The following is a 55,994-nucleotide window of genomic DNA, read 5'->3' as shown; positions in this document are numbered from 1 at the left end:
CCCAGCCGGCGATCACGGCGACCGGTGCCCAGGCGCGGCGCAGGGGTGTGACGGGGTGCAGCCGCCGCTCGGCCGGCCCGCCCTCGGCCTCGGCGGCCCCCGTGGCCCCGGCGGTCTCGGGCGCCGTCACAGCCCCGCCGATCGGGCCTCGCCCAGCTCGGTGAGCCGGTCGCGCAGCCGTTCCGCCTCGGCCGGGTCCAGGCCCGGGATGGTCGCGTCGGTCGCCGCGGCGGCCGTGTGCAGCTGCACGCTGGCCAGCCCGAAGTGCCGCTCGACCGGCCCGGAGGTGACCTCGACCAGCTGCATCCGCCCGTACGGCACGACGGTCTCCTCGCGCCACAGCACGCCCCGGCTGATCAGCAGGTCGTCGGCGCGCTCGGCGTACCGCCAGGAACGCCAGTTGCGGTCGATCATCACCCAGCCCCAGCACGTCAGCGCCAGCGGCACCACCGCGAAGGCGGCCCAGGCGGGCCCGGCCAGCAGACCCGGCAGCAGCCCGGCGGCCAGGCTGATCACCCCGAGCCACACGACCAGCAGCAGCCGCCGCATCTTCAGCAGGCCGGGGGGCAGGGCGATCCAGACGGGCTCGTCTGCCGGGCGGGCCCCTGCGGGACCTTCCACCCCTGACGGACCTTCCACCCCTGTGGCTCCTGGCGTGCCCTCTGGCTCCGCCGGCACCGGCATGGCCGCTGCCCGCGACCCGGCCGTGCCGTCTGCCCCCGCCGACCCGGCCGTGCTGTCGGCCCCCGTCGGCTCCGCCTCGTGCGGACTCCCCGTTTCCATGGGGCCAGCGTACGTAGGAGAGACTGTGTCCATGACTCCTACGACGGAGACCATGGTCGGAATCGGCGGCGCCGCGGAGAGCACCGACATGGTGCTCAACATCGGGCCCCAGCACCCGTCCACGCACGGCGTGCTGCGGCTGAAGCTCGTCCTGGACGGGGAGCGCATCACGCACGCGGAGCCGGTGATCGGCTACATGCACCGCGGCGCGGAGAAGCTGTTCGAGGCCCGCGACTACCGCCAGATCATCATGCTCGCCAACCGCCACGACTGGCTGTCGGCGTTCTCCAACGAGCTGGGCGTGGTCCTCGCCGTGGAGCGGATGCTCGGCATGGAGGTCCCCGAGCGGGCGGTGTGGCTGCGCACGCTGCTCGCCGAGCTGAACCGGGTGCTCAACCACCTGATGTTCCTCGGCTCGTACCCGCTGGAGCTCGGCGGGATCACCCCGATCTTCTACGCCTTCCGGGAGCGCGAGGAGCTCCAGCACGTCATGGAGGAGGTCTCCGGCGGGCGTATGCACTACATGTTCAACCGCGTCGGCGGGCTCAAGGAGGACCTGCCGGCCGGGTGGACGGCACGCGCGCGTGCCGCCGTCGCCGACGTGCGCTCCCGGATGGACCGCTTCGACGACCTCGTGCTCGGCAACGAGATCTTCCGGGGCCGCACCCGGGGCGTCGGCACGCTCAGCCCGGAGACCGTGCACGCGTACGGGGTCAGCGGCCCGCTCGGGCGCGCCTCGGGCGTCGACTTCGACCTGCGCCGGGACGAGCCGTACCTTGCCTACGGCGACCTCCAGGACACCCTGCGGGTGGTGACCCGGCAGGAGGGCGACTGCCTCGCCCGCTTCGAGTGCCTCCTGGAGCAGACGCACAACGCGCTGGACCTGGCCGACGCCTGCCTCGACCGGCTCGCCGAGCTGCCGCCCGGGCCGGTCAACCAGCGGCTCCCGAAGGTGCTGAAGGCGCCCGAGGGGCACACGTACGCCTGGACCGAGAACCCCCTCGGCATCAACGGCTACTACCTGGTCAGCAAGGGCGAGAAGACCCCGTACCGGCTGAAGCTGCGCTCGGCCTCGTACAACAACATCCAGGCGCTGACGGAGCTGCTGCCGGGGACGCTGGTCGCGGACATGGTGGCGATCCTGGGGTCGATGTTCTTCGTCGTGGGCGATATCGACAAGTAGCGGCCCGCAGCCGCTAGAACGGGTCCTCGATCCCCACCGGCTGCACCAGCCACCCGAAGTCGCCGAGCCCGCCCGTCGCCGTGAGCTCGGCGGCCTCCCCGGCGCTCGCGAGGGCGCGCACATAGGCGGTGGGGTCGGTGGACGCCAGCGTGAGCGGGGGGCGTGCGCCGGTCACACCCAGGGCGTGCAGGGCCTCGCGCTGCGGGAGCACCCGCCCGCCGGGCAGCGCGCACGCGTCCAGGGCGACGTGGGCGGTGATGTCGCAGGAGCCGTCCGGTACGGGTGTGGTCTCGCGGCCCTCCCGGAAGCCGGTGAGCGTCCCGAACGGCGGCCGGGCGTCCGCCGTGTGCGCGTAGTCCACGGCGACCGCGAGCCCCCGCCGCAGTGTCCCGACCGCCGCGGCCCAGGCCTCGTCCCTGGGCAGGCCGATCTCGGCCCGCAGCCCCGCCTCGCCGGACAGCGGCCACCAGCGCTCCAGCCACCGCGCCCCCGCCCCGGCGACCGGCTCCCCGAGCCGCTCCGTCCCGTCGCCCCGGACCAGCACCAGCCGGGCCACGCCCGCGGAGTCCACCTCCGCGACCTCCACGGGCACGTTGTCCAGCCACTCGTTGGCGAACAGCAGCCCGGTCGTCCCCTCAGGGGGCGTGGCCCGCCACTCGATCCGGTGATCGAGCCCCGCGGGCCGCTCGGCGATTTCGACGGCGTACGCGCGCGTGCGGCCCGCCACCTCCGCGGGCAGCGCGGCGAGCACCCCGGCGGCCAGTTCGCCCCGCCCGGCCGCCATGTCGACGAAGTCCAGCGCCGCGGGCCGCCCCAGCGCCTCGTCGACGCGGCACAGCAGCCGCGCCACGGCCCCGGCGAACAGCGGCGACGCGTGCACGGACGTACGGAAGTGCCCGGCCGGCCCCTCGGCCCGCCGGTAGAAGCCGCCCGGCCCGTACAGGGCCTCCCGTGCCGCGGCGCGCCACCCGCGCCACTCGTCCCTCGTCCGCGCTGTCACCGGCCCAGGCTATGCGGACACAACGAACGCAACTCCACCTTGCGGAGTACGCGCGCCGCACCCGGATCGGCCCTCCGGTTGACCCCTGCACCTATCCCGCTTCCCTACGCTGGGTTACGTGCAGCGCCTCTATGACTTTCTCCGCAGGCACCCGACGTGGGTCGACGGCACCTGGGCCGTGATCCTCCTCGGGATGTCGCTGGTGGGCGGGGTGGCGGGCGGGTACGGTTCCCCGGCCGCCGCCGTTCCCCTCACCCTGCTGCTCTGCCTGGTGATCGCGCTGCGCCGCCGGATGCCGGAGAAGATGCTGCTGCTCGCGACCGCGGTCGGAGTCGCCCAGCTGATCACCGACGTGCAGATCACTCCCGCCGACTTCGCCCTGCTGGTGATCGCCTACACGGTCGCGGCGGAGGGCGCGCGCTGGGCCTCCCGCTTCGCGCTGGGCGCCGGCCTGTGCGCGGCTCCCCTGGCCCAGATGCGCTGGCCGAGCGAGGAGACGTCCGTCTTCGGCAACGTCGTCCTGACGGTCTTCATGACCGTGCCCTTCGCCCTCGCCTGGGTGCTCGGCGACTCCATCCGCACCCGCCGCGCCTACTTCGCCCAGCTGGAGGAGCGCGCCGCCCGCCTGGAGAAGGAGCGCGAGGCGCAGTCCAAGGTCGCCGTCGCCGCCGAACGCGCCCGCATCGCCCGCGAGCTGCACGACGTCGTCGCGCACAACGTGTCGGTGATGGTGGTCCAGGCCGACGGCGCCGCCTACGTCCTCGACGCCGCGCCCGACCAGGCGAAGAAGGCCCTGGAGACCATCTCCTCCACCGGCCGCCAGGCTCTCGCCGAGATGCGCCGCCTGCTCGGCGTGCTGCGCACCGGGGAGCACGAGGAGGCCGGCGAGTACGTGCCGCAGCCCGACGTGCGGCAGATCGAGGACCTCGTGGAGCAGTGCCGCGGGTCCGGACTGCCCGTCGACTTCAAGGTCGAGGGCACCCCGCGCCCGCTGCCCAGCGGCGTCGAGCTGACGGCGTACCGCATCGTGCAGGAGGCGCTCACCAACACGCGCAAGCACGGCGGGCCCAACGCGGGCGCCAGCGTGCGCCTGGTGTACTTCGACGACGGCCTCGGCCTGCTCGTCGAGGACGACGGCAAGGGCGCCCCGCACGAGCTGTACGAGGAGGGCGGTTTCGACGGCCAGGGCCACGGACTGATCGGCATGCGCGAGCGCGTCGGAATGGTCGGCGGCACCCTGGACGCCGGCCCGCGCCCGGGCGGAGGATTCCGCATCAGTGCCCTGCTGCCGCTCAAACCCGCGCACTGACCTCGGCACACGCCCCTCGCTGACACCTGTAACGACCCGATATTGGAAGAGGCCAGATGACGATCCGCGTGATGCTCGTCGACGATCAGGTGCTGCTGCGCACCGGGTTCCGGATGGTGCTCGCCGCCCAGCCGGACATGGAGGTCGTGGCGGAGGCGGGCGACGGTGTCGAGGCCCTCCAGGTGCTGCGGACGACCGAGGTGGACGTGGTGCTGATGGACGTCCGCATGCCGAAGCTCGACGGTGTGGAGACGACCCGCCGGATCTGCGCGGACACCGACCCGCCGAAGGTGCTCATCCTGACCACCTTCGACCTCGACGAGTACGCCTTCTCCGGGCTGAAGGCGGGCGCCTCCGGCTTCATGCTCAAGGACGTGCCCCCCGGTGAGCTCCTCGCCGCGATCCGGGCCGTGCACAGCGGCGACGCGGTCGTCGCGCCCTCCACCACCCGGCGGCTCCTGGACCGCTTCGCGCCGATGCTGCCGGGCACCAAGAAACCCGAGCACAAGGAGCTGGAGCGGCTCACCCACCGCGAGCGGGAGGTCATGGTGCTGGTCGCGCAGGGCCTGTCCAACGGCGAGATCGCGGCCCGGCTCGTGCTGTCGGAGGCGACCGTGAAGACGCACGTGGGCCGCATTCTGACCAAGCTGGGCCTCAGGGACCGCGTGCAGGTCGTGGTGCTGGCCTACGAGACGGGGCTGGTGCGGGCCGGCGGGCACGACTGAGCCGCCCGCGCGGGCCCGCTATCTGAGGATCCCCTCCAGGAACTCGCTGCCGAGCCGGGCCACCACCGTCACGTCCAGCTGGTGCAGGACGTAGCGCCCGCGGCGGCGGGTCGTGATCAGGCCCGCCTTCTTCAGCACGCCCAGATGCCGGGATATCTCCGGGGCCGTCATGCCGTGCACCTGCGCCAGCTCGCCGGTGGTGTACGCGCTGCGCGCGAGATGGCGGCACATGCGCATGCGGACCGGGTGCGACAGCGCGGTCATCCGCAGCGCCAGCTGCTCCAGCGTGGGCGGGGCGGCGAGCTCGGGGGAGCCGACCGGGTAGTGCAGCACCGGCTGCCAGCCGTACCGGTGCAGGACCATCAGGTGCGGCCAGCCCAGGCTCGTCGGGACGAGCAGCAGGCCGCCGTCGCCCGTGGCCGTACGGCCCTCGCCCAGCTTGTCGACCGTGATGCGGGCGGCGGCCTCGTCGAGCGTCACCGCCGGGGACGCCGCGGCCAGGGCCTCGGCCAGGCCCTTGCGCCTGAGCAGGTCCGTCTTGTGGCGGGCGTCCGCCGCGAGCTGGTGGCGCAGCCGGGACCAGGCCTCCGCGAAGAACGCCTCGTCGCAGTCCTGGAGGAACCGGCGCAGCCAGGCGCGGATCCTGGGCGGGTCGGCCAGCAGCCGCTCGCTGAACCGCAGCTGCTGCGGCCCGCGCGCGGCGGCCAGCTCCAGGGCGCGGCGGCGCACCTCCGCGTCGGACAGCGCGTCCGGGCCGTGCGAGCAGTAGGGCAGCGCGCACGTGAACTCCAGGGCGGCGTCCACGAACTGCTCGTCCGTCAGCTTGTCCAGCAGGTCCAGTTCCTCGGCGAGCGTGGCGCACGGCAGGGTGCTGCGGCCGGGGATGCCGGCGAACGGCATGAACAGGTCCGAGAACGTCGTCCGCCACAGGAAGTCGGCCTCGCACATCCGGTCGGCCAGATGGGGGTCGAGCCGGGCGGTCACGCCCGTCACCCAGCCCTGGAGGCCCGGGTGGTGCCCCGGCTCGGACAGCGCGTGCAGCGCCATGCCCAGCTCGGCCAGGGGCGAGGGCACGACGGCGACCCTGTCCGGCCGCAGCCCGTCGATGTCGATGTGCACGCTCATGCCCTCATGGTGCACCCCGCCACTGACAACGCCCCCGTCGATTGACGGGCGCCGTCAATCGACGCGACACCGCCCTCGCCGCGGGCGCACGGTGGGTTCACCGGGGCAGCCGCGGAGCCTTCCGGACCTCCATCACCCCGTCCCGCAGAGGCGATCCACCATGAGCAGCACGCAGCAGTACCTCCTCGACACCTACCGCGCCCGGTCCCTCGGCGAGCCCGCCCCGCCCGCGCCGGGCAGGCACGACTGGCAGGTCGTACGGGAGTGGCGCGACGAACGGCACTTCCGGGCGGTCCTGGCGGGCCGCCCGGCCCGCCACCGGTTCCGGGACGCCCTGAGCCGGTGGCGGCGGCGCCCTACCTGACCTGCTCCGGCAGCCGGGCCACGAACTCGGCCACCGCCGTCTTGACGTCCTCGGCGGTCCACTCCAGCCCATCGGACCGCACATGCACGTCCGTGAACGCCAGGCCCGGGCCGCCCCGGTCCCAGCCGGAGCCGAACAGCACGACCCCCGTCTCCTCGGCCGCGCGGACCGCCGCCTCGGCCAGGACGTCCGCCTCGTACGGCAGCCACACCTGGAAGTCGTGGGTGTGCGGCACCTCCGGGCGCACGCGCGCCCACGGCAGCCCGGTGGCGGCGAACCCCTCGCGCAGGGCGGCGGCCACTACGCGCGCGTGGGCGACGTACTCCGGCAGCCGGGGCAGTTCCCGCTCCAGTCCGACCAGCGCGGACAAGGCCGTCGGGAACTGCTGGAAGACCTGGCCGCCGTACCGGTGCCGCCAGGCCTTCGCCTCCTCGACGAGCTCCCTGGGGCCGGCGAGGGCCGCGCCGCCGAACGCTTCCAGGGACTTGTAGAACGACACGTAGACGCTGTCAGCCAGGCCCGCGATCTCCTCCAGGGACCGGCCGAGGTGGACGGTGGACTCCCACAGCCGGGCCCCGTCGAAGTGCACCACCGCGTCCCGCAGCCGCGCGGCCTCGACGACCTCGGTGAGCTCCTCCCAGGACGGCAGCACGAAACCGGCGTCCCTGAGGGGCAGTTCCAGCATCAGCGCCCCGAAGGGCTCCTCGAAGTCGCGCACCTCGGCGGCGGTCGGCAGCCGCGGCTCGCCCGTCACGCGCACCGGGCGCAGGCCGGCGACCTCGCTGAACGCGTTCCGCTCGTGCACCTCGGGATGGCTGAGCGCGTGCAGGGCCACGGTCGGGTCGCCGGTGCGGCCCGCCCAGCAGCGCAGGGCCACCTGCTGGGCCATCGTGCCCGTCGGGAAGAACGCGGCGGCCTCGGTGCCGAGGAGTCCCGCGACCTTCCTCTCCAGCGCCTCGACGACGCCGTCGCCGTACACGTCCGACAGTTCGTCCAGGTCGTACGCGTCCCCCGCCCCGTCCAGCAGCGCCAGCCGCTCCCGCAGGGTCCGGTGGAAGCCGAACCGCGCGAACACGCGCCGTGCGCCGCGATGGGCGGCCAGCCGCCGTTCACGGATCCGTGCGCCCCGGTCCTCGCCCGCCGCCTGCTCGTCGCGTTCCGCCGTGTCGGTCATGGTCCGGATCCTCTCCCGCGCGCGTGCGGCCGGTCATCCGCATTTCGAACGCCGTCCGGGAGCACGCTCGGGCATGCACACCCTGTGGACAACCGAACGCCCCTCGAACCGATCGCGTTAACATGACGAGAAATCGTCCGGTACCCGGAGCGGACTGGAACGGGAAGGCCGCCGTCGAGTGAACACAACCCCACAGCCAGACCCCAGGGACCGCCCCGCGCGGCTCACCGTCGGCGTCGTCGGCGCCGGCCGCGTGGGACCCGCACTGGCCGCGTCCCTCCAGCTCGCCGGGCACCGCCCGGTCGCCGTCTCCGCGGTCTCCGAGGACTCCCGGCGGCGCGCCGCGCAGCTGCTGCCCGACGTGCCGGTGATGCCGCCCGCCGAGGTCCTCCAGCGGGCCGACCTGGTCCTGCTGACGGTTCCGGACGACGCCCTGCCCGACCTGGTCGCGGGCCTCGCCGACACCGGGTCCGTCCGGCCGGGCCAGCTGCTCGTCCACACCTCCGGGCGGTACGGCGCGCGGGTCCTCGACCCCGCCCTGCGCGCGGGCGCCCTGCCGTTGGCCCTGCACCCCGCGATGACCTTCACCGGCACGCCCGTGGACGTCCAGCGGCTGGCCGGCTGCTCCTTCGGCGTCACCGCGCCCGAGGAGCTCCGCCTCGCCGCCGAGGCCCTCGTCATCGAGATGGGCGGCGAGCCGGAGTGGATCGCCGAGGAGAACCGGCCGCTCTACCACGCGGCCCTCGCCCTGGGCGCCAACCACCTGGTCACCCTGGTCGCCCAGTCCATGGAGCTGCTGAGCGCGGCCGGGGTCGCGGCCCCCGACCGGATGCTCGGGCCGCTGCTCGGCGCCGCCCTGGACAACGCCCTGCGCTCCGGCGACGCGGCCCTCACCGGCCCGGTCGCGCGCGGCGACGCGGGCACGGTCGCCGCGCACGTCACCGAACTGCGCCGGCACGCCCCGCAGACCGTCGCCGGCTACCTGGCCATGGCCCGCGCCACCGCCGACCGGGCCCTGGCCCACGGCCTGCTGAAGCCGGAGCTCGCCGAGGACCTCCTCGGGGTACTCGCCCACGGGACCGACGGCACCGAAGGGGACGCCCGATGACCACCACCCTGCTGCGCACCGCCGGCGAACTGCACGCACGCGCGCGTACGGGCCGCCGCGCCGTGGTGATGACCATGGGCGCCCTCCACGAGGGCCACGCCACGCTGATCCGCACCGCGCGTGCCCTCGCCGGGCCGGACGGCGAGGTCGTCGTCACGGTCTTCGTCAACCCGCTCCAGTTCGGCGCGGGCGAGGACCTCGACCGCTACCCGCGCACCCTGGACGCCGACGTCAAGCTCGCCGAACAGTCCGGCGCGGACGTCGTGTTCGCCCCGTCGGTCGACGAGGTGTACCCCGGCGGCGAGCCCCAGGTCCGCATCACCGCGGGCCCCATGGGCGAGCGCCTGGAGGGCGCCTCCCGCCCCGGCCACTTCGACGGCATGCTCACGGTCGTCGCCAAGCTGCTGCACCTCACCCGCCCCGACGTCGCCCTGTACGGCCAGAAGGACGCCCAGCAGCTGGCCCTGATCCGCCGCATGGTGCGGGACCTGAACTTCGGCGTGGAGATCGTCGGCGTCCCCACCGTCCGCGAGGAGGACGGCCTGGCCCTGTCCAGCCGCAACCGCTACCTCTCGCCGGCGGAGCGGCGCACCGCCCTCGCGCTGTCCCGGGCCCTGTTCGCGGGCCAGGACCGGCACGCCGCCCAGGAGGCGCTGCGGGCCCGGGCCCGCGAAGTGCCCGCCACACGCGCGCGTGCCGAGGCGCTCAGCGCCATAGGGGAGTCCCGCGCGGCAGCCGACGCGCACGCCGTCGCGACGGCCGTCCCGGGCGGCCCCGCGGCCGTCCGCGCGGCGGCCCGCCAGGTCCTCGACGAGGCCGCCCGCCTCCAACCGCCGCTCAAGCTGGACTACCTCGCGCTGGTCGACCCGTCCGACTTCACCGAGATCGGCGACGACTTCACCGGCGAGGCGGTCCTGGCCGTCGCCGCCCGGGTCGGGACGACCCGGCTGATCGACAACATGCCCCTCACCTTCGGAACCCTCGGAGCCGCCTCGTGACCACCACAGGCATACGACTGCACGCGCCCGCTCCCGGGTGGTCCATCGCCGCGGACGTGGTCGTCGTCGGCTCCGGCGTCGCCGGCCTCACCGCGGCCCTGCGCTGCCAGGCCGCGGGCCTGCACACCGTGGTGGTCACCAAGGCCCGCCTCGACGACGGCTCCACCCGCTGGGCCCAGGGCGGCATCGCCGCGGCCCTCGGCGAGGGCGACACCCCCGAACAGCACCTGGACGACACCCTGGTCGCGGGCGCGGGCCTGTGCGACGAGGAAGCGGTCCGCCTCCTCGTCACCGAGGGCCCCGACGCCGTACGCCGCCTCATCGAGACCGGCGCCCAGTTCGACGAGTCCTCCGAGGGCGGCCTGGAACTCACCCGCGAGGGCGGCCACCACCGCCGCCGCATCGCCCACGCCGGCGGTGACGCCACGGGCGCCGAGATCTCCCGCGCCCTGGTCGAGGCGGTACGCGCGCGTGGGATGCGCACCATCGAGAACGCGCTCGTCCTGGACCTCCTCACGGACGCCGAGGGCCGCACCGCCGGCGTCACCCTGCACGTCATGGGCGAGGGCCAGCACGACGGCGTCGGAGCGGTCCACGCCCCGGCGGTGGTCCTGGCGACCGGCGGCATGGGCCAGGTCTTCTCCGCGACCACCAACCCGTCGGTCTCGACCGGCGACGGCGTGGCCCTGGCGCTCCGCGCGGGCGCCGAGGTCAGCGACCTGGAGTTCGTCCAGTTCCACCCCACCGTCCTCTTCCTGGGCCCGGACGCCGAGGGCCAGCAGCCCCTGGTCTCCGAGGCCGTACGCGGCGAGGGCGCCCACCTCGTGGACGCCGACGGCGTGCGCTTCATGCAGGGGCAGCACGAACTGGCGGAACTCGCCCCCCGGGACATCGTCGCCAAGGGCATCATGCGCCGCATGCAGGAGCAGGACGCCGAGCACGTGTACCTCGACGCCCGCCACTTCGGCGCCGAGATGTGGGAGCACCGCTTCCCGACGATCCTGGCCGCCTGCCGCGCCCACGGCATCGACCCGGTCACCGAGCCCGTCCCGGTCGCCCCGGCCGCCCACTACGCCTCCGGCGGCGTCCGCACCGACTCCCACGGCCGTACGACCGTGCCCGGCCTGTACGCGTGCGGCGAGGTCGCCTGCACCGGCGTCCACGGCGCCAACCGCCTGGCCTCCAACTCCCTCCTCGAAGGCCTGGTCTACGCCGAGCGCATCGCGGCCGACATCGCGGCGAACGGCCTCCACGCGCGCGTGCCGCAGCCGCTCCCGCACCCGGAGACCCCCGAGCACCCCCTGCAGACCCCGGAGGGCCGCTTCGCGATCCAGCGGATCATGACGAACGGGGCCGGAGTCCTGCGCTCGGCAAAGTCCCTCGCCCAGGCCGCCGACCAGCTCCAGCGGCTCCACACCGACGCCCGCGACGCCCTCGCCGAGAACGGCAAGACCGCAGAGCCCGGCGTCGACACCTGGGAGGCCACCAACCTCCTGTGCGTGGCCCGCGTCCTGGTCGCCGCCGCCCTGCTGCGGGAGGAGACCCGGGGCTGCCACTGGCGCGAGGACCGCCCCGAGCGCGACGACACGGCCTGGCGCCGCCACATCGTCGTACGCCTGAACCCCGACCGGACGCTGGCCGTGCACACCACCGACACCACACACTTCCCTACGACTTTCCCGCCCCAGGCCCCCCAGGAGCAGTGACCGACGTGAGCACCCCCGACCTTCCCCTCGCCTCGTCCGGAGGCTGCGGCGACGGCTGCGCCTGTGGCGCGGACGACGAGGCGTACCTGGAGTGCGGCCTGGACCCCGCACTCGCCCAGCTCCTGGCCGACGCCGGCCTCGACCCCGTGGAGGTCGAGGACATCGCCAACGTGGCCGTCCAGGAGGACCTGGCCCACGGCGTGGACGTCACGACCGTCGCCACGATCCCCGAGGACGCGGTGGCCACCGCCGACTTCACCGCGCGCGAGGCGGGCGTCGTGGCCGGCCTCCGCATCGCCGAGGCGGTCCTCTCGGTCGTCTGCGAGGAGGAACTGGCGATCGAGCGCCACACCGAGGACGGCGACCGCGTCGAGGCGGGCCAGAAGCTCCTCTCGGTCACCACCCGCACCCGCGACCTCCTCACGGCCGAGCGCAGCGCGCTGAACATCCTGTGCCGCCTGTCGGGCATCGCGACGGCCACGCGCGCGTGGGCGGACGTCCTGGAGGGCACGAAGGCCAGGGTCCGGGACACCCGCAAGACCACGCCCGGCCTGCGCAGCCTCGAAAAGTACGCGGTCCGCTGCGGTGGCGGCGTCAACCACCGCATGTCCCTCTCGGACGCGGCCCTCGTCAAGGACAACCACGTGGTCGCCGCGGGCGGTGTCGCCCAGGCCTTCAAGGCGGTCCGCGAACGCTTCCCGGACGTGCCCATCGAGGTCGAGGTCGACACCCTGCACCAGCTCCGCGAGGTCCTGGACGCCGGCGCCGACCTGATCCTCCTGGACAACTTCACGCCGGCCGAGTGCGCGGAGGCAGTCGCCATCGTCCAGGGCCGCGCCGCCCTGGAGGCCTCGGGCCGCCTCACCCTCGACAACGCCAAGGCCTACGCCGACACCGGCGTCGACTACCTGGCCGTCGGAGCCCTCACCCATTCCTCGCCGATCCTGGACATCGGCCTGGACCTGCGGCCGGCCGAGTAGGGGAGCGGGTACGGGCCATGCTGCTGACGATCGACGTAGGAAACACCCACACCGTCCTGGGCCTGTTCGACGGCGAGGACATCGTCGAACACTGGCGCATCTCCACGGACGCGCGCCGCACCGCCGACGAGCTGGCGGTCCTCCTCCAGGGCCTGATGGGCATGCACCCGCTCCTCGGCGACGAACTGGGCGACGGCATCGACGGCATCGCCATCTGCGCCACCGTCCCCTCGGTCCTGCACGAACTCCGCGAGGTGACGCGCCGCTACTACGGCGACGTCCCGGCGGTCCTCGTCGAACCGGGCGTCAAGACGGGCGTCCCGATCCTCATGGACAACCCCAAGGAGGTCGGCGCGGACCGCATCATCAACGCGGTCGCGGCGGTCGAGCTCTACGGCGGCCCGGCCATCGTCGTCGACTTCGGCACGGCGACGACGTTCGACGCGGTCAGCGCGCGCGGCGAGTACGTCGGCGGCGTCATCGCCCCCGGCATCGAGATCTCCGTCGAGGCCCTCGGCGTCCGCGGCGCCCAGCTCCGCAAGATCGAGGTGGCCAGGCCGCGCAGCGTCATCGGCAAGAACACGGTCGAGGCGATGCAGTCGGGCATCATCTACGGTTTCGCCGGCCAGGTCGACGGGGTCGTCAACCGCGTGGCCCGCGAGCTGGCCGAGGACCCCGACGACGTCACCGTCATCGCGACGGGCGGGCTCGCGCCGATGGTCCTCGGCGAGTCGTCGGTCATCGACGAACATGAGCCATGGCTGACGCTGATCGGCCTGCGACTGGTGTACGAGCGGAACGTGTCGCGTATGTGAGCGGCGTTGTTCGCTGAGGCCGGGGCGTCGCGCAGCCCGACGCAGCGGGGTGCCGCTTCTGTGGGACGGGTGCCGCCCCAGCGGCACGACTGCCCGCAGCTGGGTGAGCCACGACGCGCCCGCAGCCGCCGGACGGCGCAAGGGGCCGTGTCGGGGGGTGTCCGCCCGCAGCGGTTGGCGCGTCAACGCCAGTGAGTCGGTGTGACACCCCATCGCGCCGTTCCGAGGACGAACACCCCCCGGCGCGGCCCCGACCCACCACCCGGCGTCAGGCGAAGACGCGCACCCCCACCCCACCTGCGCAGGCCGCCGCAGGCACCGCACCCCACCACCACCCGAGTGGTCCCCCACGCCACACCCGCCCGTTATGCGGAATTTGTCTGATTAGCGCGTATCGTCGCCGCATGCCCACGCCATACGGATCCCGCGGCGGCATGGCGTTCGGCGTGGAGGAGCTGCGTGTGCTCCGCCGCGCTCTCGCCCTCGCCCTCCACCCCACCTCCGCCTCGTCCGACGACGTCCAGGACTGCCTCCGCCTCGCAGAGTCGCTCGACGAGGCGATGCGGGAGGGGGCCAGGCTGCGTGCCTTCCTCGTGGCCGACCTCGGCCGGTACCGCGCCGCCCTCCCCGGCACCGCCGCCGGCTACCTCGCACTCCTGGACGAGGCGCTGGGCGCCGGATACCGCCCGCACCCGGACGACCTCGCCGCCCTCAGCGCCCTGCGCGGCAACCCCACCGCCGCCGCCCTCCTGGACCGCTGCACGGTCGCCTCCATCATCGCCACGACCCGCGACACCCCCACCGTCCCCGCCTGCCGCACCCGCCTCCACGCCCTCCCCGGGGGCCGCTCCGGCGGCCTCTCCGGCCTCACCGGGACCTCCGTCAAGGACACCCCCGAGAAGCAGCCCGAGAAGAAGCCCGTGCGAAAGCCGGCCGCCCCGAAGCCCGCGCCCGCCCCCAAGCCCACCCCCGCCCCGGGCACCCCGAAGCCCACCCGCCCGATCCCCACCCCGGGCGAGGTCTTCCCGCGCCGCAAGCCCACCCCGCCACCCCCGGCCAACCCCCAGCAGCTCGCCGCGGGCTGACGTGGCTACTCTGGATCCATGGACTACGTCTCCGCGCTCCTGCCCCCGGTCGTCATGGCCGTCTTCTTCATCGGCGTGATCCGGGTGATCGTGAAGACACAGGGCGGCGCCAACAAGGCCAAGGAGGACGCGGCCGTCGACGCCGCCCTCGCGCGCGCGGAGGGCGCCCAGCAGTCCTCCGCGACCAGCCCCAGGGCAGACGCCTGACCCCACCCCCGCCGCCGGCGTACGACTCCGCGAGGCCGCCACCGCGCAGCCCGCACTTTCGAGTCGTACGCCCTTTTTGTTCCCGTTCGCCGGTGAAGCGCACGTCCGCCACGCCATTACCCAGATCTCCCACTATTGTTCTGAGCTGTGCCTCGCCCATTGGGAGAACTCGAAGACGCGGTCATGTCGCGGGTCTGGAAGTGGAACCGCCCCGTGACCGTTCGAGAAGTCCTGGAAGATCTTCAGAAGGAGCGGTCCATCGCCTACACCACGGTGATGACCGTTTTGGACAATCTCCATCAGAAGGGTTGGGTGCGCCGCGAGGCGGAAGGCCGCGCCTATCGATATGAGGCGGTCTCCACACGCGCCGCCTACGCCGCCGCCCTGATGAACGAGGCCTGGTCGCAGAGCGACAACCCCGCCGCCGCTCTCGTCGCCTTCTTCGGCATGATGAGCGAGGAACAGCGCCACGCTCTCCGCGATGCCGTACGCATCGTCCAGGGCCCGGAAACCCAAGAACCGACCGAACCGTCGGAATCCGCTCCGCGCACGGAACGCGCGGAACCCGCCGAACCTGCAGAACGCGCGGAACCCGCCGAACCCCCAGAACGCGCCGAACGCGCGGAACCCACAGAACCGCCGGAACGGCCGGAACCCCGGGAACGCCCGGAACGCCCCGAACCCCCGGAAGGCCCCCCGGAGGGCCCCCCGGAGAACCCCGCCTCCGCACAGGACCCCGGCGGGCGATAGCGTCCGCTCATGTCCGCGAAGAGCCCCGAAGCCACCGCAAAAGCCATCACCGTCCGGCGGGCCCGCACCAGCGATGTCCCGGCCGTGCGCCGCCTCCTTGACGCCTACGTCCGCGGGGGCATCCTGCTCGACAAAGCGACGGTGACGCTTTACGAGGACATCCAGGAGTTCTGGGTCGCGGAACGCGACGACAACGCCGAGGTCGTCGGCTGCGGAGCCCTGCACGTGATGTGGGAAGACCTCGCGGAAGTCCGCACTCTCGCGGTGAAGCCCGGCCTGAAGGGCGCGGGCGTCGGACACCAGTTGCTGGAGAAGTTGCTGGACACCGCCCGCTGGCTCGGCGTTCGCCGGGTTTTCTGTCTGACCTTCGAAGTGGACTTCTTCGGCAAGCACGGCTTCGTGGAGATCGGCGAGACGCCCGTCGACACGGATGTCTACGCGGAGCTGCTGCGTTCCTATGACGAGGGCGTCGCGGAGTTCCTCGGTCTCGAACGAGTGAAACCGAACACCTTGGGCAACAGCCGGATGCTTCTGCATCTGTGATCGCCAGGGCCGGCCGGTTCGTCAAGACGTATTCCACGGCGCCACCCCTGCCCCGGTGCCCTATGTCCGAAACGCGCACGTTTCCGGTCGGGCGGCGGGCTACCGGTCTCTGCCGAGGGTTTGTGTTTTTCCGGCAAAAGCGGTTTGCTTTCCGAGGTACTGCAGTACTGCATATAACAGGGGACGGCGATACGGCGGACGCCGGCACACCCCGGGCCCTGAAGATATCGATGAAAGGAAATCCGGTGGCACAGAAGGTTCAGGTCCTTCTTGTCGACGACCTCGACGGTGGCGAGGCGGACGAGACCGTGACGTTCGCGCTGGACGGCAAGACGTACGAGATCGATCTCACCACCGCCAATGCGGACAAGCTCCGTGGCCTTCTCGAGCCTTACGTGAAGGGCGGTCGTCGTACCGGAGGCCGTGCTTCGGGCGGGCGCGGAAAGGCGCGCGCGGCTTCGAGCGGCAGCCAGGACACGGCGGCCATCCGCGCGTGGGCGAAGGAGAACGGCTACGAGGTCAACGACCGCGGCCGTGTTCCGGCGACCATCCGCGAGGCGTACGAGAAGGCCAACGGCTGATCAGCGGCACTACCGACCCTGCGCACGCAAGGCCGGAGGCTGGGCGCACGCGCGCCGCAGCCGGATCCGGTGGCACTGTGTGGCCACCGTGTCCACCAGCCGTACGAGATCGGGGGCGCCCCCACCGCTCCCCAAGGCCGACAGCGTCGGCAGCGAGGTCTCGACCTCGCATCCCGGCTCGGGGGGCCGCAGCCACACAGCGGCCCCCTGGGAACCGAGTCGGCCCAGGGGAAGCGGCCGACCGGCGAACGGGCCGGGCTCGCAGGACAGCGGCGCATCCGTTCCGGACGCCGACCGCGCGTCCACCCCGGAGGGCGACGGCGCGTCGACTCCGACGAGCTGCCGTACGCCGACGTCCGGGTGCGTCCGCGTGCTGATTCCGTCAGGCAGCAGCTGACCACCACCGCCAGGAAGCGACCGGGCGTCCACTTCGGCAGGCATCCGCGCACCCTCGTCAGGGAGCACCCGCCCGTCCACCTCCAGGGCTGGCCGAGCGCCCCCCTCGGGAAGCCGCCGTCCGTCCATCCCCGGAGGCAACGGCGCGTCCACCTGACCGCCCGGCCCGATCGCGGTCAGGTCGAGCGTCAGGGTTCCCCACTCCAGCCACTCCAGCAGCCCGGGCAGTTCCTCGGCGCTGCCGGTGGCCACCAGCAGCTGCATCCGGTCGCCCCGCACGGCCACCGGAGAGCCGGGGCCCAGGCGCCGCAGCGCGGCGTGTCCCGCCTCGGCGGGCACGTCCAGTACGTCGAAGCGCACTCCCACCGCCAGCCTCGGCGGATCGCCCGGCACCGTCGGCCAGCCCAGTTCGTCCTCGTACCACCGCCGGACCTGACCGCTCGCGTCGAGATCCACCGGGTCGAGCGGCCGGCGGGGAAGCGGGACGGCCCGGGGCGCGGAGGCGATCACGGGATGAGGGGCGACGAACATGCCAAGTGCAACCGCCGGAAGGACGTGCGGGTTACGCTGACGGCACGCTGTGTAGTGAGATGAGTGCACAGAGTGGCGAAATGGGGGCGTGTAGGGGGTGCGCGGAAGCGCAAGGTTGTTCGCCCGTAGCGGAGGGAACGGGAGCGCTCGGCATGGACTTCCGGTCCGTACGGGTAAGACATCCCTAGTGGGAGGGGGCGACACGCAGAAAAGGACGTCTCACGTTCGCCATCGGCGTACTGGCGAGTGGGGTATCTGCCTGGCCTGCGGGAACATCGTCTCGCACCATCGGGTTGGAGCAGATGTCGGCGTTCGGGGTCAGGAGGCCAAGGACGGTGTCGGCAGTTGGAATGAGCGGTCCCCGCTTGCGGGACTAAGCTGCGGAAGGACAGGGAGGGGAAGTTCCCCCCACTGCCTGACCGCTCTGAGGAGCGATTAACGATGTTCGAGAGGTTCACCGACCGCGCGCGGCGGGTTGTCGTCCTGGCTCAGGAAGAAGCCCGGATGCTCAACCACAACTACATCGGCACTGAGCACATCCTCCTGGGCCTGATCCACGAGGGTGAAGGTGTCGCCGCCAAGGCCCTTGAGAGCCTCGGGATTTCGCTCGAGGCGGTCCGCCAGCAGGTGGAGGAGATCATCGGCCAGGGCCAGCAGGCCCCGTCGGGTCACATCCCCTTCACCCCCCGTGCCAAGAAGGTCCTGGAGCTGTCGCTCCGCGAGGCCCTTCAGCTGGGCCACAACTACATCGGCACGGAGCACATCCTGCTCGGCCTGATCCGCGAGGGCGAGGGCGTCGCCGCCCAGGTCCTGGTCAAGCTGGGCGCAGATCTGAACCGCGTGCGGCAGCAGGTGATCCAGCTGCTCTCCGGTTACCAGGGCAAGGAGACCGCCACCGCCGGCGGTCCTGCCGAGGGCACGCCCTCCACGTCCCTGGTCCTCGACCAGTTCGGCCGGAACCTCACCCAGGCCGCTCGTGAGTCCAAGCTCGACCCGGTCATCGGGCGCGAGAAGGAGATCGAGCGGGTCATGCAGGTGCTGTCCCGCCGTACGAAGAACAACCCGGTGCTGATCGGTGAGCCCGGCGTCGGCAAGACCGCCGTCGTCGAGGGCCTCGCCCAGGCCATCGTCAAGGGCGAGGTGCCCGAGACCCTCAAGGACAAGCACCTCTACACCCTGGACCTCGGCGCCCTGGTCGCCGGCTCCCGCTACCGCGGTGACTTCGAGGAGCGCCTGAAGAAGGTGCTCAAGGAGATCCGCACCCGCGGCGACATCATCCTGTTCATCGACGAGCTCCACACGCTGGTCGGTGCGGGTGCCGCCGAGGGCGCCATCGACGCCGCGAGCATCCTCAAGCCGATGCTGGCCCGCGGTGAGCTGCAGACCATCGGTGCGACGACGCTGGACGAGTACCGCAAGCACCTGGAGAAGGACGCGGCCCTGGAGCGCCGCTTCCAGCCCATCCAGGTCGCGGAGCCGTCCCTGCCGCACACGATCGAGATCCTCAAGGGTCTGCGCGACCGGTACGAGGCGCACCACCGCGTCTCCATCACCGACGAGGCGCTGGTCCAGGCCGCCACCCTGGCCGACCGGTACATCTCGGACCGCTTCCTGCCGGACAAGGCGATCGACCTGATCGACGAGGCCGGTTCCCGGATGCGCATCCGCCGGATGACCGCGCCGCCGGACCTGCGCGAGTTCGACGAGAAGATCGCCGGCGTCCGCCGCGACAAGGAGTCCGCGATCGACTCGCAGGACTTCGAGAAGGCCGCCTCCCTGCGCGACAAGGAGAAGCAGCTCCTCGCCGCCAAGGCCAAGCGGGAGAAGGAGTGGAAGGCCGGCGACATGGACGTCGTCGCCGAGGTCGACGGCGAGCTGATCGCCGAGGTCCTCGCGACCGCCACCGGCATCCCGGTCTTCAAGCTCACGGAGGAGGAGTCCTCCCGCCTGCTGCGCATGGAGGAGGAGCTCCACAAGCGGGTCATCGGCCAGAACGACGCCGTCAAGGCGCTGTCGAAGGCGATCCGCCGTACGCGTGCCGGTCTGAAGGACCCGAAGCGTCCCGGTGGCTCGTTCATCTTCGCCGGCCCGTCCGGCGTCGGTAAGACCGAGCTGTCCAAGGCGCTCGCCGAGTTCCTCTTCGGCGACGAGGACGCGCTGATCTCCCTCGACATGTCGGAGTTCAGCGAGAAGCACACGGTGTCGCGGCTCTTCGGTTCGCCCCCCGGCTACGTGGGCTACGAGGAGGGCGGCCAGCTGACCGAGAAGGTCCGCCGCAAGCCGTTCTCGGTCGTCCTCTTCGACGAGGTCGAGAAGGCCCACCCGGACATCTTCAACTCGCTGCTGCAGATCCTGGAGGACGGTCGCCTGACCGACTCCCAGGGCCGGGTCGTGGACTTCAAGAACACGGTCATCATCATGACGACCAACCTCGGCACCCGGGACATCTCCAAGGGCTTCAACCTGGGCTTCGCGGCCCAGGGCGACACCAAGTCCAACTACGAGCGCATGAAGAACAAGGTCTCGGACGAGCTCAAGCAGCATTTCCGGCCCGAGTTCCTCAACCGCGTCGACGACGTGGTCGTCTTCCCGCAGCTCAGCCAGGACGACATCCTCCAGATCGTCGACCTGATGATCGGCAAGGTGGACGAGCGCCTGAAGGACCGGGACATGGGCATCGAGCTCTCCCAGTCCGCCAAGGAGCTGCTGTCCAGGAAGGGCTACGACCCCGTGCTGGGTGCCCGGCCGCTGCGCCGCACCATCCAGCGCGAGATCGAGGACTCCCTGTCGGAGAAGATCCTCTTCGGCGAGCTCCGCCCCGGCCACATCGTGGTCGTGGACACGGAGGGCGAAGGCGAGGCCAAGACCTTCACCTTCCGCGGCGAGGAGAAGTCGGCCCTGCCGGACGTCCCGCCGATCGAGCAGGCGGCCGGCGGCACGGGTCCGAACCTGAGCAAGGACGCGTAAGCGTCACGGCCGAGTGAGAGGGGCCGGTGCCTTCCGGGGCATCGGCCCCTTTCCCGTGCCCGGGGTCAGATGCGGATGATCTCGGCGGTGGGGAAGATCTCGGCGTAGGGGGCGAGGAACTCCTCGCTGTCGAGCTTGCTGACGCCCAGGGTGCGCAGCCCCGGCAGGCGGGAGGCGAGCAAGCGCAGCGATTCCGGGGGCGGTGGTTCCACGAGGAACTGCAGGGACCGGACGCCGGGCAGTTCCGGCACGGCGCCTTGAGCGTAGCCCTCGGGCTGCCCGTAGAGGGACAGCGCTGTGAGTGCCGGAAGAGCGGCCACCTCGGACCAGTCCTCGGCGCTCAGGGGCGTTCGGCCGGACACGCCGAACGTGAGGGACTGGAGTGTGGGCCACCGGGCCAGGCCACGCAGCCCGGTCGAGTGGATGGAATCCATGCCGAGGAAGAGACGCCGCAAGGGTGCGTCGGCGGGGAGGGTATCGGCGAGGCAGTCCCCCGGGACGTTTCCGTCGATCGAGAGCAGCGTGAGCTTGTTCAGCTTGCCCAGCCCGGTGAAGTCCGCGCCGCGGTCGAAGACCACCAGATCGGTGAGCGGAAGTTCCGCGAGCCTTGAGAGGCCGAAGGTGCCTGGGCAGCGCTGGAGCCACAGACCGGTCAGGGACGGGAACGCCGCCTGTAGCTCCCCCAGGTAGCCGAGGCTCGGATTGTTCCGCAGGTCCAGGAATCGGACCTCGGCGGGCTCGGGGACGCAGTCGAGGAGTTCGGCCGCGGTCAGCGGGCCGTCGAACCTCAGATTCGCCCAGGGGCGCATCAGGTGGAGCATCGCCCTCTGCTCGGCCGATTCGCAGACCACGGTGAGGTCGTCCCGCTCCAGGTGGTCGAGCACGTCGACCGCGAACTCGTGCGTGTCGAACCGGCTCCAGGTCCCCGCGATCTGGCGCCGTACGTCGAGATCCGGATGCTCGCGGAAGCGGCGCAGCACCGCGAGCGCGCTCTGGTCCTCCTCGGCTCCGAGGAGCGAGGCGGTGACGACGACGCCGTGGGCCTCTTGGGCGGTCAGCCCCTCCGGCCCGGGCAGCAGCTCCAGGACCAGCGGTCCGGCCTCCGCCAAGGCCCGCGCCTCCGGCGTCGTACGCGGCGGGATGAGCGTCCCGGCCCGTTCCTCCACCTCCGCCCGTACTCCCGGGTCCAGGGCCGCCGCGTGCTCCAGGCACGCCAGCGCCAGGAGGGTCAGCCGCGGGGTGTCCGCGGCCAGCAGCCGCCGCAGCAGGGTCGCTCGTTCCCGGGGGCGGGCGTGCGCGACAGCCATGCGGATCACGTCCTCCCAGAGGCTGTCGTCCGCGTGGCCGGCGAGGACGCCCAGGTGGCCCTCCTCGACGGCGTACCGGGCGCCCAGGTAGTCCTGGAAGGTGCGGTGGACGAAGTCGACGACGCCCTCGCCGGGCTGGCGGAGCAGGCCGCTGCGGAGCAGGAGCGTGCGCAGTAACGCCCCCGCGTCACCCTGGCCCGACGCCGGCGCGATGACCGGCAGGCAGCGGGCCACGATGTCCTCGGCCGTCTCCAGGTCCATCTCCGTACGGCCGCTCAGCACCAGCGCGTAGGCGAGGCGCTGGAGCACCTCCAGCTGGGCCTCCTCGCCCAGCTCGGCCCCGTCCACCGAGCCCATGCCCCGCTCCCGGTCGCGGCGCGCGAGCAGCATCCCGAGGGCGGCGTCGTACAGCTCCTTGCGGCCGGTGGGGAGGTACCCCCGCCGCTCCCGGTGCAGGGCGCAGATCAGGCCGCACATCAGGGGGTTGGTGGCGAGGCGGGCCAGGTCGCGTTTGGTGCGCAGGGAGTCCAGGAGCTGCGTCTCGTACTCGGGCGCCCGCGCGGCCGCGTGCCAGCGGTGCACGAACGTCCTCACATCGGCGCGGCGCATCGGCGTGAGGGTCAGTTCCCTGAAGCCCTCGCCGGCCAGCCAGTCGGGGCGTACGGCCGTGGGGCGGGAGGTCAGCAGCCAGTGGTTGCCGGGGAAGGCGTGGATCAGGGCGAGCAGCCAGTCGCGGGTGCGGTGCCGGTCGGCGGCGGGGATCTCGTCCAGGCCGTCGACCAGGACGAGCCCGCGCCCGGCGGTCAGGACGCGTTCGGCCCAGCCCTCGGGCGGGGTGAGCGGGCAGCTCACCGCCGTGAGGAAACCGGACGGCGTCGGCAGGCTGTCCGCGCGGATCAGGGTGCGCAGCGGGAGGACGAACGGGATGCGAGCCCCGTCCCGGGCGGCGGTCACCGCCAGCCACTGCACCAGGGTGGTCTTGCCGGAGCCGGCGTCGCCGCGCAGCAGGACCCGGTCGTGGCTGCCGAGGGCCTCCTCCGCGGGCAGCCGGACGGTGGCGGCGCCCGTGTGCTCGCCCGGCGGCGCATCGGCTGCGGCGGTCTCCTCGCCGCTCGTCGCCTCCAGGCTGAGGTAGGCGACCTCCAGGGGCCAGCGGTCGGGGGAGTCGCGCAGGTCGATGCCGTAGATGGTGATGTGGTTGTGGCGCTCGGCGACGTACGGCAGGTAGCGGCGTTCGAAGGCGGCGTCCCGGCTGCCCGGGCGGGGTGTGCGGGTGATCAGCTCGTCGACCTTGGCGATCAGTTCCGCCTGGGCCCGGGTCTGCTCGATCAGGGTGCGGGCGACGAACGTGGAGCGGCGGGTGAAGAACTCCAGGATGTTCAGGCACGCCCACTCGGTCGCGTGGTCGAGGAAGTGGCAGGAGTCCGTGGACAGCCCGTCGGGTGGCGGGGCCGCGTAGTGCAGTCTCTTGGCCAGCTCGCGGTGGCCGAGGCGGACCGCCTGGACGTCGTCCATGTCGAGGTCGCCGATGGCGAGCAGCCTGCGGGCCAGGGTGTCGGTGACGGCGGTCTGCTCGTCGGCCGGGAAGGGCGGCTCGCCCGGGGAGTCCACCGCCTGCGCCACGATCCGCCCGGCGAGCCTGTGCACGTCCGGCTCGGTGAGGGTGCGCTTCTCGCCCCGGAAGGAGACGAGCGCGGAGAGGCGCACCGGTTTGTCGACCAGGCCCGCTCCCGGGCCCTCCGCGCGGAAGAGCTTCTTCAGCAGCGGGGCGACCAGCGCGGACGCCAGCTTGCCGCCGAGTACCGTCGGATCCAACCGCCCCACCCCCGTGACCGCGCGAACGGGGGTGAGACTACCCGGAGTTGAACAGGCGGGTCAGGAAAGCTGCCCGTCGTAGTCCGGCAGCTTGTACGTCTTCTCGGCGTGGCCGCCCGAGAGGTCGGTGGCGCTGTTGCCGATGTTCGCGATGATCGTGTAGCCCTTCTTCTCTACGTCGACGCGCTGGGCCGTCTTGTACTCGGCGACGTTCCTGAAGAGGTCGATGAAGTTGCGGACGTAGAGGCCGGAGACCTGGTAGCCGGCCTGCTTCAGGTTGTACTCGGTGACCGAGTAGATGATGTCCGGGCGGGCGGTCACGAAGAACAGGGCGACGCCGCGCTCCTGGGCGTATCTCGCGACCTCCAGGACCGGCTTGTTGGCCGGCTGCGGGTAGCTGAAGCCGAAGTCGGTCTCCAGCGTGGTGTTGTCGATGTCGAAGACGATCGCCTGCTTCTCGCCCGGCTTGGCGGCCGCGATGCGCTGCTTCAGATACGGCAGCGCCTGGTCCATCACCGCCTGGCAGTCCTTCTGCCAGGTGGCGTAGTCGACGTCGGCGGCGGCCGTGATGGCGGCCGTGGCGGCCTGGGTGGCGGGCGCGGCCTCGGCCGGTGCGGCCATCGCCACGAGGGCCGCCGCCGAGACGGCGGTCACTGATGCGCGGCGCAACCAGGGGCGTCGGGTCTGCATGTCGTGGGGGTCCTCTCACGTCCGTGACGCTGCCAACATGTCGTGTGCATGTTCGTGGGCGAGGGTGGCGCGAGGGGAACCGTAGGGTTACTGGACGGTAGGCGCCTAGAGGCGTACGCCACATTTCCGGAATGGCCGAAGAGGGGTCCCGGTGACATGGCGCACAGGCGATATGTCCGTTACTAGGCGGAATAGTGGTGAACGGACCGGGAGGAAAGGGATTCTCGGCCCGCGGTACGGGGTGAAGTGCAGTGCAGTGTGCTGATTCGTCCCGAATGGGAGCTCTGTCAAGAGACGTAGAACACTGAACGAAATTACTAACTTCTGTCGTAGATCACGCTTTTGGGAGTTTGTCGGACTTCGGGTTACCAAGGGATGGCCATTCGGCGAGCGACTGCGCGCCGGGTGGTTTTCTCCGTCCCCTTCCCCACGAGGTTTCGATGTCCCAGCGCGTCACGTCCCGTTCCTCCCGTACGTCCCAGTTCCGCACCCGTGCGACCGTGCTGGCCGCCGGCCTCGGTGTCTCGGTCGCACTGGGAGCCGGGGTCGCGTCCGCCGCCGACACCACGGCCGCGTCCGGTGCCGCCACTGCCGTCCAGGCGCAGGCCGCCGCCCAGGCCAAGGCCGCCAAGGCCGAGGCGGCGAAGGCCGCGAAGGCTGAGATGGCCGCCAAGGCCGCCAAGGCCGCTGCCGCGAAGAAGGCGGCCGCGAAGAAGGCCGCCGTGCAGAAGGCCGCCAAGAAGGCCAAGCCGTCCTGGGTCGACCCGGTGAAGAAGTACAGGCTCTCCGCGAGCTTCGCCCAGAACGGCGGCATGTGGCAGTCCACCCACAGCGGCCAGGACTTCGCCGTGCCGAGCGGCACCCAGGTCGTCGCCGCGCACGGCGGCACCGTGGTCAAGGCCGGCGGCAACGGCGCCGGCGACGGTCCCGCGTACGGCAACGCCGTCGTGATCAAGCACGGCAACGGCACGTACTCGCAGTACGCCCACCTGTCGAAGGTCAAGGTGAAGGTTGGCCAGATCGTCAAGACCGGCCAGGAGATCGCGCGGTCCGGCAACACCGGCAACTCGAGCGGTCCGCACCTGCACTTCGAGATCCGTACGACGCCGAACTACGGCTCGGCGGTCGACCCGGTGAAGTTCCTGCGCGCCAAGGGCGTGAAGGTCTGACCCGCCCCCAGGCTGCCCAGGCCCGCTAGGAGCCCCCGGCTCCCCGGTGGGCCTGGGTCACCAGGTCCGTGGCGACCTCCAGGACGGCTTTGTTCCGCTCCTCGGGGTCGTCTCCCACGTCCTGGAGCAGGAACATGCCGGCGTGCAGCGTGTAGATCGCGCTGGCGCAGCGGACCTGGTCGACCAGGTCGGCGGCCGGGTCGACGATGATGTCGCGCAGACTGTGGATGCGCGCCTTGAAGGAGTCGCCGATCCGCAGGTCCCGTACCGTCGCCTGGTTCTCGTGCATGAAGCGGAACAGCGGTGCCGCCTGGGCGAGCGTGTCGGCGTACCGGCGGACGATCTCCTGCTTGGTCTCCAGGGTGGGCGGCTGCTGACGGCCCCACTCGACCAGATCCTCGATCGGCTGGGTGAGGTCCTCGAAGATGCTGACGAGGATCTCTTCCTTCGTCTTGAAGTGGTAGTAGAGCGCCGCCTTGGTGACCTCCAGGCGCTCCGCGATCTCGCGCAGGGACGTCTTCTCATAGCCCTGCTCCGCGAAGAGTTCGAGGGCCACGTCCTGGATGCGCCGGCGGGTGTCCCCGCGGCGCCGCTGCCTGGTGCCGTCCATGGTGCCGCCCATCCTCCTACGCCGCCCGCTTTCCATAAAACTTACTTGACGCCCGGCTAGTCCCGCGGCTAGCTTCCGAGTGTAGTCACTAGCCGGTCGGCAAGTAAGTAGCGGTAGCTGGGGGAGTGGAGAAGCGATGGCGGACACGACGGACACACCGGCGGTCGGCGCCGGGGGAAAACAGCCGAAGAGCGTGCGGGTCGTGCTGCTCGCGCTCATGATCGCGATGATGCTCGCGATGCTCGACAACATGATCATCGGTACGGCGATGCCGACGATCGTGGGTGAGCTGGGCGGACTGGAACACCTCTCCTGGGTGGTCACCTCCTACACGCTCGCCACCGCCGCCTCCACCCCGCTGTGGGGCAAGCTCGGCGACATGTACGGCCGCAAGGGCATGTTCATGTCGTCCATCGTCCTGTTCCTGATCGGCTCGGCGCTCAGCGGCATGGCCCAGAACATGGGCGAGCTGATCGGCTTCCGTGCCGTCCAGGGCCTCGGCGCCGGCGGCCTGATGGTCGGCGTCATGGCGATCATCGGCGACCTGATACCGCCCCGGGAGCGAGGCAAGTACCAGGGCATGATGGCCGGCGTCATGGCGCTGGCGATGATCGGCGGCCCGCTGGTCGGTGGCACGATCACCGACAACTGGGGCTGGCGCTGGGCGTTCTACATCAACCTGCCGCTCGGGGCGGTCGCGCTGGTCGCCATCAGCGTCGTGCTGCACCTGCCGAAGAAGCGGGCCGAGGCGCGGATCGACTACCTGGGCGCCGCGCTGCTGACCGTCGGCATCACCGCGATCGTGCTCGTCACCACCTGGGGCGGCACGGAGTACGCCTGGAGCTCCGCACGGATCATGGAGCTGATCGGCATCGGGATCGCCGCGCTCGTCGGGTTCGTGTTCTGGCAGACCAGGGCCGCCGAGCCGGTGCTGCCGCTGCACATCTTCCGCAGCCGCAACTTCACGCTGATGTCGGTCATCGGCTTCATCACCGGCTTCGTGATGTTCGGCGCCACGCTGTTCCTGCCCTTCTACCAGCAGGCCGTGCAGGGTGCCTCCGCGACCAACTCCGGGCTGCTGCTCCTGCCGATGCTCGGCGCCATGCTCGTCACCTCGATGGTCGCCGGGCGCGTGACCACGAACACCGGCAAGTACAAGGTCTTCCCGGTGGTCGGCAGCGTGCTGATGGTCGTCGGTCTCTACCTGCTGTCGACGATGGGCACGGGGACCTCGCGGCTCACGTCCGGTGTCTTCATGGCCGTGGTCGGGTTCGGCATGGGCTGCCTGATGCAGATCACCATGCTGGTCGCGCAGAACAGCGTGGAGATGAAGGACATGGGCGTCGCGTCCTCGTCCACGACCCTCTTCCGCACCCTCGGTTCCTCCTTCGGTGTCGCGATCATGGGCGCGCTGTTCAACCACCGCGTCCAGGACGTCATGGCCGAGCGGGCCGGGGCGCTGGGCTCCAAGGTGACCGAGCAGTCCGCCCAGCTCGACCAGGCCAGCCTGGCCAAGCTGCCGGAGGCGGCCCGTGAGGCCTACCAGCACGCGGTCTCCTCCGGCACGCACTCGGCGTTCCTCCTGGGAGCCGTGGTGGCGGTGGTCGCGCTGGCGGCGGCGGTGTTCGTGAAGGAGGTGCCGCTACGGGGAGCGGGGCCGAAGGCGCCGGACGACGGCCGGACGGACGGCCCGGCGGCACCGGCGCCGGTGGCCGAGGCCGTCTGAAACGAACCGCACAAGGCCCCCGGGGTGTCCGCCCCGGGGGCCTTGCCGTGCCCGCCGCCCGGTTCTCACCAGTCCTCACTGTCAGACCCTCGTGCCACCATCGAGCGCATGGACAAGATGCGGCAGGTGCGGCTTGCCAAGGACGCCATGGACCGGGACTGGGCCGATCCCGAGCTCGACCTGGACACCGTCGCCGCGCACGCCGGGTACTCGCGCTATCACTTCATCCGCGCCTTCAAGGAGGCGTACGGCGAGACCCCCGGCCAGTACCTCACGCACCGCCGCATAGAACGGGCCGAGGACCTGCTGCGCACGGCGAACCTCTCGGTGACGGAGATCTGCCACCTGGTCGGCTTCAGCAGCGTCGGCACGTTCTCGGCCCGCTTCAAGACCTGGACCGGCCTGACCCCCAGCGAGTACCGCACGAAACACGTGGGCCGCGGAGCCGCCCTCATACCCGGCTGCTACGCCATGCTCTGGGCCGGCGGCTTCCGCTCCGCCCCCGGCCCCGGACAGCGGCGGCAGGAGCGCAATTCCGGAGAAGCGGGCTGACACCCCCGCTGCCTACGGTGGCAGGACACGCACGAACCGGTCGCCGAGCAGCAGGAGCACGCCATGATCAAGGGTCTCGCCATCTCGACCGTCTGGGTCCTCGACCAGGACCGGGCCAAGGAGTTCTACACCCAGAAACTGGGCCTGGAGGTCCGTACCGACATGACCATGGGCGAGGGCGGCATGCGCTGGCTCACGGTCGGCTCGCCGAACCAGCCCGACGTGGAGCTGACGCTGATGGTGCCCGGCGGGCCCGCGATGGACCCCGAGTCCGCCGAGATGCTCCGGAAGCTCGTGACGAAGGGCGCGCTCGGCGCGGGCGTGCTGACCACCGACGACATCCACGGCGACTACAAGAAGCTCAAGGACCGCGGCGTGGAGTTCCTCCAGGAGCCGCAGGAGCGCCCGTACGGCACGGAGGCGCTGTTCCGCGACGACTCCGGCAACTGGTTCTCGTTCACGCAGCCCCGCGAGGGCGGACTCGACCTGGACCAGGACTGGACCTGCTGAAGCGGAACGGGGCCTACGCGCCCGAGGCGGGCAGCATCGGATAGCTCCCCGTGTTCGTCGGCGCGTGCTCCGGCAGCCACAGCACCGCCACCGCGCCCTCGGCGGGCACCTCCTCCGGCGCCCCGGGCGTGCGGACGTTGCGGAAGGTCAGCCGCGCGCCCAGCACCCGGGCCTGCCCGGCCGCGATGGTCAGGCCGAGGCCGTGGCCGTGCCCGGCCCGGTCTTTGCTGCCGGTGCGGAAGCGGCTCGGCCCCTCGGCGAGCAGGTCCTCGGGGAAGCCGGGGCCGTGGTCGCGCACGCGGATGACCCGGCCCTCGACGGTGACCTCGATGGGCGGCTTGCCGTGCCGGGCCGCGTTGGCGAGCAGGTTGAACAACACCCGCTCCAGGCGCCTGGGGTCGGTGGTGACCTCCGACTCGTGCACGATCCGCACCTCGACGTCCGGGTCCTTCGCCGCCACCCGCCGGGCGACGAACTCGCCCAGCATGATGTCCTGGAGCTCCGCCCGCTCCGAGGCCCCGTCCAGCCGGGCCACCTCCAGCACGTCCTCCACGAGCGTGCGCATGGCCTTGGCCCGGTCCAGCACCAGCTCGGTCGGGCGCCCCGGCGGCAGCAGCTCGGCTGCGGTCAGCAGCCCGGTCACCGGCGTGCGCAGCTCGTGCGCGATGTCGGCCGTGACCCGCCGCTCGGCCTCGATCCGCTGCCGCAGCGCGTCCGCCATGGCGTCCACCGCGCTCGCCAGGTCGTCGGTCTCGTCCCGGACGACCCCGCCCATGGCGTCCCGCACGCGGACGTCCGTCTCGCCGCCCGCGAGCTGGTTGGCCGCGATGGCCGCCTTGCGCAGCCGCCGCGACAGATGCCCGCCGATGAGCACGCCGAGCGCGCTGCCGCCGAGGACGACCGCGATGGAGCCGATCACCAGGGCCTGGTCGAGGTCCTTCAGAATGTCCGAGCTGCGGTCGGTGAAGCCCGAGTGCAGGGACATCACGCGCCCGTTCTTCAGCGGCACCGCGGCCCATATGTCCGGCGCGCCCCCCGGCCGGTCGGCCACGTACGTCGCCCGCCGGCCCGCCTCGACCCGCTCCCGCAGCGCCTGCGGCAGGTCCGGGTCGTCGATCTTGGTGTTGGGGAAGTTCATCCGCCCCGACAGCTCGAAGTTGCGCTGGGCGATGAGGATGCGCTCGTCGGCGAGATCGCGCGCGTTGTCCAGCATCGACACCCGCGCGGCGTTGTGCACGACCAGGCTCAGGGCGACCGCCACCAGCGCGCCGACCAGTGCGATGGCCGCGCTCAGCTTCCACCTGAGGCCCGTGCGGATCCCCGCCCGTTCCACGCCCGCGGCGACCAGGCGCCGGAAGTTCCCCCTCATACCCCTGCTCAGGCCTTCAACTTGTAGCCGAAGCCGCGGACCGTCTCGATGCGGTCCTGGCCGATCTTCTGCCGCAGCCGCTGCACGTGCACGTCGACGACCCGGGTGTCCCCGCCCCAGCCGTAGTCCCACACCCGCTCCAGCAGCTTGTCCCGGGAGAGCACCGTGCCCGGCGCCGAGGAGAACTCCAGCAGCAGCCGCATCTCGGTCGGGGTCAGCGCCACCGGCTGCCCGGCCCGGCGGACCTCCATGCCCTCGGTGTCGACCTCCAGGTCCCCGAAGGTCAGCACCCCGCCGCTCTCCGGTCCGGCCCGCTCCTCGCCCCGGCCGCCGCCCGCGTGCCCGAAGCGGCGCAGCACCGCGCGGATCCGGGCGACCAGGACGGCCCCGTCGAAGGGCTTGGTCACGTAGTCGTCGGCGCCCGCCTCCAGGCCCAGCACCACGTCGATGGAGTCGGCCCGCGCCGACAGCATGATCACCGGCACGGTCGACTCGTCCCGGATCCGACGGCACAGGCTGACCCCGTCGAGGCCGGGGACCATGACGTCCAGCAGCGCGATGTCGGGGCGGTCCGTCCGGAACGCCTCCAGGCCCGACAGGCCGTCGGGCATGGCGGTGACCGCGAAGCCGTCCCGTTCCAGGGCGAGCTGCGTGGCCTCGCGGATGACGTCGTCGTCCTCGACGAACAGGACGTGGGTCTGGTCTGCCATCCCGGTGCTCTCAGTTCTCGTGTGATCCGTGTGCTGCGTTCTTCCTGGGGGACGCACGGTCCGTGTGCTGCGTTCACCGGGGAATCGGTCCGAGCGGCCCGATCGGTTCACGCGGTCCGGCCCGCGTCAGCTCGTGGGCACCGGCGACGCGCTGTCGCCGACGACCTTCCCGTAGTCGTTGTGCGTGCGGTACTTCTCGGTGAACCGGCCCGAGGACCAGCGGTACGTGATCACGTTCTCGCCGGAGGGACTCGACACCGGGTCGCCCTTCTCGTACACCTGCTTGGTCACCACCAGGTCGCCGCGGTCGATCTCCGCGTAGACCGGAGACTCCTCGGCCTTGAACACATTCTTGTACGAGCCGTCCTGCTCGCGATACACGTAACTGCCGACACCCACCGCGTCACCGCAGGTCAGCACGTTGACGACGACGTCGTCGGCCGATCCTCCGGTCAGGTTGCCGTAGGAGACGTCGACGGGGTACGCGTCGGCGACGCACGGCTTCAGCTCGCGCTTGACCGCGGGTGCGACCTCGGGGTCGTCCTTGACCAGCTTGACCGCGTTCACGGTGTCGGGCGTCTTCGACGGCGCGGCGGACGGTGTGGCGGCGGAGCCCACCACCGAGTCCGCGTGCGCCGGGCCCTCGTCCCGGGCGCCGGTGCCGCCGGCGGCACACGAGGACGCGAAAAGGGCGAGGGCGGCGAACACGGCCAGTGCCGTGATCACCGCCTGGATGCTGCCCGGGGTCCGCGCAGAACCCTCGCCGGTCAGGCCGCGCACCGCTCCCGCTCCTCACGCTCCAGCGCGCGTGCGTCGAGGTCGCGGGACTCCAGCTCCTCGCGGAGCCGGGCGAGCGCCCGGTGCAGCGTGCTCTTGACCGTTCCGGCCGACATGCCGAGGGCGGCGGCCGTCTCCTCCGTGGACATCTGCTCCCAGTGTCGCAGCACCACGACACTGCGCTGCTTCGGGGCGAGCACCTTCAGGATGTCTATCAGCAGGGCGCGGTCCGCGTGCTGCTCGGTGGAGTCGTCGACCGAGGCGTCCGGGAGCTGCTCGGTCGGGACCTCCTCCAGCTTGCGGGCCCGCCACCACTCCGTCCGGGTGTTGATCATCACGCGGCGCAGATAGGCGTCGGCCAGCCGCTTGTCCTCGATGGTCTCCCAGCGGCCGTACGTCCGGACCAGCGCCGTCTGGAGCAGGTCCTGCGCATCCGTCGGGTCCGGGACCAGGCGGCGGGCACTGCGCAACAGCGCGTCCTGCCGGGTGCGCACGTACTCCTCGAACTCGAGCACCTCGCCCTGCGCCATGTGCAACCGCCTCCATCCCCGTATACCGGCGCGTCCTGCTGCCGGGTTCCGCTGTCCGTGATGACGGAGATGAAGCTACGGAGGCGTTGTCACGGCGCTGTCCGAAGCAGCCTGCGGCCAGCGCTCGGCTGTCCGTCGGTTGTGTAACAGCTGTCGGACGCGGGTAAAGGGCGGGGCTGGTTGGCGTGGTTACGGGGTGATTTGCGTGCCGTCACGCGGCAACGGAAGCCTTGTCACGGCAACGGCAACGGCAACGGCAACGGCAACGGCAACGGCAACGGCAACGGCAACGGCAACAGAAGCCATGTCACGTGGCGACGGCAGCCGTGTCACGTCAACGGCAGCCGGTACAGCCCGCCCGCCAGCGGCTCCACCAGACCGTCGGCGACGAGGCCGTCCAGGGCACGCGCGCGCTGCACCGGCTCGTGCCACACCCGGTCCAGGGCCGCCTGCGGCACCGGGCCGTGCGCCTCCCGCAGCACGGCGAGCAGCCGTCCGCGCACCTGCCGGTCGGTGCCCGCGTACGTCTGGCCGCGGCGCGGCGGCCCGTCGTGCTCCGGCTTGCCCGCCAGCCGCCACGCGCACTGCGCCGCGATCGGGCAGCGGTGGCACGACTCGCTCTTCGCCGTGCACACCAGCGCGCCCAGCTCCATGGAGGCGGCGGCCCAGCGGGCGGCGGTCGGCTCGTCCTCGGGCAGCAGCGCGCGGGCCAGCTTGCGCTCGGCGGCGGTGGTGGCGTTCGGCGGGTACTGCACGCCGGTGACCGCGCGGGCGAAGACCCGGCGCACGTTGGTGTCCAGCACCGGATGCCGCTGCCCGTAGGCGAAGGAGGCGACGGCGGCGGCCGTGTACTCGCCGATGCCGGGCAGCGCCAGCAGCTGGGCGTGGTCGGCCGGTACGTCACCGCCGTGCCGCTCCGTTATGGCGACGGCGGCGCCGTGCAGCCGGAGCGCGCGGCGCGGGTAGCCGAGCCGGCCCCAGGCCCGGACGGCCTCGCCGGGCGCCTCCTTGGCCAGGTCGGCGGGGCGCGGCCAGCGGGCCAGCCACTGCTCGTAGACGGGCAGGACGCGGTTCACCGGGGTCTGCTGGAGCATGAACTCACTGACCATCACCCCCCAGGCCCCGGCTTCGGGACGCCGCCACGGCAGGTCGCGGGCGTTCTCGTCGAACCAGTCGATGACGGGGGAGTGCAGGTTCTCCCCGAGGGGCGGGCCGGAGGCGGTGTCGGCGGGGGCGGTGCGCGAGGGCTTCGTGGGAGCATTCATGGCCCCTCGATGGTGCCACGCAGAGCCGTCGATCCGGGCACACCGCCACCCCCATGGGGACGCCGGGTACCTGACGATCGACAGCAGTGCCGCCCTGCCCGGCGCTTGTAGCGTCACACGCATGGAACGTCCTCGCCCGGCCTCGAGCGCCCGAGGCGCCCTGCTCTGGGCCGCCCTCTCCCTCCCGGCGCTCACGGCGGACCGGATCGGGCTGAACGAACCGCGTTCGACCTGGCAGCAGGCGGCCGGTGTGGCGGTGCTGGCCGTGGCGGCCGGCCTGTCCCGGCGGCTTCCCCTGGCCGCCTTCGCGCTGGCGGCCACCCTGAGCCTGGCCGCCACCCCGGCCCTGTTCACCGTCTCCTACGGCCCGGCCCTCGGCCTGTTCGCGCTACTGCTCGGGCTGCGGGCGGGCCGGGCGCGTCCCGCCGTGCTGTGTTTCGCGGCCGTCGGCTGCGCGGGCACCGCGCGGATCGTGCTCGTCGGGGTCGATCCGGCCCCCGAGTGGCTGGTCATGACGGGCACGCTGCTGTTCGGCTGCGTCTTCCCCTGGCTCGGCGGGCGCTACTGGCGGCAGAGCCGCGAGCTGGCCGAGGAGGGCTGGCTGCGGGCCGCCCGGCTGGAGGACGAGCAGCGCCTCGCGGAGGAACGCGCCCGGCTGCGCGAACGGGCCAGGATCGCCCAGGACATGCACGACTCCCTCGGCCACGAGCTGAGCCTCATCGCCCTGCGCGCGGGCGCCCTCCAGGTCGCCCCCGGGCTCGGCGACGAGCACCGGGCCGCCGCGGCCGACCTGCGCGCGGCGGCCGCCGACGCCACGGACCGGCTGCACCGCATCATCGGCGTCCTGCGCGAGGACGACGACGAGCCGGTGCCGCTGGCCCCGGCGGGCGAGACCCTGGAGCAACTCGTCGCCCGGGCCGCGGAGTCGGGGCTCCCCGTGCGCTGGGAGCCCGCCGGGCAGGGCCCGGCCGCGGAGCCGGGCGGGGTCGCCGAGCGGCTGCTGCACCGCGTGGTCCGCGAGGCACTGACCAACGCGGCCCGGCACGCACCGGGCGCCCCCGTGGTGGTGGCGGTGACGGGGCGGGCCACGGGAGGAACGGCCGTCACCATCACCAACGGCCGGGCCACCCAGGACGGTCCCCGGCCCTCCGGAGGCGGGACGGGCCTGCTCGGGCTGCGGGCCGCCGTCACCGCCGTCGGCGGCACGTTCGAGGCCGGACCGCACGAGGACGGGTTCCGGGTATCGGCGTACGTCCCCGACGCCCCCGCGCGGCAGCCCACCGTCAGGTCCCCGGGCCCCGCCCCCTTCCGGCACGCCCGCCGCCGGGTCGCCGCCGGCCTCGGCACCGCGGCCGGCGTGGGCGCCGTCCTGGTCGGCGTGACCTTCGGCTGGTACGCGTACGCGGAGAAACACTCGGTGCTCGAACCCGCCGCGTACGCGAAACTGCGCCTGGGCACCCCGGCGGCCGAGGCCGAGCGCGTGCTGCCCGAGCGCGACGTGAACGACCCGCCCGACGAACGGGCCCCCGCCCCACCCGAGGGAGCCGACTGCCGCTACTACCGCGCGAGCGGCGAACTCTTCGTCTCCGTCGACCACTTCAGACTGTGCTTCGAGGCCGGGCGGCTGGTCGCCAAGGACGTGGTCCCGCGTATCGGTCTGCCCGGCGAAGGCCGCGAAGAATACGAGGAGTTCTCCCAGTGATCCGTGTGCTCCTGGCCGACGACGAGGCCATGGTCCGTGCCGGGGTGCGCGCCATCCTGGGCAGCAGCGGCGAGACGGAGGTCGTCGCCGAGGCGGGCGACGGGCGCGAGGCGGTCGAGCTGGCCCGCGCCCACCGCCCGGACGTGGCGCTGCTCGACATCCGCATGCCGCGCCTGGACGGCCTCACGGCGGCGGAGGAGATCGTACGGACCGTGCCCGGCACGGCCGTCGCGATGCTCACCACCTTCTCCGAGGGCGCCTATGTGACCCGCGCCCTCGGCGGCGGCGCCACCGGGTTCCTGCTGAAGTCCGGGGACCCGTACGAACTCATCGCGGGCGTACGGGCGGTGGCCGCCGGCGCCGCGTTCCTCTCGCCCAAGGTGGCCCGGTACGTCATCGACGAGGGCCTCGGCGGCGGCCGGCTCACCCGTGAGGCACAGGCACGCGCGCGCGTGGCCGCCCTGAGCCCCCGCGAACGCGAGGTGCTCGGCCTGGTCGGCGCCGGCCTGTCCAACCCGGAGATCGCCGCCCGGCTGCACCTCGTCGAGGGCACGGTAAAGGCGTATGTGAGCGCGGTCCTGGACCGGCTGGGCGTACGCAACCGCGTGCAGGCGGCGATCGTGGCGTACGAGGCCGGGCTGGTGGAGCCGTAGCGGCCGCCGGCCCGCTCAGCGGTCCCCGGACATCTCGTACGACCGTATGCCTGCCGGGCGGCCCGGCCCCGTCACCCACCGCACCACCGGCGCCGACGAGCCGCGCATCGTCCCGGTCAGCCGCGTCATCGGTCCTGTCCCCAGCCGTACGGCGAGCAGCGCGACGACCGTGCCCAACGCCAGCCCCGCGACGACGTCGTGCGGATAGTGCACGCCGACGTAGACCCGGGAGAAGGCCATGAGCAGGGCGAGCGGGGCCGTCAGCCACAGGAGCGTGCGCCGGACCAGGGCCAGGGCGACCGTCGCGGCGCCCGCGATCGTGGCGTGGTTGGACGGGAAGGACCAGTCGCCGTGCGGCGGGCACGCGGCCAGGGACGCGGCCGCACCGGCGACCGCCCGGCACGGACGCTCCTCCGCGACCGCGGACTTGAGCATCTCGCTGCACACGTACGCCACGGCCGTGGCCAGAGGTGCAAGGGCCGCGATCGCGAACGCGTGGGTGTTGTCCCGGCGGGCCCGCCACCAGGCGGCGGCGAACAGGCCGACGAAGACGAGCAGTCCGGCTTCCGTCCATAGCTCGGCCCCGTGCTGTACCCACATCGGGGAGTCATGGGCGAAGTCGGTGATGTCGCGGTAGAGCGCGGTGTCATCGAAGGTCATGGTCACGGACGGTAGGCGGCAGCCCTGTTCCGTCACAGCCAGCGATCGTCGCGTCCCGTACCTGACGAAAGACAGGGGTGGGGCGGTTGTTTCCGGGATGATGATCCGGAAAAGTTGTGGCCCTGAGCGGCGGGTGGGACAGGCGAACGCGCCGATCTCTCGTAAGGTTTGCGCCGTGGGATCTCTGCGCAATCCGGTCGGGCCGCTTCCCTCCTCCATCTACTGGCGTCGGAGGGTCGTACTGGTGTCCGTGGTCGCCCTGTTGGCGCTGCTGATCACCTGGATCGTGACCATGGGCGGCGGGGGCGGCAAGGACCGCGACAACGGCGCCAACGGCAAGAATCCCGCGCCCTCCATCACACCCGGCCCGTCGAGCTCGGGCCCGGCCATCAGCCAAGCGCCCGGCGGGCGCGACGAGTCGGGCGGCGGGGGCTCCGGCGGCTCGTCGTCCGGATCCGGGGACGGGTCCGGTGACGGCTCGGGCGACGGATCCGGGGACGGCACGGGCTCCGGCGACGGGTCGGGCTCCGCGGGCTCCGGCGGCTCGGGAGGCACCGGTGGCTCCGGGGGCGGCGTCACGGCGGGCGGCGTCGGCATCGGCGACACCCTGCCGGCCGGCTCCACGCTGCCCAACTGCACCGCGAGCGTGGTCAAGTTCAGCCTGCGCAGCCGGCACAACACCTACGACCCCGAGCAGACGCCCACGTTCCTGCTGACCGCGCGGAACATCTCCGGCAGCGACTGCAAGATCGATCTCGGGCCGAAGAACGCGGTGTTCACGGTCGCCCCGGCGAGCAGCGACGACGCGTACTGGTCCTCCGCGGACTGTCCCAAGGCCGCCGCCCACCAGCTCTACCGGGTCCCCGCCGGCAGCGGCATCACCTACACCGTGAAGTGGGACCGCAAGCCCAGCGCCCCCGAGTGCGCCACACCTCCGGCGGGCTCGGCCGGGACGGGCACGTACCTGGTGGAAGCCAAGGCTCCGGGCTTTGCGAAGGTGCAGACGTCGTTCGTGCTGTCGGCGGACTAGGGGCCCGGCGCCCCCCTACAGACACCCGAGGGCGGTACCCGGCAAGGGGTACCGCCCTCAGTCGTTCCAGCTCTTGCGACTCGGGCCCTAGACGTACCGCTCCAGAATCGACGACTCCGCCAGCCGCGACAGCCCCTCGCGCACGCTGCGCGCCCGGGCCTCGCCCACGCCGTCCACCGTCTGGAGGTCGTCGACGCTCGCGGCGAGCAGCTTCTGCAGCCCGCCGAAGTGCTCCACGAGGCGGTCGATGATCGCGCCGGGCAGGCGGGGCACCTTGGCGAGGAGGCGGAAGCCGCGCGGGGACACCGCCGAGTCCAGCGTCTCGGGCGAGCCCGTGTAGCCCAACGCGCGGGCCACCGTGGGCAGTTCGAGCAGCTCGGCGTGGGTGAGGGCGTCGAGCTCGGCCAGGGCCTCGTCGACCGTGCGGGAGCGCTTGGCCGTGGGCTCGGGGACGTAGTCCCGCACGACCAGCTCGCGCTCGGGCTCCACGCCGGCGATCAGCTCATCGAGCTGGAGGGCCAGCAGCCGGCCGTCCGTGCCCAGCTCCACCACGTACTCGGCGATCTCCGTGGCGATGCGGCGCACCATCTCCAGGCGCTGGGCGACCGCCGAGACGTCCCGGACGGTGACCAGGTCCTCGATCTCCAGCGCCGACAGCGTGCCCGCGACCTCGTCGAGGCGGAGCTTGTAGCGCTCCAGGGTCGCGAGGGCCTGGTTGGCGCGGGACAGGATCGCCGCCGAGTCCTCCAGCACGCGGCGCTGGCCGTCGACGTACAGGGCGATCAGCCGCATCGACTGGGAGACGGAGACGACCGGGAAGCCGACCTGCCTGCTGACGCGGTCCGCGGTGCGGTGCCGGGTGCCCGTCTCCTCCGTGGGGATCGTCGGGTCCGGGACCAGCTGCACGCCCGCGCGCAGGATCTTCGACAAATCCGAGGACAGCACGATGCCGCCGTCCAGCTTGCACAGCTCGCGCAGACGGGTCGCGGTGAACTCGACGTCCAGCACGAAACCGCCCGTGCACAGCGCCTCGACCGTCTTGTCGGAGCCGAGCACGATGAGCCCGCCGGTGTTGCCGCGGAGCACGCGCTCCAGGCCGTCGCGGAGGGCGGTTCCGGGTGCCACGGCGCTCAGAGAGGCGCGCATCAGGCCATCGGTACCGGCACTCCCACCGGACTTTCCGGGAGCTGATGCCCGGTCGTTGGCTGCCACTGCACTCCTCCGGTCGCAGGTTCTGGGCGCCCCCGTGTCGCGCGCTCGGTTCGCACGGACGGGCGAGACCAGGGCAAAGTCTACCGGCGACCCTCCTCGTCCCGTGGGGCCTCTCTGCGACGGGAGCGGGGAAGGACCCGCAGGGCGTCCCCTATGTCCGCGACTTCCAGGACCTTCATGCCCGGGGGGACCTTGCCCGGGTCGCCCGGTACGAGGGCGTGCGTGAAGCCCAGGCGGTGGGCTTCGGCCAGCCTGCGCTGCACGCCCGTGACGCGTCTCACCTCGCCCGCGAGGCCCACTTCGCCGATCGCGACGAGGTTCTTGGGGAGAGGTGTGTCACTCGCCGCGCTCGCCAGGGCGAGGGCCACGGCCAGGTCCGCGGCCGGCTCCGAGAGCTTCACCCCGCCGACCGTCGCGGAGTAGATGTCCCTCTTGCCCAAGGCGCTGATCCGCCCGCGCTGTTCCAGCACCGCCAGCATCATCGAGACGCGGGAGGTCTCCAGGCCCGAGGTGGTGCGGCGAGGGGAGGGGATCTGCGAGTCGACCGTGAGCGCCTGGACCTCGGCGACCAGGGGGCGGCGGCCCTCCAGGGTGACGGTCAGGCAGGTGCCCGGGACCGGTTCGGCCCGACGTGTCAGGAAAAGTCCGCTGGGGTCCGCGAGGCCCGTGATGCCCTCGTCGTGCAGCTCGAAGCAGCCGACCTCGTCCGTGGTGCCGTAGCGGTTCTTGACGCCTCGTACGAGCCGGAGGCGGGCGTGCCGGTCGCCCTCGAAGTGCAGGACGACGTCCACCAGGTGCTCCAGCAGGCGTGGGCCCGCGATCGCGCCGTCCTTCGTGACATGGCCCACAAGCAGCGTGGACATGCCGCGCTCCTTGGAGGCCCGGATCAGCGCCCCGGCCACCTCGCGCACCTGGGCCATGCCGCCGGGCGCGCCGTCGATCTCGGGGGAGGCGACCGTCTGCACCGAGTCCAGGACCAGCAGCGAGGGCTTCACCGCGTCCAAGTGGCCCAGCACCGCCGCCAGGTCCGTCTCGGCCGCCAGGTACAGGTGGTCGTCGATGGCCTTGATGCGGTCGGCGCGCAGCCGGACCTGGCTCGCCGACTCCTCGCCCGTGACGTACAGGGTGCGGTGCTCGTCGCTCGCCGACTTGGCCGCCACGTCGAGCAGGAGCGTCGACTTGCCGACGCCCGGTTCGCCCGCGACCAGCACCACCGCGCCGGGGACCAGCCCGCCGCCGAGCACGCGGTCCAGCTCGGGCACGCCGGTGGTGCGGGCGGTGGCCTGGCGGCCGTCCACCTGGCCGATGGGCAGGGCGGAGGTGGTGACCCGCCCCGGCGTCGTCGTACGGACCGCGGGCGTGCCGTACTCCTCGACCGTCCCCCAGGCCTGGCACTCGGGGCAGCGGCCGAGCCACTTCGCCGTCTGCCAGCCGCACTCCGTGCAGCGGTAGGACGGGCGGTCCTTGGTGGTCTTCGTACGGGCAGCCATGGACGAAACCGTAGCCGCCGGCACTGACAACGCGGGGACCGGGCGGGTGCGGCCACCTGCGCGCCAGGGCTCCGCCACCCCGCGCCAGCGGCGGAACGCCTGGTTCCTGTCCCCGATTGAGGGATCGTTTCACCCGTACGGATTAAATGCGCTCAAGCCGCCTGAAGGTGCCACTCCCGGCCGCCTACGGTCGCCGAATGATGAGCAGTACTCCGGAGATCTCGACCCGCACGGCCGGCGCACACCGGGTGCACCGGGAAGCGCGTGACCGCGGGGCCGCCCGCACGCTGGCGCAGCGGCCGCCCGCGCGCTACGAGCCCTACCTGGACGGCCTGTTCACCTACTGCCTGTCCGTGCTGTGCGACCACGACGCCGCGACCGCCGCCCTGGGCGACGTCCTCGCCCTGGCCGAACGGCGCGGCCGGCACGTCCCCGAGGCGCCCGCGGACCGCAGGGCCTGGCTGTACGCGCTGGCCCGCTGGGCGTGCCTGCGCAAGCTGGCCGAGGCCAAGCAGAAACGTCAGAGCAGCCACGCTGCGGGCCGCGCCGACCGGCAGCGCGCCGACCGGCAGGCCGCCCCGGCACTCTCCGAGGAGGTCCGGGAACGCAGGCGCGCCGAACTGGCCCTGCTCGCCTGGCCGGAGGCCGCCGGCACCACCCCGGAGCAGCGGGAGGCGCTCGAACTGGCCGTGCGCCACCACCTCGCCGCCCACGAGGTCGCCGCCGTCCTCGGCATGGACGTGGCCGCCACCCGCGACCTGCTCGCCTCCGCCGCCTGCGAGGTGGAACGCACGCGTGCCGCCCTCGCCGTCGTCGAGACCGGGGCGTGCCCGAGGGTCGCGCACCTCGTCGGCGACGACCGGCTCGTGCTCGGCACGGCCCTGCGCCGCGAACTCGTCCGGCACGTCGACGACTGCCCGCGCTGCCGCCGCACCGCCGAGCGCGCCATCCCCGGCCGCTGGCCCGGCACCAGCGTCACGCCGGACGCGCTGCCCGTGCTGCCGGCGCCCCGCGCGGCCGTGCACGTGGCCATGGCCCACCACCCGCGCGTGCGGAGCGCCGGACCCCGCTTCGACCGGCGCGGCTTCCCGATGGACCCCAAGGACCGCGCCGCCCGCAGGGACCGCCTACGCGCGCGTGCCGTCACCACGACCGTCGTCGCCACCGTCGTGGCCGCCCCCGTGCTCGCCCTGTGGGCCGCCTACCGGGGCACCCCCGTGGGCGAGGGCCAGGACGGCCGCTCCGCCTCCGCGCGCGAGGCGGACGACCCGCTCCTGGACGGCGAGATGGCGGGCGGCGGCTACGAGAACACCGGCAACGCGAGCACCCGCCCCGGCCCCCGCTTCGGCAAGGACGGCAAGGCCGACGTCTCCGTCGAGGTCATCGGCGTCGCCGGCGCCGGCCGCAAGGCCGCCCTGGACGTCACGGCCGCCAACAGCGGCGACACCACCCTCGTCACCCTGACCGCCACCGGCCCGGCCCCGGTCCGCTGGTCCGCGTCCACGGGAGCCGACTGGCTCTACCTGAGCCAGTCGTCGGGAACGCTCCGGCCCGGCGAGTCGTTCACGATCAAGGTGTACGTCGACCACCTGCGGGAGCCCTCCGGCCCCTGGCGCGCGCAGGTGGCGGTCGCACCCGTCGGCGCCGTCGTCCACATCGAGGGCTTCGGCACCGCGCCCAGCCCCACCGACCCCGGCCCCGGCCCCCGCCCGGACCCCCGCCCGAGCGTCCCCAGCGACCCGCCCCCGCCCCGGCCCGACCCGACGCCCACGACCTCGGCACCACCGGACCCGACGCCGACCACGCCCCCGCCCCCGTCGCCCGACCCGGACCCCACGCCCACCGACCCGGGCCCGACCGAACCGGCGGACTCGACGCCCCCGCCCTCGGACAGCGGGGACCCGAGCCCTGCCACGTCGTAGGAACCGGCCGCTCAGGTCACCGGATCCGCTGGATGCGGAGCCACCAGCGGCAGCTGCGAGGCCAGCCGCTCCTCGCACAGCTCGACCAGCCGGTCGTAGCCCGCCTTGCCCATGAGCTCGATCAGCTCGGGGCGGTAGGAGACGTACACCGGGTCGCCCGCGCCGTGCGCCGAGGTCGCCGAGGTGCACCACCAGTGCAGGTCGTGGCCGCCCGGGCCCCAGCCCCGGCGGTCGTACTCACCGATCGACACCTGGAGGACACGGGTGTCGTCGGGCCGGTCGATCCACTCGTACGTCCGCCGCACCGGCAGCTGCCAGCACACGTCCGGCTTGGTCTCCAGCGGCTCCCGGCCCTCCTTCAGGGCGAGGATGTGCAGCGAGCAGCCCGCGCCGCCCGGGAAGCCGGGCCGGTTCTGGAAGATGCAGGAGCCCTGGAAGGGGCGCGTCTGGCGGTCGCCGTCCTCGTCCTCGGAGACCCAGCCGTTCTTCGTGCCCTCGGCGTGGTGCTGCCAGATGTCCGGAGTGAGCCTGGCCACATGCCCGGCGACGCGCTTCTCGTCGTCCTCGTCGGAGAAGTGGGCACCCAACGTGCAGCACCCGTCGTCCGCGCGGCCCGCCTGGATGCCCTGGCAGCCGCTGCCGAAGATGCAGTTCCAGCGAGAGGTCAGCCATGTCAGATCGCAGCGGAAGACCTGCTCGTCGTCCGCCGGATCAGGAAACTCCACCCACGCGCGGGCGAAGTCGAGGCCCTTCTCGTCGGGTTCCACGACGCCCGGTGATTTGTCGCGCTTCGCCTTTTTCGTCTTTGGCACGAGTCCAGGGTACGGGCCTTGTACCCCCACCGAGGACGGCGGACGGCCCTGCTGGCAGTAGCGTTCCGTACATGAGACTCGGTGTCCTCGACGTGGGATCGAACACGGTGCACCTGCTGGTGGTGGACGCGCACCCCGGCGCCCGCCCGCTGCCCGCTCACTCGCACAAGGCGGAACTGCGCCTCGCCCAGCTCCTCGACGACAGCGGCGCGATCGGCCCCGACGGCGTCGACCGGCTCATCGGCGTCGTCCACGACTCCCTCCAGGCCGCCGAGGACAAGGGCGTCGAGGAGGTGCTGCCGTTCGCGACCTCCGCCGTGCGGGAGGCCCGCAACGCCGACGACGTCCTCGCGCGCGTGCGCGCCGAGACCGGCGTCGAGCTCCAGGTCCTCACCGGCGCGGAGGAGGCCCGGCTCACCTTCCTCGCCGCCCGCCGCTGGTTCGGCTGGTCGGCCGGAAAACTGCTGGTCCTGGACATCGGCGGCGGCTCCCTGGAGATCGCCTACGGCATCGACGAGGAGCCCGACGCGGCCGCCTCGCTGCCGCTGGGCGCCGGCCGCCTCACCGCCGGCTGGCTGCCCGGCGACCCGCCCGCCCCGGACGACGTCCGCGCGCTGCGCCGCCACGTCCGCACGGAGATCGCCCGCACGGTCGGCGAGTTCAGCCGCTTCGGCGCCCCCGACCACGTCGTCGCCACGTCCAAGACCTTCAAGCAACTGGCCCGCATCGCCGGCGCCGCCCGCTCCGCCGAGGGCCTCTACGTCCAGCGCGAACTGAAGCGGGAGTCCCTGGAGGCCTGGGTCCCGAGGCTGTCCGGCATGACCGAGCGCGAGCGAGTGGAGCTCCCCGGGGTCTCGGAGGGCAGGGCGGGCCAGCTGCTGGCGGGCGCGCTCGTCGCCGAGGCCGCGATGGACCTCTTCGGCGTGGAGCGCGTGGAGATCTGCCCTTGGGCGCTGCGGGAGGGCGTGATCCTGCGCCGGCTGGATCACATGGAGTCCGCGTAGACACCGAGGGGCGCGGGGTGCCCCGCCCGTGGCAAACACCACAACGGCGAAGAGGCACCCCACGACCTCCCCACCACACCCCGTAATCTGTCCTCCATGGCAGAGCCAGCCGTAAAGATCCCGGACGCGAAGGTCGCACTCTCGACGGCCTCGGTCTACCCGGAGTCGACGGCCACGGCCTTCGAGATCGCCGCGCGCCTCGGCTACGACGGAGTCGAGGTCATGGTCTGGACCGACCCCGTCAGCCAGGACATCGAAGCCCTGCGCAGACTGAGCGACTACCACCAGATCCCGATCCTGGCCGTGCACGCCCCCTGCCTGCTCATCACGCAGCGCGTCTGGTCCACCGACCCCTGGACCAAGCTCCAGCGGGCCCGCGCGGCGGCCGAGAAGCTCGACGCGAGCACGGTCGTGGTCCACCCCCCGTTCCGCTGGCAGCGCCAGTACGCGCGGGACTTCGTCGCCGGCATCTGGCGCATGGCCAACGAGACGGACGTACGGTTCGCCGTCGAGAACATGTACCCCTGGCGCTACCGCGACCGCGAGATGCTCGCCTACGCCCCCGACTGGGACGTCACGAAGGACGACTACCGCCACTTCACGATCGACCTCAGCCACACCGCGACGGCCCGCACCGACGCCCTCGACATGGTCGACCGCATGGGCGACCGCCTCGGCCACGTCCACCTCGCCGACGGCCGCGGCTCTGCCAAGGACGAGCACCTGGTGCCCGGCCGCGGCACGCAGCCCTGCGCCGAGGTGCTGGAGCGGCTCGCCCTGACCGGGTTCGACGGCCATGTCGTCATCGAGGTCAACACCCGCCGCGCCATGTCGAGCGCGGAGCGCGAGGCCGACCTGGCGGAGGCGCTGGCCTTCACCCGCCTCCACCTCGCCTCGGCGGCGAAGGTGCCGCGCCGATGACCGACCGGCCCCCGAGCGACACCGGCCCCGGCACCACCGCCCGCCGCCGCGGCCGCCCCCCGCGCACGGAGTCGGCCGACACCCGCGACCGCATCCTGACCGCCGCCCGCGACGAGTTCTCCGAGCGCGGCTACGAGAAGACCTCCGTGCGCGGCATCGCCAAGACGGCCGGGGTCGACTCGGCGCTCGTGCACCACTACTTCGGGACGAAGGAGCAGGTCTTCGAGGCGGCGATCACCCAGTCCTTCGGGCCCGCCCTGCAAGCGCCGAAGGCCGTCGAGGAGGGCCCGCTCGACGGCGTGGGGGAGCGCCTGGCCCGCTTCTTCTTCGGCGTCTGGGAGAACCCCGCGACCCGCGCGCCCCTGCTCGCCATCGTCCGCTCCGCCGTCACCAACGACACCGCGGCCGCCGTCTTCCGCCGGATCGTCGCCACCCAGGTACTGCGCCGCATCGCCGGACGACTGGACCTGCCGGACGCCGAGCTGCGCGCCGAGCTGGCCGCCGCCCAGCTCGTGGGCACCGCCATGCTGCGGTACGTCATCAAGGTCGAGCCGCTGGCCTCGGCGGACCCGGAGCAGATCATCGCGCGGCTGGCACCGGTCGTCCAGGGACACCTGACCGGTCCGTAAGCCTCACGGGGGCCGCCTCCGAGACAGGCATCCCGTATTCCGGACACTCCGTCCCGCCCTCTGGATGACCGGCGTACGCTCGGTAGCAGTCAGAAATCTCCGAATCCTCTGACGCAGTCTCTGAAGGAGCGAGCGACGATGCCCGAGCTGAGGTCCCGCACAGTCACCCACGGCCGCAACATGGCGGGCGCCCGCGCCCTTATGCGCGCCTCCGGTGTACCGGGTGCGGACATCGGCCGCAAGCCGATCATCGCGGTCGCCAACAGCTTCACGGAGTTCGTGCCGGGCCACACGCATCTGGCGCCGGTCGGCCGGATCGTCAGCCAGGCGGTGATCGAGGCCGGCGGCATCCCGCGCGAGTTCAACACGATCGCCGTGGACGACGGCATCGCCATGGGCCACGGCGGCATGCTCTACTCCCTGCCGTCCCGCGACCTGATCGCGGACAGCGTGGAGTACATGGTCGAGGCCCACTGCGCCGACGCCCTGATCTGCATCTCCAACTGCGACAAGATCACCCCGGGCATGCTGAACGCGGCCCTGCGGCTGAACATCCCCACGGTGTTCGTCTCCGGCGGTCCCATGGAGTCCGGCCGCGCCACCCTCGTCGACGGCACGGTCCGCACGCTCGACCTGGTCGACGCGATCTCCGACGCCGTGAACGACAAGATTTCGGACGAGGACATCCTCCGCATCGAGGAGAACGCCTGCCCGACCTGCGGCTCCTGTTCCGGCATGTTCACCGCCAACTCGATGAACTGCCTGACCGAGGCCATCGGCCTCTCCCTGCCGGGCAACGGCTCGGTCCTCGCCACGCACACCGCCCGTAAACAGCTGTACGTCAACGCGGCGAAGACGGTCATGGACATCACCCGCCGCTACTACGAGCAGGACGACGAGACGGTCCTGCCCCGCAGCGTGGCGTCCTTCGCGGCCTTCGAGAACGCCATGGCCCTCGACATCGCCATGGGCGGCTCCACCAACACGATCCTGCACCTGCTGGCCGCCGCCCAGGAGGCGGGCGTCCCCTTCGGCCTGGAGGAGATCAACGAGGTCTCCCGCCGCGTGCCGTGCCTGGCCAAGGTCGCCCCGAACGTCGCCAAGGACCGCACGTACTACATGGAGGACGTGCACCGCGCCGGCGGCATCCCCGCCCTGCTCGGCGAACTGCACCGCGCGGGCCTGCTCAACGAGGACGTGCACTCCGTCCACAGCCCGTCCCTGGCCGACTGGCTGAAGACCTGGGACGTGCGCGGCGGCTCGCCGTCCGCCGAGGCCGTCGAGCTGTGGCACGCGGCCCCCGGCTGCGTCCGCTCCGCCGAGGCCTTCTCCCAGTCCGAGCGCTGGGAGACCCTGGACGAGGACGCCGAGGGCGGCTGCATCCGCTCCGTCGAGCACGCCTACTCCAAGGACGGCGGCCTGGCGGTCCTCAAGGGCAACCTGGCGGTGGACGGCTGCGTCGTGAAGACGGCCGGTGTCGACGAGTCCATCTGGACCTTCGAGGGCCCGGCGGTCGTCTGCGAGTCGCAGGAGGAGGCCGTCCAGAAGATCCTCACCCAGCAGGTCAAGGACGGCGACGTCGTCGTCATCCGCTACGAGGGCCCCAAGGGCGGCCCCGGCATGCAGGAGATGCTCTACCCGACCTCGTACCTCAAGGGCCGGGGCCTGGGTAAGACCTGCGCGCTGGTCACGGACGGCCGTTTCTCCGGCGGCACCTCCGGCCTCTCCATCGGCCACGCCTCGCCCGAGGCGGCCGCGGGCGGCACGATCGCCCTCGTCGAGGACGGCGACCGCATCCGTATCGACATCCCGAACCGCTCGATCGACCTCCTCGTCGACGACGCCGAGCTGGCCCGCCGCGAGCAGGCGCTGAACGGCGTGTACGCCCCGAAGAACCGCGACCGCAAGGTCTCGGCGGCCCTGCGGGCCTACGCGGCGATGGCGACCAGCGCCGACAAGGGCGCCGTGCGGGACGTGACGATGCTGGGCTGAGCCCCTTCCCGCTCCCGAGGGCCGCCTCCGCAACCGGGGGCGGCCCTCGCGCGTGCCCGCCTACCAGCCCGCCGGATCACTCCCGTCCACGGCGAACACGGCGCCGTCGGGCGCACCGGCGTAGACCCGGTCTCCCACCAGCACCGGCTCGGGCAGCGCGGCCGGAACCCGGTCGGACCGGTCCCCGAGCCGAGGAGGCGTCTGCCCGGCGAGCTTCCCGCGCCGCGCGTCGACGGCGAGCAGCCGGCCGTCCGGAGCGGTGACGTACACGTACCGCTCACCGGCGACCGGCGTGGACCCCCGTACGACACCCGTCTCCAGACTCCAGAGCTGCTTCCGCGCCTCCAGATCGACGGCGACCAGCGACCCGCCCGTCGCCATGAGGTGGACGACGTCCCCGTGCACACTGCCCTGCACCTGCTGCAAGGGGACGCGCAGCGGCACCCGCAGGGTCGTACGGCTCTCCGGCCGGTAGCGCACCAGGGCCCGCGCGTCCTGCCGCACGGCGTCGACAGCGACGAAGACGACCGACCCGTCCGCCGAGCCGATGGGCTGCAACGAACCCTCCAGCTCCGCGTCCCACCGCACCTCGCCGGTGCGCGGATCCACCGCCGTGACCCGCGTGCCCGACCCGTCGCCGGACACGGTCGCCGCGTACGCCAGCGGATCACCGGGGAACGACACGAAGTACGGCACCTCCTGCCCCGGAATCCGATGGCTCCACTTCACCTCGCCCGAGGCGCTCTGCACACCGCTGACCGTGCCGTCGGAAGCGGTGAGCAGCACCATCCCGCCCACGGCCTGCAGCCCTCCGTACGCGGGCAGCTCCTCCCGCCGGACCACATCCCCCGACGCGGGATCGAGAGCGGCCACCCGCCGTTCCTGCCCGAGCCCGGCCAGCACCAGGCCCCCCGACACGACCGGCGCCCCACCCGGCGGCCCGCCCGCGGCAGCCCCCTCCAGCGGATGCCGCCACAGCAGCCGCCCGTCGACAGGATCGAGGGCGAACACCAGCCCCTCCTGCGCACACAGCAACCTGCCCACCCCATAGGAGCACTGCGGCATGCTCTCCCGGTCCGACGGCTCCGCCTCCCACGCCGAGAACGCGGCAGCCGTGGTCCGCGGGGCACTGACCTCCGGCGCCGGACTCCCGCCCCCGAACACGGGCACCGACACCAGCGCCCCGACGACGACCACCCCGAGCGCCCCGGCGACCAGACCGGCCCGCCTCCCAAGCCGCAGCCGGGACGGCCGCGGTGACCTCTCGGGACCGGCAGGCCCTCCGACAGGCGCCACCGGCTCGGGCCGCTCCGGCACCTCGGAACCGGCGGACTCCCCGACAGGCGCCACGGGCTCGGGCCGCTCCGACCCCTCCTCGACACGCTGCTGCGGTATGAACGCCTGCGTGTCGTACGAGGCCGCCACCGACCGCAGCTCCCGCATCAACTCGTCGGGCGAGGGCCGGTCCTCGGGCTCCTTGGCGAGACACCGCAGCACGAGCGGCGCCAGCGCCTCCGGTACGCCGGTCAGATCCGGCTCGTCGTGCACGACCTGGTAGGCGACGACGTAAGGACTGTCGGAGTCGAACGGCCCCCGCCCGGTGGCGGCATGCACCATGACGGACCCGAGGGCGAACACATCGGCGGCGGGCCCCACTTCCCTCGGCCGCCGGAACTGCTCGGGCGCCATGAACGGCGGCGTACCGATCAGCTTCCCGGTCTCGGTCCGCAACTCGCTGTCCGTCGGCCGGGAAATACCGAAGTCGATGACCTTCGGCCCGTCCTCGGCGAGCAGGACGTTGCTCGGCTTCAGGTCCCGGTGCACGACCCCGACCCGGTGGATGTCACGCAGCGCCTCCGCCAGCCCGGCCATCAGCCGGCGCAACCGGGCCGGGGCCAGGGGCCCGTTCCGCTTCACCTCCTGGGCGAGCGTCGGACCCGGGATGAACAACGTGGCCATCCAGGGCCGCCCGGCCTCGGGATCGGCATCCACCACGGGTGCGGTGAAGGCCCCGCTGACCCGCCGGGCCGCCCCCACCTCCTGCCGGAAACGCCCCCTGAACTCGGGGTCCTTGGCGAACTCCGCGTGCACGACCTTCACGGCGAGCTTCATCCCGGAGGTGCTCCGGGCCAGATGGACGACACCCATGCCGCCCGAGCCCAGACAGGACTCCAGCCGGTAGTGACCGGCGTACTCGGGAAGTTCCGCTTCCGGGCCCGCTCCGGCGTTTCGCTGTGGCGCCATGGGACCACCCCCGTGCTGTTCGTCCGCGCGCGCGACGCACGGAGCCTAGTCGATGACTCGTGCGGGACAGAGGCGGCTTGCTAGCCTCCGCAAGCGAGTCACGCACATGTGTTTGATGTCGTGATTCAGGGGAATCAACGGGACCCCATGGTCGCCATGGGGTGCAACGGGGGAGGTTTTTCCATGTCTGTCGAGCCTGTCGAAGAAGCCCAGCGCACACCGCTGGTCACCACACTGGCCGCCGCGGCCACGTACTACTCCATCGCACCGGGAGTCAGTCTCAACGTCCGCAGCGGCCCCGGCACCGGCTACCCGATCGTCAAGACCCTGCCGCCGGGCTCCCGGGTGGCCATCCACTGCCAGACACCCGGCACCTGGGTCACTGGCCCGTACGGCACCACGAACATCTGGGACAACATCGCCAACGGCCAGTACGTCTCGGACGCCTACGTGAACACCGGCAGCGACGGCTACATACGCCCCCGCTGCTCCTGACCCACACCGGCGCGGCCCGCCCCCACTGCGGGCCGCGCCGTACCCCACAGGCGGGGAGCCACGACGCGCCCGCACCCGCGCACGGCGAGAAGGGGCCGTGTCGGGGGGTGTCCGCCCGCAGCGGTTGGCGCGTCAACGGACAGTCAGTCGGCGTCCGACCCCATCGCGCCGTTCCGAGGACGGACACCCCCCGGCGCGGCCCCGCCCCACACCCGGCGCGAAGGCGCAACGCGCACCCCCACCGAAGCAGCCACAGGCCGCCGCAGGCACCCCGCAACGACCCCAAGCCATAATCACCCCGTGAGCGCAGAGACCGGCACCGAAGACGCCCCCCACCCCGAGCCCCTCCGCTTCTTCGGCACGACCTGGCTGAACCACGACAACGGCTACACAGCCCGCCGCATCGCCGTAGCCCTCGGCTCACTCACCACCGCGGCCGTCTCCTGCCTGGTCCTCCGCCTCGCCTACCAGGGCCTCCAGATCGCCGCCATCGGCACCTTCGTCACGCTCCTCATGACCGTCATGTTCGCGATCTGCAGCGCGATGGCCTTCCGCCACACCTGGGACGGCTTCACCCGCCGCCCCGACCCCGACCGCCAGGCAGCCCTCCGCCCCCTGCTGACCATCGGCTTCGTCGGCTCCCTCCTCGCGTACTTCGTCCGCTCCCTCACCGAGGCCCCCGGCGAGAAACTCCACCGCCAGGAGTACGAGGAGGCCCGCAAGCGACACGAGAAGCGCACGACCCGCCGCACGGGCAACCCGTCGAAGAAGCGCCGCGCCTAGCGCGCCCCCTCTCACCGAAAACTCACCGCACCCACCCCCACCCCCGGCCACCATGGCCGTATGACCACACCACCCACCGCCGCCGACGACCCCACCGGAGCCCCCACCACCCCCGAACCACCCACCCGATCCGCCCGAGCCCACTCCTTCAACACGGCCGCAGCCCAGTACGCGGCCAACCGCCCCTCCTACCCCCCAGCCCTCTTCGACGCGATAGAAGAGCTGACCGGCCACCCCCTCACCGGCTCCCGCGTCGCGGACATCGGCGCCGGCACCGGCATAGCCACCGCCCTCCTGCACGCCCGAGGCGCGAACGTCATCGCCGTGGAACCCGGCGACGGCATGGCGGCCCAGTTCCGCAGCACGCACCCCGCCCTCCCCCTCATCCGCGGCACGGGCGACGACCTCCCCCTCGCCGACGCCTCCGTCGACCTCGTCACCTACGCCCAGGCCTGGCACTGGACCGACCCCGCCCGCGCCGTCCCGGAGGCCCTCCGCGTCCTGCGCCCCGGCGGCGCACTGGCCCTCTGGTGGAACACCGACGCCCTCGACGTGCCGTGGATCGCCGAGGCCGCCGCCCGCACGGCCCGCCACTTCCGCATCGACATCTCCGCCGAGAAGCGGAACGTCAACGCCCGCGCCGCCGACCCCTCCGGCCACCTCGACTTCACCCGCCGCACGGTCCGCTGGAGCCGCCGCGTCCCCATCGACACCCACCTCGCGAACATCGGCAGCCACTCGGTGTTCCTGGTGCACGACGAGGAACACACCGCGGCCTTCCTCGCAGAGGAGCGCGAGCACCTGCTCAGGGCCTTCCCGGACGGCTACGTCGAGGAGGTCTACGAGGTGATCCTCCTCCTGGCCCAAACCCCGCCCCGACCCGCATCCGCTTGACGGACCCCACCGCCGGGAGCATTATTCATCACATGATGAATAATGCTCCGGGCCCGCCACGCCCAGCCACCCCCACAGAACCGACCGCCGTCCACGCCAAGGACCTCACGGTCGTCCGAGGCCCCCGCACGGTCCTCCGCAACCTCGCCTTCACCGTCCCCCGAGGCCAGATCACCGGCCTCCTCGGCCCCTCCGGCTGCGGCAAGTCGACCCTCATGCGCGCCATCGTCGGCACCCAGGCCAAGGTCACCGGCACCCTCGACGTCCTCGGCCACCCCGCCGGCCACCCCACCCTGCGCACCCGCATCGGCTACGTCACCCAGGCCCCGTCCGTCTACGACGACCTGACCGTCCGCCAGAACCTCGACTACTTCGCCGCGATACTCGACCCCGGCCGCCCCGCCGCCGAACGCCGCCACGACAACGTCACCCGCGCGATAGCCGACGTCGACCTCACCACCCACGCCGACGCCCTGGCCGGCAACCTCTCCGGCGGCCAGCGCAGCCGCGTCTCCCTCGCCGTCGCCCTCCTCGGCACCCCCGAACTCCTCGTCCTCGACGAACCGACCGTCGGCCTAGACCCGGTCCTGCGCCGCGACCTCTGGAACCTCTTCCACGACATCGCGGCACGCCGGGGCGCGACCCTCCTGGTCTCCTCCCACGTCATGGACGAGGCCGAGCGCTGCCACCGCCTCCTCCTCATGCGCGAGGGCGAGCTCCTCGCCGACGACACCCCCGACGCCCTGCGCACCCGCACCGGCGCCGAAACCGTCGAAGAGGCCTTCCTGCACCTGGTCGACGAGGCAAAGGCGGCAGCCCGCACCAAGGAGACGACACGATGACCCCGACGACCACCGCCGCCCCACCACGGGCCCTGAACCCCGCCCGCACCACCGCCACCGCGACCCGGGTCCTCCGCCAGCTCACCCACGACCCCCGCACCATCGCGCTGCTGATCCTCATCCCCTGCGTGATGCTGTTCCTGCTGCGCTACGTCTTCGACGGCAGCCCCCGCACCTTCGACAGCATCGGCGCGTCCCTGCTCGGGATCTTCCCGCTGATCACGATGTTCCTGGTGACGTCCATCGCCACCCTGCGCGAACGCACCTCGGGCACCCTCGAACGCCTCCTCGCCATGCCCCTCGGCAAAGCCGACCTCATCGCCGGCTACGCCCTCGCCTTCGGGACGCTCGCGATCATCCAGTCCGCCCTGGCCACGGGCCTCGCGGTCTGGTTCCTCGGCCTCGACGTCACCGGCAGCCCCTGGCTCCTCCTCCTGGTGGCCCTCCTCGACGCCCTCCTCGGCACGGCCCTCGGCCTCTTCGTCTCGGCCTTCGCGGCCTCGGAATTCCAGGCGGTCCAGTTCATGCCGGCGGTGATCTTCCCCCAGCTGCTCCTGTGCGGCCTGTTCACCCCGCGCGACACCATGCACCCGGTCCTGGAGGCCATCTCCGACGCCCTCCCCATGTCCTACGCGGTCGACGGCATGAACGAGGTCCTCCACCACACCGACATGACCGCCACCTTCGTCCGGGACGTCCTGATCGTCGCGGGCTGCGCCCTGCTCGTCCTGACGCTCGGAGCAGCGACCCTCAGGCGCCGGACGGCATAGACACCCGCTCCCAGGCATCCCGCCCACCGGACAGGGACCCCAACCCACCATCCCCGAGTGCGAGGATGAACCCGGACGACGCGCAACCCCCGGAGGGCACCGAAAGCCATGACCCAGAAAGTCGCAGTCCTCGGCACCGGCAAGATCGGCGAAGCCCTGCTCAGCGGAATGATCCGCGCCGGCTGGACCCCGGCCGACCTCCTGGTCACCGCCCGCCGCCAGGAACGAGCCGAGGAACTCCGTACCCGCTACGGCGTCACCCCGGTCAGCAACCCCGAAGCCGCCAAGACCGCCGACACCCTGATCCTCACGGTGAAACCGCAGGACATGGGCACCCTCCTCGACGAGCTCGCGCCCCACGTCCCGGCCGACCGCCTGGTCATCAGCGGCGCCGCCGGCATCCCCACCGCGTACTTCGAGGAGCGCCTCGCCCCCGGCACCCCGGTCGTCCGCGTCATGACGAACACCCCAGCCCTGGTCGACGAGGCGATGTCCGTCATCTCCGCGGGCACCCACGCCACCGCCGACCACCTCGCCCACACCGAGGAGATCTTCGGCGCCGTAGGCAAGACGCTCCGCGTCCCCGAGTCCCAGCAGGACGCCTGCACGGCCCTCTCCGGCTCCGGCCCGGCCTACTTCTTCTACCTGGTCGAGGCCATGACCGACGCCGGCATCCTCCTCGGCCTGCCCCGCGACAAGGCCCACGACCTCATCGTCCAGTCCGCCATCGGCGCCGCGACGATGCTCCGCGACAGCGGCGAACACCCGGTCAAGCTCCGCGAGAACGTCACGTCCCCCGCCGGTACGACGATCAACGCCATCCGCGAACTCGAGAACCACGGCGTACGGGCCGCCCTCATCGCCGCCCTCGAAGCCGCCCGCGACCGCAGCCGCGCCCTGGCCACCGGCAACAACAGCTGAGCACTGCGGGCGTCGGGCCGGCGACCCGCCCGACGCCCGCACCACCACCTCACACCCTCAGCACGGCCCCACCCGCGTCCGCCGCCTCCGGCACGGCCGGCAGCAGCCCGATCGCGCGATAAGCGGCATCCACGGTCGGCCGAGCCATCCCCCGAGCCCGCTCCGCACCATCCCGCAGCACGGCCTCCACATAACCAGGATCCGCACACAACTCCTTGTGCCGCTCCTGCACGGGCCGGAGCACCTCGACCACAGCCTCCGCAGTGTCCTTCTTCAGAGCCCCGTACGACGCATACGCACCGCTCAGCTCCTCAGGACTCCCACCCGAGCACGCGGCGAGGATCTCCAGCAGGTTGGCGAGCCCCGGCCGCGCCTCCCGGTCGTACACGACCTCCCGCCCGCTGTCGGTCACGGCCCGCATGACTTTCTTCCGCACCACGTCCGGCTCGTCCAGCAGATAGACGATCCCCGGCCCGACGTCGTCGCTCTTGCCCATCTTCGACAGCGGGTCCTGAAGGTTCATCACCCGTGCCGCCACCCCCGGCCGCGTGGCCCGCGGCACCACGAACGTATGCCCGTACCGCTGGTTGAACCGCACGGCCAGATCCCGCGTCAGCTCCACGTGCTGCACCTGGTCGTCCCCCACCGGCACCTCGTCGGTCCCGTACGCCAGGATGTCCGCGGCCATCAGCACGGGATACGTCAGCAGCGACAGCCGCACACTCCCGCCCCGCCGCTGCTCCCGCACGGCCTTCTCCTTGTACTGGATCATCCGCCGCATCTCACCGTCGGTGGCCACACACTCCAGCAGGTACGACAACCGCGCGTGCTCGTCCACATGGCTCTGCACGAACACCGTGCACAGCTCCGGATCCAGCCCCGAAGCCAGCAGCAAGGTCGCCGCCTGCCGACTCAGCCTGCGCACCCGCGCGGGATCGTGCTCCACGGTCAGCGCGTGCAGATCCACGACGCAGAACAAGGCCTCGGACTCATGCTGGTCGACGGCAGCCCACCGCCGCATGGCCCCCAGATAGTTCCCCAGCGTCAGATGCCCCGTCGGCTTGACCCCGCTGAAGACCCGTGTCATCTCTTCTCCACCTCCTGGTCGGGACCGCCGCTCCCGGCGGCCGGCCCCTCAGTGGTCCTGGAGGGAGAAACAAGAACGGCCGCCGAAGCGGCGGCCGTTGAGTGCATACGTGAGGACGGCCGCCGTCAGGCGGCCCACCACAGCTGGGTACACGTACGCGTCGTCATGCCCTCCACCGTACGCCCCTGGAGTGCCGTACGCCCCTGAGTTGACACGCCCAGACCCGATCCGTAGTGTGCTCCGAGTTGCCCGACGTGAGCGCCGACCTCGGTCGGTCCCCGGGCAGCCAATCCGCAGGTACCAACCACTACTCGACGCAGTAGCCCTGTCGTCGTTTCATTGGCATGCGTATTTACGGAATGAGGAATCCTCGTTCGAAAGGACGCGGCCCCCGATTGGCTCGGGAGCCGGGGAATCCGCTAAAGTCTCACTCGTCGGAACGGCCCAACAGCCGCGAAGACAAACCCTGCTGACAGGGAATCGGGCCCGAAAGGATCTGATAGAGTCAGAACCGCCGGAAAGGGAAACGCGGAAGCGGGAACCTGGAAAGCACCGAGGAAATCGGATCGAG

53 protein-coding genes (1 of these 53 running past the window's edge) are annotated in these 55,994 nt (G+C 72.2%); 33 read left to right on the top strand and 20 right to left on the bottom strand.

What is annotated here, in order from left to right; translation table 11 throughout:
- Together IE255_RS23290 and IE255_RS23285 are read right to left on the bottom strand one after the other, a co-directional pair.
- Positions 1–142 carry the 5' portion of a PH domain-containing protein gene (locus IE255_RS23290; RefSeq protein WP_506005215.1) on the bottom strand. Its footprint begins 1,214 nt before the window's first position, so 142 of the gene's 1,356 nt are visible here — the first part of the coding sequence; it begins with the start codon at positions 140–142; its stop codon lies off the left edge, out of view.
- Positions 127–684, bottom strand: coding sequence for a PH domain-containing protein (locus tag IE255_RS23285; RefSeq protein ID WP_267974554.1), 558 nt, complete (start codon positions 682–684; stop codon positions 127–129). The genes IE255_RS23290 and IE255_RS23285 overlap by 16 nt, the downstream gene beginning before the upstream one ends.
- A 130-nt stretch (positions 685–814) precedes the next feature.
- On the opposite strand from IE255_RS23285, the gene IE255_RS23280 reads away from it, so the two are divergent.
- Positions 815–1,966 carry an NADH-quinone oxidoreductase subunit D gene (locus tag IE255_RS23280; protein ID WP_190052320.1) on the top strand — a complete coding sequence of 384 codons (1,152 nt, stop codon included), beginning with the start codon at positions 815–817 and terminating at the stop codon, positions 1,964–1,966.
- A 13-nt stretch (positions 1,967–1,979) separates the two neighbouring features.
- Here the strand turns inward: IE255_RS23280 and IE255_RS23275 are convergent, their stop codons facing one another.
- Complete coding sequence (locus IE255_RS23275; protein WP_190052319.1) at positions 1,980–2,966, bottom strand: SAM-dependent methyltransferase; 987 nt, start codon at positions 2,964–2,966, stop codon at positions 1,980–1,982.
- Between the two features lie 118 nt (positions 2,967–3,084).
- Between IE255_RS23275 and IE255_RS23270 the strand changes: the two genes are divergently transcribed.
- Both IE255_RS23270 and IE255_RS23265 read left to right on the top strand, forming a co-directional pair.
- Positions 3,085–4,275: a sensor histidine kinase gene (locus tag IE255_RS23270; RefSeq protein WP_190052318.1), complete on the top strand. Its 1,191-nt coding sequence runs from the start codon at positions 3,085–3,087 to the stop codon at positions 4,273–4,275.
- Between the two features lie 56 nt (positions 4,276–4,331).
- Positions 4,332–5,000 (top strand): response regulator, encoded by a 669-nt coding sequence (locus IE255_RS23265; protein WP_190052317.1) that lies wholly within the window; start codon positions 4,332–4,334, stop codon positions 4,998–5,000.
- Between the two features lie 18 nt (positions 5,001–5,018).
- Here IE255_RS23265 and IE255_RS23260 read toward each other — a convergent pair whose 3' ends face one another.
- Positions 5,019–6,125, bottom strand: coding sequence for a DUF5937 family protein (locus tag IE255_RS23260; protein WP_190052316.1), 1,107 nt, complete (start codon positions 6,123–6,125; stop codon positions 5,019–5,021).
- 160 nt (positions 6,126–6,285) lie between these two features.
- On the opposite strand from IE255_RS23260, the gene IE255_RS23255 reads away from it, so the two are divergent.
- On the top strand, positions 6,286–6,489 hold the full coding sequence (locus tag IE255_RS23255; RefSeq protein WP_190052315.1) for a hypothetical protein: 204 nt from the start codon (positions 6,286–6,288) through the stop codon (positions 6,487–6,489).
- On the opposite strand, the gene IE255_RS23250 is transcribed toward IE255_RS23255, so the two are convergent.
- Positions 6,482–7,663, bottom strand: a complete 1,182-nt coding sequence (locus IE255_RS23250) for a threonine aldolase family protein (protein WP_190052314.1) — start codon at positions 7,661–7,663, stop codon at positions 6,482–6,484. The two genes, IE255_RS23255 and IE255_RS23250, sit on opposite strands and share 8 nt — an antisense overlap.
- Positions 7,664–7,841: 178 nt before the next feature.
- Here IE255_RS23250 and IE255_RS23245 point away from each other — a divergent pair, with 178 nt between their 5' ends.
- From IE255_RS23245 to IE255_RS23200, 10 genes are all read left to right on the top strand, one after another.
- The gene (locus IE255_RS23245; protein WP_190052313.1) at positions 7,842–8,771 is read left to right on the top strand and encodes a Rossmann-like and DUF2520 domain-containing protein; all 930 of its coding nucleotides are present in this window, start codon (positions 7,842–7,844) and stop codon (positions 8,769–8,771) included.
- Entirely contained in the window at positions 8,768–9,769 is a 1,002-nt protein-coding gene (panC, locus tag IE255_RS23240; protein WP_190052312.1) for a pantoate--beta-alanine ligase, read from the top strand. Before IE255_RS23245 ends, panC begins: the two co-directional genes overlap by 4 nt.
- Positions 9,766–11,475, top strand: coding sequence for an L-aspartate oxidase (locus IE255_RS23235; RefSeq protein WP_190052311.1), 1,710 nt, complete (start codon positions 9,766–9,768; stop codon positions 11,473–11,475). The genes panC and IE255_RS23235 overlap by 4 nt, the downstream gene beginning before the upstream one ends.
- A 5-nt stretch (positions 11,476–11,480) precedes the next feature.
- Positions 11,481–12,455, top strand: a complete 975-nt coding sequence (gene nadC, locus IE255_RS23230) for a carboxylating nicotinate-nucleotide diphosphorylase (RefSeq protein ID WP_190052310.1) — start codon at positions 11,481–11,483, stop codon at positions 12,453–12,455.
- Positions 12,456–12,472: 17 nt separating this feature from the next.
- Positions 12,473–13,270 (top strand): type III pantothenate kinase, encoded by a 798-nt coding sequence (locus IE255_RS23225; protein ID WP_031115868.1) that lies wholly within the window; start codon positions 12,473–12,475, stop codon positions 13,268–13,270.
- A 434-nt stretch (positions 13,271–13,704) separates the two neighbouring features.
- On the top strand, positions 13,705–14,355 hold the full coding sequence (locus IE255_RS23220) for a hypothetical protein (RefSeq protein ID WP_190052601.1): 651 nt from the start codon (positions 13,705–13,707) through the stop codon (positions 14,353–14,355).
- 18 nt (positions 14,356–14,373) lie between these two features.
- Positions 14,374–14,562, top strand: coding sequence for a hypothetical protein (locus IE255_RS23215; protein WP_190052309.1), 189 nt, complete (start codon positions 14,374–14,376; stop codon positions 14,560–14,562).
- 183 nt (positions 14,563–14,745) lie between these two features.
- A complete protein-coding gene (locus IE255_RS23210; RefSeq protein WP_229906531.1) occupies positions 14,746–15,312 on the top strand; it encodes a BlaI/MecI/CopY family transcriptional regulator in 567 nt (188 codons plus the stop codon).
- A gap of 9 nt (positions 15,313–15,321) precedes the next feature.
- The gene (locus IE255_RS23205; RefSeq protein WP_190052307.1) at positions 15,322–15,855 is read left to right on the top strand and encodes an amino-acid N-acetyltransferase; all 534 of its coding nucleotides are present in this window, start codon (positions 15,322–15,324) and stop codon (positions 15,853–15,855) included.
- A gap of 245 nt (positions 15,856–16,100) precedes the next feature.
- A complete protein-coding gene (locus IE255_RS23200) occupies positions 16,101–16,436 on the top strand; it encodes a histone-like nucleoid-structuring protein Lsr2 (protein WP_010048839.1) in 336 nt (111 codons plus the stop codon).
- A 9-nt stretch (positions 16,437–16,445) separates the two neighbouring features.
- Here IE255_RS23200 and IE255_RS23195 read toward each other — a convergent pair whose 3' ends face one another.
- Positions 16,446–17,363 carry an SCO3374 family protein gene (locus IE255_RS23195; protein ID WP_190052306.1) on the bottom strand — a complete coding sequence of 306 codons (918 nt, stop codon included), beginning with the start codon at positions 17,361–17,363 and terminating at the stop codon, positions 16,446–16,448.
- A 441-nt stretch (positions 17,364–17,804) separates the two neighbouring features.
- On the opposite strand from IE255_RS23195, the gene IE255_RS23190 reads away from it, so the two are divergent.
- Positions 17,805–20,330, top strand: a complete 2,526-nt coding sequence (locus IE255_RS23190; RefSeq protein WP_190052305.1) for an ATP-dependent Clp protease ATP-binding subunit — start codon at positions 17,805–17,807, stop codon at positions 20,328–20,330.
- A gap of 65 nt (positions 20,331–20,395) precedes the next feature.
- On the opposite strand, the gene IE255_RS23185 is transcribed toward IE255_RS23190, so the two are convergent.
- Together IE255_RS23185 and IE255_RS23180 are read right to left on the bottom strand one after the other, a co-directional pair.
- The gene (locus IE255_RS23185) at positions 20,396–23,452 is read right to left on the bottom strand and encodes an NACHT domain-containing protein (protein ID WP_190052304.1); all 3,057 of its coding nucleotides are present in this window, start codon (positions 23,450–23,452) and stop codon (positions 20,396–20,398) included.
- Between the two features lie 60 nt (positions 23,453–23,512).
- Entirely contained in the window at positions 23,513–24,142 is a 630-nt protein-coding gene (locus IE255_RS23180) for an HAD family acid phosphatase (RefSeq protein WP_190052303.1), read from the bottom strand.
- Positions 24,143–24,582: 440 nt separating this feature from the next.
- Here IE255_RS23180 and IE255_RS23175 point away from each other — a divergent pair, with 440 nt between their 5' ends.
- Complete coding sequence (locus IE255_RS23175; RefSeq protein ID WP_190052302.1) at positions 24,583–25,311, top strand: M23 family metallopeptidase; 729 nt, start codon at positions 24,583–24,585, stop codon at positions 25,309–25,311.
- A 25-nt stretch (positions 25,312–25,336) separates the two neighbouring features.
- On the opposite strand, the gene IE255_RS23170 is transcribed toward IE255_RS23175, so the two are convergent.
- Complete coding sequence (locus IE255_RS23170; RefSeq protein ID WP_190052301.1) at positions 25,337–25,933, bottom strand: TetR/AcrR family transcriptional regulator; 597 nt, start codon at positions 25,931–25,933, stop codon at positions 25,337–25,339.
- A 124-nt stretch (positions 25,934–26,057) separates the two neighbouring features.
- On the opposite strand from IE255_RS23170, the gene IE255_RS23165 reads away from it, so the two are divergent.
- The 3 genes from IE255_RS23165 (at position 26,058) to IE255_RS23155 (ending at position 28,709) form a co-directional block, all read left to right on the top strand.
- Positions 26,058–27,647: an MDR family MFS transporter gene (locus tag IE255_RS23165; protein WP_190052300.1), complete on the top strand. Its 1,590-nt coding sequence runs from the start codon at positions 26,058–26,060 to the stop codon at positions 27,645–27,647.
- A 117-nt stretch (positions 27,648–27,764) separates the two neighbouring features.
- Positions 27,765–28,199 (top strand): helix-turn-helix transcriptional regulator, encoded by a 435-nt coding sequence (locus tag IE255_RS23160; RefSeq protein ID WP_190052600.1) that lies wholly within the window; start codon positions 27,765–27,767, stop codon positions 28,197–28,199.
- A 63-nt stretch (positions 28,200–28,262) separates the two neighbouring features.
- Positions 28,263–28,709 (top strand): VOC family protein, encoded by a 447-nt coding sequence (locus IE255_RS23155; RefSeq protein ID WP_190052299.1) that lies wholly within the window; start codon positions 28,263–28,265, stop codon positions 28,707–28,709.
- Positions 28,710–28,722: 13 nt separating this feature from the next.
- Here IE255_RS23155 and cseC read toward each other — a convergent pair whose 3' ends face one another.
- From cseC to IE255_RS23130, 5 genes are all read right to left on the bottom strand, one after another.
- Complete coding sequence (gene cseC / locus IE255_RS23150) at positions 28,723–30,078, bottom strand: two-component system sensor histidine kinase CseC (RefSeq protein ID WP_190052298.1); 1,356 nt, start codon at positions 30,076–30,078, stop codon at positions 28,723–28,725.
- A gap of 8 nt (positions 30,079–30,086) precedes the next feature.
- Positions 30,087–30,788: a two-component system response regulator CseB gene (gene cseB, locus IE255_RS23145; protein ID WP_190052297.1), complete on the bottom strand. Its 702-nt coding sequence runs from the start codon at positions 30,786–30,788 to the stop codon at positions 30,087–30,089.
- 126 nt (positions 30,789–30,914) lie between these two features.
- The gene (locus IE255_RS23140) at positions 30,915–31,568 is read right to left on the bottom strand and encodes a hypothetical protein (protein ID WP_190052296.1); all 654 of its coding nucleotides are present in this window, start codon (positions 31,566–31,568) and stop codon (positions 30,915–30,917) included.
- On the bottom strand, positions 31,556–32,095 hold the full coding sequence (locus IE255_RS23135) for a SigE family RNA polymerase sigma factor (RefSeq protein WP_190052295.1): 540 nt from the start codon (positions 32,093–32,095) through the stop codon (positions 31,556–31,558). The genes IE255_RS23140 and IE255_RS23135 overlap by 13 nt, the downstream gene beginning before the upstream one ends.
- Positions 32,096–32,424: 329 nt before the next feature.
- Positions 32,425–33,360 carry an HhH-GPD family protein gene (locus IE255_RS23130; RefSeq protein ID WP_190052294.1) on the bottom strand — a complete coding sequence of 312 codons (936 nt, stop codon included), beginning with the start codon at positions 33,358–33,360 and terminating at the stop codon, positions 32,425–32,427.
- Between the two features lie 121 nt (positions 33,361–33,481).
- On the opposite strand from IE255_RS23130, the gene IE255_RS23125 reads away from it, so the two are divergent.
- Both IE255_RS23125 and IE255_RS23120 read left to right on the top strand, forming a co-directional pair.
- On the top strand, positions 33,482–35,062 hold the full coding sequence (locus IE255_RS23125) for a sensor histidine kinase (RefSeq protein WP_190052293.1): 1,581 nt from the start codon (positions 33,482–33,484) through the stop codon (positions 35,060–35,062).
- Entirely contained in the window at positions 35,059–35,715 is a 657-nt protein-coding gene (locus tag IE255_RS23120) for a response regulator transcription factor (RefSeq protein ID WP_190052292.1), read from the top strand. The genes IE255_RS23125 and IE255_RS23120 overlap by 4 nt, the downstream gene beginning before the upstream one ends.
- A 15-nt stretch (positions 35,716–35,730) precedes the next feature.
- On the opposite strand, the gene IE255_RS23115 is transcribed toward IE255_RS23120, so the two are convergent.
- Positions 35,731–36,375 (bottom strand): phosphatase PAP2 family protein, encoded by a 645-nt coding sequence (locus IE255_RS23115; RefSeq protein WP_190052291.1) that lies wholly within the window; start codon positions 36,373–36,375, stop codon positions 35,731–35,733.
- 175 nt (positions 36,376–36,550) lie between these two features.
- Here IE255_RS23115 and IE255_RS23110 point away from each other — a divergent pair, with 175 nt between their 5' ends.
- The gene (locus IE255_RS23110; RefSeq protein ID WP_190052290.1) at positions 36,551–37,405 is read left to right on the top strand and encodes a hypothetical protein; all 855 of its coding nucleotides are present in this window, start codon (positions 36,551–36,553) and stop codon (positions 37,403–37,405) included.
- 87 nt (positions 37,406–37,492) lie between these two features.
- Here the strand turns inward: IE255_RS23110 and disA are convergent, their stop codons facing one another.
- Positions 37,493–38,617 (bottom strand): DNA integrity scanning diadenylate cyclase DisA, encoded by a 1,125-nt coding sequence (gene disA / locus IE255_RS23105; protein WP_190052289.1) that lies wholly within the window; start codon positions 38,615–38,617, stop codon positions 37,493–37,495.
- An 80-nt stretch (positions 38,618–38,697) separates the two neighbouring features.
- On the bottom strand, positions 38,698–40,107 hold the full coding sequence (gene radA, locus IE255_RS23100; RefSeq protein ID WP_190052288.1) for a DNA repair protein RadA: 1,410 nt from the start codon (positions 40,105–40,107) through the stop codon (positions 38,698–38,700).
- A 197-nt stretch (positions 40,108–40,304) separates the two neighbouring features.
- Here radA and IE255_RS23095 point away from each other — a divergent pair, with 197 nt between their 5' ends.
- A complete protein-coding gene (locus IE255_RS23095) occupies positions 40,305–42,029 on the top strand; it encodes a BACON domain-containing protein (RefSeq protein ID WP_190052287.1) in 1,725 nt (574 codons plus the stop codon).
- 11 nt (positions 42,030–42,040) lie between these two features.
- On the opposite strand, the gene IE255_RS23090 is transcribed toward IE255_RS23095, so the two are convergent.
- Positions 42,041–42,841: a DUF3109 family protein gene (locus IE255_RS23090; RefSeq protein ID WP_190052286.1), complete on the bottom strand. Its 801-nt coding sequence runs from the start codon at positions 42,839–42,841 to the stop codon at positions 42,041–42,043.
- A gap of 71 nt (positions 42,842–42,912) precedes the next feature.
- Here IE255_RS23090 and IE255_RS23085 point away from each other — a divergent pair, with 71 nt between their 5' ends.
- From IE255_RS23085 to ilvD, 4 genes are all read left to right on the top strand, one after another.
- Positions 42,913–43,845 carry a Ppx/GppA family phosphatase gene (locus tag IE255_RS23085; protein ID WP_190052285.1) on the top strand — a complete coding sequence of 311 codons (933 nt, stop codon included), beginning with the start codon at positions 42,913–42,915 and terminating at the stop codon, positions 43,843–43,845.
- 96 nt (positions 43,846–43,941) lie between these two features.
- On the top strand, positions 43,942–44,766 hold the full coding sequence (locus tag IE255_RS23080; protein WP_190052284.1) for a sugar phosphate isomerase/epimerase family protein: 825 nt from the start codon (positions 43,942–43,944) through the stop codon (positions 44,764–44,766).
- Positions 44,763–45,395, top strand: a complete 633-nt coding sequence (locus tag IE255_RS23075) for a TetR/AcrR family transcriptional regulator (protein ID WP_190052283.1) — start codon at positions 44,763–44,765, stop codon at positions 45,393–45,395. Before IE255_RS23080 ends, IE255_RS23075 begins: the two co-directional genes overlap by 4 nt.
- A 138-nt stretch (positions 45,396–45,533) precedes the next feature.
- Positions 45,534–47,387, top strand: coding sequence for a dihydroxy-acid dehydratase (ilvD, locus tag IE255_RS23070; protein ID WP_190052282.1), 1,854 nt, complete (start codon positions 45,534–45,536; stop codon positions 47,385–47,387).
- A gap of 60 nt (positions 47,388–47,447) precedes the next feature.
- Here ilvD and IE255_RS23065 read toward each other — a convergent pair whose 3' ends face one another.
- On the bottom strand, positions 47,448–49,631 hold the full coding sequence (locus tag IE255_RS23065; RefSeq protein WP_190052281.1) for a serine/threonine-protein kinase: 2,184 nt from the start codon (positions 49,629–49,631) through the stop codon (positions 47,448–47,450).
- Positions 49,632–49,814: 183 nt separating this feature from the next.
- Between IE255_RS23065 and IE255_RS23060 the strand changes: the two genes are divergently transcribed.
- The 6 genes from IE255_RS23060 to proC all read left to right on the top strand — a co-directional run bounded on the left by IE255_RS23060 (position 49,815) and on the right by proC (position 54,336).
- The gene (locus IE255_RS23060) at positions 49,815–50,126 is read left to right on the top strand and encodes an SH3 domain-containing protein (RefSeq protein ID WP_190052280.1); all 312 of its coding nucleotides are present in this window, start codon (positions 49,815–49,817) and stop codon (positions 50,124–50,126) included.
- A 300-nt stretch (positions 50,127–50,426) separates the two neighbouring features.
- Positions 50,427–50,909, top strand: coding sequence for an EamA/RhaT family transporter (locus tag IE255_RS23055; protein ID WP_190052279.1), 483 nt, complete (start codon positions 50,427–50,429; stop codon positions 50,907–50,909).
- Between the two features lie 60 nt (positions 50,910–50,969).
- Positions 50,970–51,803 (top strand): class I SAM-dependent methyltransferase, encoded by an 834-nt coding sequence (locus IE255_RS23050; protein WP_190052278.1) that lies wholly within the window; start codon positions 50,970–50,972, stop codon positions 51,801–51,803.
- Between the two features lie 32 nt (positions 51,804–51,835).
- The gene (locus IE255_RS23045) at positions 51,836–52,645 is read left to right on the top strand and encodes an ABC transporter ATP-binding protein (RefSeq protein WP_190052277.1); all 810 of its coding nucleotides are present in this window, start codon (positions 51,836–51,838) and stop codon (positions 52,643–52,645) included.
- Positions 52,642–53,415: an ABC transporter permease gene (locus tag IE255_RS23040; protein ID WP_190052276.1), complete on the top strand. Its 774-nt coding sequence runs from the start codon at positions 52,642–52,644 to the stop codon at positions 53,413–53,415. Before IE255_RS23045 ends, IE255_RS23040 begins: the two co-directional genes overlap by 4 nt.
- A gap of 108 nt (positions 53,416–53,523) precedes the next feature.
- Positions 53,524–54,336: a pyrroline-5-carboxylate reductase gene (gene proC / locus IE255_RS23035; RefSeq protein ID WP_190052275.1), complete on the top strand. Its 813-nt coding sequence runs from the start codon at positions 53,524–53,526 to the stop codon at positions 54,334–54,336.
- A gap of 49 nt (positions 54,337–54,385) precedes the next feature.
- Here the strand turns inward: proC and trpS are convergent, their stop codons facing one another.
- On the bottom strand, positions 54,386–55,423 hold the full coding sequence (trpS, locus tag IE255_RS23030) for a tryptophan--tRNA ligase (RefSeq protein WP_190052274.1): 1,038 nt from the start codon (positions 55,421–55,423) through the stop codon (positions 54,386–54,388).
- Positions 55,424–55,994: the final 571 nt, after the last annotated feature.

The sequence above is a fragment of the Streptomyces lomondensis genome, from assembly GCF_014651035.1.
Taxonomy (GTDB): Bacteria; Actinomycetota; Actinomycetes; order Streptomycetales; family Streptomycetaceae; genus Streptomyces; species Streptomyces lomondensis.
Note: the sequence above shows the minus strand (reverse complement) of the source record. Positions and strands in the feature narration are given on the sequence as shown.

Excerpts from the sequence above, each read along its gene's own strand:
- IE255_RS23285 (WP_267974554.1), bottom strand. The coding sequence starts at position 684 with ATGCCGGTGCCGGCGGAGCCAGAGGGCACGCCAGGAGCCACAGGGGTG.
- IE255_RS23280 (WP_190052320.1), top strand. The coding sequence starts at position 815 with ATGACTCCTACGACGGAGACCATGGTCGGAATCGGCGGCGCCGCGGAG.
- IE255_RS23265 (WP_190052317.1), top strand. The coding sequence starts at position 4,332 with ATGACGATCCGCGTGATGCTCGTCGACGATCAGGTGCTGCTGCGCACC.
- IE255_RS23260 (WP_190052316.1), bottom strand. The coding sequence starts at position 6,125 with ATGAGCGTGCACATCGACATCGACGGGCTGCGGCCGGACAGGGTCGCC.
- IE255_RS23255 (WP_190052315.1), top strand. The coding sequence starts at position 6,286 with ATGAGCAGCACGCAGCAGTACCTCCTCGACACCTACCGCGCCCGGTCC.
- IE255_RS23250 (WP_190052314.1), bottom strand. The coding sequence starts at position 7,663 with ATGACCGACACGGCGGAACGCGACGAGCAGGCGGCGGGCGAGGACCGG.
- panC (WP_190052312.1), top strand. The coding sequence starts at position 8,768 with ATGACCACCACCCTGCTGCGCACCGCCGGCGAACTGCACGCACGCGCG.
- IE255_RS23225 (WP_031115868.1), top strand. The coding sequence starts at position 12,473 with ATGCTGCTGACGATCGACGTAGGAAACACCCACACCGTCCTGGGCCTG.
- IE255_RS23220 (WP_190052601.1), top strand. The coding sequence starts at position 13,705 with ATGGCGTTCGGCGTGGAGGAGCTGCGTGTGCTCCGCCGCGCTCTCGCC.
- IE255_RS23215 (WP_190052309.1), top strand. The coding sequence starts at position 14,374 with ATGGACTACGTCTCCGCGCTCCTGCCCCCGGTCGTCATGGCCGTCTTC.
- IE255_RS23210 (WP_229906531.1), top strand. The coding sequence starts at position 14,746 with ATGTCGCGGGTCTGGAAGTGGAACCGCCCCGTGACCGTTCGAGAAGTC.
- IE255_RS23205 (WP_190052307.1), top strand. The coding sequence starts at position 15,322 with ATGTCCGCGAAGAGCCCCGAAGCCACCGCAAAAGCCATCACCGTCCGG.
- IE255_RS23195 (WP_190052306.1), bottom strand. The coding sequence starts at position 17,363 with ATGTTCGTCGCCCCTCATCCCGTGATCGCCTCCGCGCCCCGGGCCGTC.
- IE255_RS23190 (WP_190052305.1), top strand. The coding sequence starts at position 17,805 with ATGTTCGAGAGGTTCACCGACCGCGCGCGGCGGGTTGTCGTCCTGGCT.
- IE255_RS23180 (WP_190052303.1), bottom strand. The coding sequence starts at position 24,142 with ATGCAGACCCGACGCCCCTGGTTGCGCCGCGCATCAGTGACCGCCGTC.
- IE255_RS23175 (WP_190052302.1), top strand. The coding sequence starts at position 24,583 with ATGTCCCAGCGCGTCACGTCCCGTTCCTCCCGTACGTCCCAGTTCCGC.
- IE255_RS23170 (WP_190052301.1), bottom strand. The coding sequence starts at position 25,933 with ATGGGCGGCACCATGGACGGCACCAGGCAGCGGCGCCGCGGGGACACC.
- IE255_RS23165 (WP_190052300.1), top strand. The coding sequence starts at position 26,058 with ATGGCGGACACGACGGACACACCGGCGGTCGGCGCCGGGGGAAAACAG.
- IE255_RS23160 (WP_190052600.1), top strand. The coding sequence starts at position 27,765 with ATGCGGCAGGTGCGGCTTGCCAAGGACGCCATGGACCGGGACTGGGCC.
- IE255_RS23155 (WP_190052299.1), top strand. The coding sequence starts at position 28,263 with ATGATCAAGGGTCTCGCCATCTCGACCGTCTGGGTCCTCGACCAGGAC.
- cseC (WP_190052298.1), bottom strand. The coding sequence starts at position 30,078 with ATGAGGGGGAACTTCCGGCGCCTGGTCGCCGCGGGCGTGGAACGGGCG.
- cseB (WP_190052297.1), bottom strand. The coding sequence starts at position 30,788 with ATGGCAGACCAGACCCACGTCCTGTTCGTCGAGGACGACGACGTCATC.
- IE255_RS23135 (WP_190052295.1), bottom strand. The coding sequence starts at position 32,095 with ATGGCGCAGGGCGAGGTGCTCGAGTTCGAGGAGTACGTGCGCACCCGG.
- IE255_RS23130 (WP_190052294.1), bottom strand. The coding sequence starts at position 33,360 with ATGAATGCTCCCACGAAGCCCTCGCGCACCGCCCCCGCCGACACCGCC.
- IE255_RS23125 (WP_190052293.1), top strand. The coding sequence starts at position 33,482 with ATGGAACGTCCTCGCCCGGCCTCGAGCGCCCGAGGCGCCCTGCTCTGG.
- IE255_RS23115 (WP_190052291.1), bottom strand. The coding sequence starts at position 36,375 with ATGACCTTCGATGACACCGCGCTCTACCGCGACATCACCGACTTCGCC.
- radA (WP_190052288.1), bottom strand. The coding sequence starts at position 40,107 with ATGGCTGCCCGTACGAAGACCACCAAGGACCGCCCGTCCTACCGCTGC.
- IE255_RS23095 (WP_190052287.1), top strand. The coding sequence starts at position 40,305 with ATGATGAGCAGTACTCCGGAGATCTCGACCCGCACGGCCGGCGCACAC.
- IE255_RS23085 (WP_190052285.1), top strand. The coding sequence starts at position 42,913 with ATGAGACTCGGTGTCCTCGACGTGGGATCGAACACGGTGCACCTGCTG.
- IE255_RS23080 (WP_190052284.1), top strand. The coding sequence starts at position 43,942 with ATGGCAGAGCCAGCCGTAAAGATCCCGGACGCGAAGGTCGCACTCTCG.
- IE255_RS23075 (WP_190052283.1), top strand. The coding sequence starts at position 44,763 with ATGACCGACCGGCCCCCGAGCGACACCGGCCCCGGCACCACCGCCCGC.
- ilvD (WP_190052282.1), top strand. The coding sequence starts at position 45,534 with ATGCCCGAGCTGAGGTCCCGCACAGTCACCCACGGCCGCAACATGGCG.
- IE255_RS23065 (WP_190052281.1), bottom strand. The coding sequence starts at position 49,631 with ATGGCGCCACAGCGAAACGCCGGAGCGGGCCCGGAAGCGGAACTTCCC.
- IE255_RS23060 (WP_190052280.1), top strand. The coding sequence starts at position 49,815 with ATGTCTGTCGAGCCTGTCGAAGAAGCCCAGCGCACACCGCTGGTCACC.
- IE255_RS23050 (WP_190052278.1), top strand. The coding sequence starts at position 50,970 with ATGACCACACCACCCACCGCCGCCGACGACCCCACCGGAGCCCCCACC.
- IE255_RS23045 (WP_190052277.1), top strand. The coding sequence starts at position 51,836 with ATGATGAATAATGCTCCGGGCCCGCCACGCCCAGCCACCCCCACAGAA.
- IE255_RS23040 (WP_190052276.1), top strand. The coding sequence starts at position 52,642 with ATGACCCCGACGACCACCGCCGCCCCACCACGGGCCCTGAACCCCGCC.
- proC (WP_190052275.1), top strand. The coding sequence starts at position 53,524 with ATGACCCAGAAAGTCGCAGTCCTCGGCACCGGCAAGATCGGCGAAGCC.
- trpS (WP_190052274.1), bottom strand. The coding sequence starts at position 55,423 with ATGACACGGGTCTTCAGCGGGGTCAAGCCGACGGGGCATCTGACGCTG.